The organism is Burkholderia anthina, from assembly GCF_902498995.1.
In the GTDB taxonomy this organism is placed as follows: Bacteria; Pseudomonadota; Gammaproteobacteria; order Burkholderiales; family Burkholderiaceae; genus Burkholderia; species Burkholderia anthina.
The window spans coordinates 283,671-341,341 of record NZ_CABVLY010000002.1 but is presented as its reverse complement, the minus strand read 5'-3'; the positions used below and the strand labels follow the sequence as shown (position 1 = coordinate 341,341).

Genomic DNA, 57,671 nt, shown 5'->3' with positions numbered 1-57,671 from the left:
CGCACCCCTCGTCCGCCTGCAGCACGTGATCGATGTACAGCCGCGCATAGCCGCCCTTGCCGAGCTGCCCGGCCACGCCCGGCGCCGCGGTCGGATCGACATCCGACAGGCGGCGCTGCAGTTCGTCATCCGAAATGTCCAGATGCAGCGTGCCGGCCTCGCAGTCGAGCTCGATCCAGTCGCCGTTGCGCACCGCGGCGAGCGGGCCGCCGGCGGCCGCTTCCGGCGCGACGTGCAGCACCACCGTGCCGTATGCGGTGCCGCTCATCCGCGCATCCGAGATGCGCACCATGTCCTTCACGCCCTGGCGCAGCAGCTTCGGCGGCAGCCCCATGTTGCCGACTTCGGCCATCCCCGGATAACCGCGCGGCCCGCAGTTCTTCAGCACCAGCACCGAGCTGGCATCGACGTCGAGCGCTTCGTCGTTGATCGTCGCCTTGTAGTGCTCCAGGTTCTCGAACACCACCGCGCGGCCGCGATGCTTGAGCAATTCGGGGCTCGCCGCCGACGGCTTGAGCACCGCGCCGCGCGGCGCGAGATTGCCGCGCAGGATGCGGATGCCGCCGTCCGCGATCAGCGGCCGGTCGAGCGGGCGGATCACCTCGTCGTCGTAGTTCGGCGCTTCGCGCACGTTGTCCCACACCGACTTGCCGTTGACCGTCAGCGCGTCGGGGTGCGGCAGCAGCCCGCCTTCGCCGAGCCGGCGCAGCACGGCCGGCAGGCCGCCCGCGTAATAGAACTCCTCCATCAGGAAGCGCCCGGACGGCATCAGGTCGACGATCGTCGGCGTGTCGCGGCCGATGCGCATCCAGTCCTCGAGTTCGAGCGGCACGCCGATGCGGCCCGCGATCGCCTTCAGGTGGATCACCGCATTGGTCGACCCGCCGATCGCCGCGTTCGCGCGGATCGCGTTCTCGAACGCGGCGCGCGTCAGGACCTTCGACAGCACGAGCCCTTCGAGCGCCATCTCGACGATGCGGATGCCCGACATGTGCGCGAGCACGTAGCGGCGCGAATCGACGGCCGGGATTGCCGCGTTGTGCGGCAGCGCGACACCGAGCGCCTCGGCCATGCACGCCATCGTCGATGCGGTGCCCATCGTGTTGCAGGTGCCGGCCGAGCGCGACATCCCGGCTTCGGCGGACAGGAAGTGGTGCAGGTCGATCTCGCCGGCCTTCAGCGCTTCGTGCAGTTGCCACACGGCCGTGCCCGAGCCGATGTTCCTGCCTTCGAGCTTGCCGTTCAGCATCGGCCCGCCCGACACGACGATCGCCGGCACGTCGCAGCTCGCCGCGCCCATCAGCAGCGCGGGCGTCGTCTTGTCGCAGCCGGCGAGCAGCACGACCGCATCGATCGGGTTGCCGCGGATCGCTTCCTCGACGTCCATCGACGCCAGGTTGCGCGTGAGCATCGCCGACGGCCGCAGGTTCGATTCGCCGTTCGAGAACACCGGGAATTCGACCGGGAACCCGCCCGCTTCCGAGATCCCGCGCTTCACGTGCTCGGCGAGCTTGCGAAAGTGCGCGTTGCACGGCGTCAGTTCGGACCACGTATTGCAAATGCCGACGATGGGCCGACCGTCGAATTCGTGATCGGGAATGCCCTGGTTCTTCATCCAGCTCCGGTACATGAAGCCGTTCTTGTCGTTCGTGCCGAACCATTGGGCAGAGCGCAGCCTGGGTTTTGTTGCCGACATCGTCAGTCCTGTGGTGACGGGATACCGACGCAGTCTAGGGAGAATTTTGATAACTCGCTAATGACGTTTTAGGCGATTACGATATCGATTCCGATATCGATATAAACCCGTACGATGACCGAAGCCAGCCCGTGGGGAAACCGCAGCCGCCTGAAGACGCGCCAGTTGCTGCTGGTCGTCGCGCTCGCCGACGAAGGCAGCATTCATCGCGCGGCGGCCGCGCTGAACATGACGCAGCCGGCCGCGTCGAAGCTGCTGCGCGAGCTGGAGGAATCGATCGGCGCGGTGCTGTTCGAGCGGCTGCCGCGCGGCATGCGGCCGACGCTGTACGGCGACGCGCTGATCCGCCACGCGCGCGCGGCGCTCGGCAGCCTCGACCAGGCGCGCGAGGAGCTGGCCGCGCTGAAGGCCGGCCATCTCGGCCATGTGGCGGTGGGCGCGATCACGTCGCCGGGGCTGCGGCTCGTGCCGCCGGCCGTCGCGGCCGTGAAGGGGACGCATGCGAACGTGCGCGTGTCCGTCGAGATCGACACCAGCAACGCACTGCTCGAACACCTCGCGCAGGAGAAGCTCGACATCGTGCTCGGCCGGCTGTCCGCCGAACACGACAAGCTGCACCTGCGCTACGAGCCGCTGACCGGCGAGCCGGTCGCCGCGGTGGTGCGGCCCGGCCATCCGCTGCTCGCGCAGGCGCCGCTGTCGCTCGCGGACGTGCAGCGCGCCGCGTGGGTCATGCCGCCGGCCGGCAGCGTGCTGCGCCATCGCTTCGAGCTGGTGTTCCAGCGCGCCAGCCTCGCGCCGCCCGCGAACGTCGTCGAGACGGCCGCGCTGCTGTTCATCACGCAGCTGATCGAGCAGAGCGACATGATCGCGGTGCTCGCGGAGGACGTCGCGCAATACTACGCGCGACACGGAATCGTCACCGTGCTGCCGCTGGAGATGGATTGCCGGATGGACGATTTCGGGATCATCACGCGCACCGACCGGCTGCCTTCGCCGGCCGTCGCGGTGATGGCCGATGCGATCCGCGCGGCCGCGCGAGAGGTGTACGAGATCGGGTTGTGAGACCGCGGCCGGATGCTGCGCACACGATCGCGGCTGCCTGCGTCACGCCGCGGCAAACTCGATCACCGGCTCGCACCGGATCGGGAAATTGACGGAGTTCGCCACGTAGCACTTCGCATGCGCCGCATGATGCAGCCGCTCCGCCAGTTCGCGATCGTCGCCGGCGCGAATCGTCACGCGCGGGTGCAGCACGATTTCGGTGAAGCGCCCTTGCTCGGCGCTGTCGAGCATCGTGCCTTCGGCCTCGTCGACGTACGCGAGCACGCGGATCCCCGCATCCGAGCACAGATGCAGATACCAGAGCTTGTGGCACGCCGATGCCGACGCCAGCAGCAAATCCTCCGGATTCCAGCGCGCCGCATCGCCGCGAAACGCCACGTCCGACGAGCCGGGAATAGCCGGCTTCGAACCCGCGCGGATCACATGATCGCGGCCATATTCGCGATACCCCGACGTGCCGGTTCCCCGGTTGCCGATCCACTCCACTGCCACGCGGTACTTGTGTTCGCCATGCGCCATCTCGCTCTCCTCTGCTATCGGAACGTGAGGCCGCCATTGTGGCACTGGAATGCCATTTGGTATACCATTATTCCAAATTCAGGAGCCCAGGGGCATGGAAGCCAGACTCGATTCCACGGCGGACGCGGTGGCCGCATCGCTGCGGGAAATGATCATCAACGGCGAGTTGCAGGCCGGCGAGCGGCTCGTCGAGCGCGACCTTGCCGAACGTTTCGGAGTCAGCCGGATTCCGATGCGCGAGGCGATCCAGCGCCTGGAGCGCGAAGGGCTGCTGGACATCTTCCGCAATCGCGGCGCGGTCGTCCGGATGCTGAGCGCGTCCGACGTGCAGGAAATCTACGACATGCGCGCGCTGCTCGAAGGCGATGCGATCTTCCGCAGCGTGAATCGGCTCGACGACGAGACGCTGGCGCGCGCCGAGCTCGTGCACCGGCTGCTCGGCGAATCGGGCGTGCCGCGCCGGCAAGGCGAGCTGAACCGTGAATTCCATGCGCTGCTGTATTCGTGCTGCGGCAACGAGCGGCAGTTGAAGGCGATCGCGGAATTGCGCAGCCAGGTCGAGCGGTACGAGCGGCTGCAGGCGACGCTGCTCGCGGATACGCCGTCGTTCCAGGTCGAGCACGAGGACATCCTGCAAGCGTGCCGCGAACGCAATGCACGCGGTGCGCGCGCGATGACGGTCGCGCATCTCGAATCGGCGCGACGGATCGTGATGCGGCTCGTCGAAGGCGGGTGAAGTGGGTGGGTAATCCAGCCTGGACTCGGGGTTCCGACGCGCATCTCGATTCGGCGCGACGCACCGCGATGAGGGTCGTCGAAGCGATGATGGCAGACGGCCCATCCGGCCCGGACTCCGATTTCGTCCAGTGGCCGCTGGCCCGTCCCATTCGCTGCTTCGCGGGTTGCGCCCTACGCCGGCAAACCACGCCACGCCCGGCGTCACGCGGCAAAGCCCCCGCGACGTCTAAGCCCCCGCACTCCGCCCCGGCGCTGCGCCGGTCGTCCCGCGCACAACGAGCCGCGGCAACGACGCCGTCCGCACCCGCGACACCGCGTCGACCTGCCCGCCCGCCTCGCGCAACGCATTGAGCAATTCGACCGCGAGCCCCGCCGCCTCGGCGGTCGGGATCGCGACGGTCGTCAACGTCGGACGCGTGTCGCTGGCCAGATGAATGTCGGTAATGCCGACGATCGACAGGTCGTCGGGCACGCGCCTGCCGCGATCGGCCGCCGCGTGCAGCGCGCCGATCGCCGGCAGGTCGTTGGTCGCGACCAGCGCGGTCAGCCCCGGATGCGCATCGAGCAGGCGGCCCGCCGCACGCACGCCGCCTTCGATCGAATCGGGCTCGGCCGCGACGATCGACGCGTCGAGCCCCGCTTCGCGCATCACGTCGACGAAGCCGTCGTAGCGCGCCGCCTGCACGCCGCTCGCCGAGCCGCCGACGATCACGCCGATCGTCCGGTGCCCGAGTTCGAGCAGATGCCGCGTCGCGATCCGCCCCGCCTCGCGGAAATCCACGGCCACGCAAGGCAGCCCCTCGGGCGGCGCATCGGGCCGCTCCCACAGACACAGCACGACCGGCACGCCGCGCCGGGCAACGTCGGCCAGATCCGGCAAATGCAGGTTCGCGTTGGTCACGAGAATGCCTTCGGAAATCGTCCCGGCGATCTGGTCGAGATACGCTCGCCCCTGCAACGGATCTTCATTCGTATTGCAGACGATCAGGAACTGCCCGTTGCGGCGCACCGCACGCTCGACCGCGAGCGCGAACTCCGGATAGAACGGGTTCGCGATGCTCGACACCATCAGCGCGACCGTCGGCGCGCGCCCTTCCGCAAGCGCCCGCGCGGCCAGATGCGGCCGATACCCGAGCGCCTCCACCGCTTCCAGCACCCGCGCGCGCGTCGCGTCGCCCACCCGCCCGCGGTGGCGCAATACGTTCGAGACCGTCGCGGCCGTCACGCCGGCGCGGCGCGCGACTTCATCCAGTGTTGCCATCGTCTGCTCACTATATGAGATGCCGATCCAGTATTTGCTTCGCTCACCGAAGCGGCGCACTATCGCCGCACCCCCAGCCGCCCGACCAACGGGCGCGACTCGGCCGCGATCGGGACCGGCTCTTTTTTTGATCGCGATGATTAAGCGCTTAAGCATGATGCAAGCGCATTAGAACATGGAGCGGAGACAATGGCGAGCATCTCGATGCGACGCGTGCAGAAAGCCTATGGCGAGCACGCGCCGGTCATTCGCGACGTCGATCTGGAGATCGGCGCGCACGAGTTCTGCGTGTTCCTCGGCCCGTCCGGCTGCGGCAAGTCGACCCTGTTGCGGATGATCGCGGGCCTCGAGGATCTGAGCGACGGCGAGCTGTCGATCGACGGCCGCCGCGTCGACGACGTGCCGGCCGCCGAGCGCGGCGTCGCGATGGTGTTCCAGAGCTACGCGCTGTTTCCGCACATGACGGTCTACGAGAACATGGCGTTCGGGCTGAAGCTCGCGCGCGTGCCGAAGGCCGAGATCGACCGGAAGGTGCGCGACGCCGCGCGGATCCTGCAGCTCGACACGCTGCTCGAGCGCAAGCCGAAGGCGCTGTCCGGCGGCCAGCGGCAGCGCGTCGCGATCGGCCGCGCGATCGTGCGCGAGCCCGGCGTGTTCCTGTTCGACGAGCCGCTGTCGAACCTCGACGCGGCGCTGCGCGGCCAGACCCGCGTCGAGATCGCGAAACTGCACCGCCAGTTCGAACGGGCGAGCGTCGTCTACGTGACGCACGACCAGACCGAAGCGATGACGCTCGCCGACAAGATCGTGCTGCTGCACACCGGCGCCGACACCGCGCAGCACGGCAGCATCGCGCAGGTCGGCGCGCCGCTCGACCTCTACCACCATCCGGCGAGCCGCTTCGTCGCCGGCTTCATCGGCTCGCCGCGGATGAACTTCCTGCCGGCCGTCGTCGCCGCGTGCGATGCGCAACACACGACCGTCGCCGTCGTGCCGTCCGGCGAAACCTTCACGCTGCCGCGCGACGGCGCCGCGCTCGCGCCGGGCGCCACCGTCACGCTCGGCATCCGCCCCGAACACCTGACGCTCGGCGCCGCGCACGACGCGACGGCGCTCGCCCGCGACGTCGTGCTGGTCGAACGCCTCGGCGAGCAGACCTACGTGCACCTCGACCAACCCGGCGGCACGCCGCTGATCGCAAAAGTGCCCGGCGACGCGCCGCTGCGTCGCGGCGAGCGCGTGCACGCGCATGCGCCGGCCGCGGCCTGCCACCTCTTCACCGAAGACGGCCGCGCGGTGCCCGCGCGCGCCGACGTCCACGTCCACCACTACGCATAAGGATCGGGCATGCGCCTCGGAGTCTGCTACTACCCGGAACACTGGCCGGAATCGATGTGGGCGGACGACGCCCGCCGGATGAAGGCGCTCGGCATCGCGCAGGTGCGGATCGCCGAATTCGCATGGAGCCGTATCGAGCCGTCGCCGGGCGAATACGACTGGGGCTGGCTCGATCGCGCGATCGACGTGCTCGGCACGGCCGGCCTCGAGGTCGTCATGTGCACGCCGACCGCGACGCCGCCGAAGTGGCTCGTCGACCGTCACCCCGACATCCTCGCGATCGGCGCGGACGGCCGGCCGCGCCAGTTCGGCTCGCGCCGCCACTACGACTTCTCGTCGCCGACCTATCTCGAAGCATCGCGCCGGATCTGCACGGCGGTGGCCGAACGCTACGGCCGCCACCCGGCCGTGCGCTACTGGCAGACCGACAACGAGCTCGGCTGCCACCAGACGGTCGTCAGCTATTCGCCCGCCGCGCTCGTGCGCTTTCGCGAATGGCTGAAGGCGCGCTACGGCACGATCGACGCGCTGAACCGCGCATGGGGCACCGTGTTCTGGAGCATGGAGTACCGCCATTTCGACGAAGTCGACGCACCGGTCGGCACCGTGACCGAAGCGCATCCGTCGCATCGCCTCGACTACCGGCGCTTCGCCTCCGACGAAGTCGCGCGCTATCACCGGATGCAGGTCGACGTGATCCGCGCCCATTCGCCGGGCCGCCCCGTCGCGCACAACTTCATGCAGCTCTTCACCGAGTTCGATCACTACGAAGTGGCGCGCGACCTCGACGTCGCGACGTGGGACAGCTACCCGCTCGGCGCGCTCGAGGAGCAATGGTTCGCGCCCGACGTGAAGGCGCGCTGGCTGCGCACCGGCCATCCCGATTTCGCGTCGTTCAATCACGATCTCTATCGCGGGATGTCGAAGCTGCCGTTCTGGGTGATGGAGCAGCAGCCGGGGCCCGTGAACTGGGCGCAGTGGAACCCCGCGCCGCTGCCGGGCATGGTGCGGCTGTGGAGCTGGGAAGCGTTCGCGCACGGCGCCGGCTGCGTGTCGTACTTCCGCTGGCGGCAGGCGCCGTTCGCGCAGGAACAGATGCATGCGGGCCTGCACACGCCGGACGATCGGCTCGACGAAGGCGGCCGCGAAGCGCAGCGCGTCGCGCGCGAAATCGCCGCGGTGCTCGACGCCGGCGCGGATGCCGACGCGAACGGCCCGGTGCGCGCCCCCGTCGCGCTGGTGTTCGACTACGACGCGAAATGGCTGTTCGAAGTACAGCCGCAAGGCGCCGATTTCCACTATCCGCGCTTCGCGTTCGAGTACTACTCGGCGCTGCGCTCGCTCGGCCTCGACGTCGACATCGTTTCCCCGCACGCGCCGCTTAACGGCTACCGGCTCGTCGTGGTGCCGCCGCTGCCGGTCGTGCCGGACGACTTCGCGGCACGGCTCGCCGCCTCCGGCGCGCAGGCGGTGTTCGGCCCGCGCACCGGCTCGAAGACCGCCGACCTGCGGATTCCGCCGACGCTGCCGCCCGGCCCGCTCGTGTCGATCCTGCCGATACGCGTGTGGCGTGTCGAATCGCTGCGGCCGAACGTGACCGAGCGGATCGACGGCACGTTGCGCGACGGCTCGCCGCTCGCCGGCGACGCGCGTCACTGGCGCGATCTCGTCGAGCTGCATGGCGACGGCGAAGATGGCGACGCGCGCGGCATCGTGCGCGCGCGCTTCGCCGACGGTCATCCGGCCTGCGTATCGCACGGCGCGTTGCACTACTGGGCCGCGCTGTTCGACGACGCGACCACCGCGCGCCTGTTCGCCGACGTCGCGGCCGAAGCCGGCCTCGCGCCCGCACCGCTCGGCGACGGTCTGCGCATCAGCCGGCGCGGCGGCCTCACCTACGTATTCAACTACCGCGACACGCCGCACACGATCGACGCGGTGCCGCCGTCCGCATTCGTGGTCGGCACCGCGCAGGTCGAGCCGCAAGGCGTCGCCGTGTATCGAAGCCGTTCGTAGCAACCGCCCCCGGCGCCATGACGACATGACGCGCGCCGGTCACGCACAACGACACACAGGACTGGAGACACACATGACACATCGCCCCCTTCGCGTCGCCGCCCGGCTTGCGGCGGCCGCCGCCATCGCCGCTGCATCGTTCGGCGCGGCCGCGCCGGCCAACGCGGGCACGCTGACGATCAACATCGCGTTCAAGGGCGCCAGCCAGCGCGCGGTCTGGCAGTCGACGCTCGAGGCGTTCCACAAGGCCCATCCCGACATCGACGTGAAGCCCACCTTCGTCGACGAGGAAGCGTACAAGGTGCAGCTCCCCGCATGGCTCTCGACCGTCGCGCCCGACGTGGTGAACTGGCACGCGGGCGAGCGGATGGCGTACTACGCGAAGCGCGGGCTGTTCGAGGACCTGAGCGGCGACTGGAAGAAGAACGGCTGGGACGCGATGTACGCGTCGACACGCAGCGCCTCGTCGTACAACGGCAAGCAGTACGCGGCGCCGACCGTCTATTACTCGTGGGGGCTGTTCTATCGCAAGGACCTGTTCCGCAAGGTCGGCATCGCCGACGAGCCGAAAACATGGGACCAGTTTCTCGATGCGTGCAAGAAGCTGAAGGCGGCCGGCATCACGCCGATCGCAGTTGGCGGCCGCGACGCGTGGACGCTCGCCGGCTGGTTCGATTATCTCGACCTGCGGCTGAACGGCAACGCGTTCCACCAGCAGCTGATGGCCGGCGACGTGCCGTACACCGACCCGCGCGTGAAGAAGGTCTACACGACGTGGAAATCCCTGATCGACGCGGGCTACTTCATCGACAACGCGCTGTCCTACGATCTCGACGGCGCGCAGCCGTTCCTGTTCCAGGGCAAGGCCGCGATGATGCTGATGGGCACCTTCATCGCGGCGGGCTTTCCGCCGAACGTGAAGCAGGAAATGGGCTACTACCGCTTCCCGATCATCGACCCGAAGGTGCCGACCGCCGAAGACGGCCCGGTCGAATCGCTGCACATCCCGACCAAGGCGAAGAACAAGGCCGACGCGCATACCTTCCTCGCGTTCGTCGAAACGCCCGAGATGGGCGCGAAGCTCGCCGAAGGGCTCGGCTCGCTGTCGGCCAACAGCAAGTCGCCGGAGCCGGACGATCCGATCTCGCGGATCGGCTTCCGGATCCTCGCCGACACCCAGGGCGGCGTCGCGCAGTTCTACGACCGCGACATGACGAAGGAAATGGCCGACGAAGGGATGAAGGGGATGCAGCAGTTCGTCGCGAATCCCGCGCAGCTCGATTCGGTGCTCGCGCAACTCGAACAGACCCGCAAGCGGATCTACAAGAAGTAATCGCGTGACTCACGCGGCGGCCGTGCGCCGCCGCGTTCGCCCAGGAGGCTTGCCGTGTCCAGTCCGATCGCGTCCCGACCCGCCGAAACGCCTGCCGCCCCGGCCGCCGCACCGCCGGGCCGCCGCACACCCGCCGCGCTGCCCGCGCGCCGCCCGTCGCCGGCCGTGCGGCGGCAACGGCGCGCCGCGTGGCTCTTTCTCGCGCCCGCGTGCGCGATGGTTGCCGCCTATGTGATCTGGCCAATCCTGTCGACGCTGTGGCTGAGCCTCTGCAACTGGGACGGGATGACCGAGCGCACGTTCGTCGGCCTCGCGAACTACGTTGAGCTGCTGCACGCGCCGACGTTCTACACCGCGTTGCGCAACAACGTGATCTGGCTCGTGCTGTTCATGCTCGCGCCGCCGCTCGGCCTCGCGCTCGCGCTGTATCTGAACCAGGCCGTTGCCGGCATCCGGCTCGTGAAGTCGCTGTTCTTCGCGCCGTTCGTGCTGTCCGGCGTGGTCGTCGGGCTGATCTTCTCGTGGTTCTACGATCCGACTTTCGGCTTGCTCGCGCTCATCGCCGGGCACGGCATTCCGGTGCTCGGCGACGCGCGCTACGCGACGCTCGGCATCGTGTTCGCCGCGCTGTGGCCGCAGACGGCCTACTGCATGATCCTGTACCTGACCGGCCTCACGGCGGTGAACCCCGAGCAGATCGAAGCGGCGCGGATGGAAGGCGCGCGCGGCTTCGCGCTGCTGTGGCACGTCGTGCTGCCGCAGTTGCGGCCGACCACGTTCATGGCGATCGTCGTCACCGTGATCGGCGCGCTGCGCAGCTTCGACCTGATCTCGGTGATGACGAGCGGCGGCCCGTTCGAGAGCTCGACCGTGCTCGCGTATTACATGTACGACCAGGCGATCAAGTACTACCGGCTCGGCTATTCCGCGGCGATCGCGGTCGTGCTGTTCGCGATCATGCTCGTCTACATCGTGTTCCAGTTGCGCCGCATGCTGCGCAACGAGCAGTGACCACCCGGGGATTCGCTCATCATGTTTCCGACACCCGTTGCCCACTGGAAGCCGGTCTCGCGCCGGCTGTACAAACTGTCGCTGCCCGTCGCGCTCGTGATCTGGCTGCTGCCGATGATCGCCGTGTTCGTCACGTCGGTGCGCTCGACCGAGGAGCTCGTCGAAGGTCACTACTGGGGCTGGCCGCGGCACTTCTCGATGATCGAGAACTATCGCGACGCGCTGACCACGTCGCCGATGCTGCATTACTTCTGGAACAGCGTGCAGATCACGGTGCCGTCGGTGCTGGGTTCGATCGCGCTGGCGGCGATGGCCGGGTTCGCGCTCGCCACTTACCGGTTTCGCGGGAATACCGCGTTGTTCGGCACGTTCGTCGCGGGGAATTTCGTGCCGGTGCAGGTGCTGATGATTCCGGTGCGGGACTTGTCGCTCAGGCTGGGCGTGTTCAACACCGTCGACGCGCTGATCCTGTTTCATGTCGCGTTTCAGACGGGGTTCTGTACGCTGTTTCTGCGCAACTTCATCAAGCAGCTGCCGTTCGAGCTGATCGAGGCGGCGCGGATCGAAGGCGCGGGCGAATGGACGGTGTTCTGGCGGATCGTGCTGCCGTTGATCCGCCCTGCGTTGGCCGCGCTCGCGATTCTCGTGTTCACGTTCGTGTGGAACGACTACTTCTGGGCGCTGTGCCTGACGCAAGGCGATGAGGCCGCGCCGATCACCGTGGGCGTCGCCGCGTTGAAGGGGCAATGGACGACGTCGTGGAATCTTGTTTCGGCCGGATCGATTCTCGCCGCGCTGCCGTCGGTCGCGATGTTCTTCGCGATGCAGAAGCATTTCGTCGCGGGGCTCACGTTCGGGGCGACGAAGGGTTGAGCCGGCACGGATCGCGGATTCGCATCACCCCTCTTCATCGAGAGGTTGGCCCGCTTCGGCGGGCTTTTTTTATTCCGACGGGTTGACGGTGCGGTGAATAGAGCGGCTATTCACCGCATAATTTGCGGTGAATATTGAATCGCGCGGCCAATCGGTGGGATAATCTCCGCATCATGAGCGGAGATTACACCTTCATCTGGGAGTCGGCCGACTGGCCTGCATGGCGCTTCGACCTCCCGACACTCGCCGCGCCACTCGCCGACGTCAGCCGTGCGCAAGGCATGCTGGTCGGGCGATTGGTGGATATCGGCCTGTCGCTGCGCGGCGAGGCCAGCCTGGCCGCGCTGACGGAGGACGTCGTCAAGACCAGTGCCATCGAGGGCGAAAGCCTGAACGTCGCATCGGTTCGATCGTCGATTGCGCGCCGGCTTGGTGTCGATATCGGTGCGCTGGCGCCAGTCGATCGCCACGTCGAGGGCGTGGTCGACATGGTGCTGGATACGACGACCCATTCGGCAGCGCCGGTCACCGAAAGCCGCTTGTGCGGGTGGCATGCCGCTCTTTTCCCGACCGGCTATTCGGGGATGTCGCGAATCACGGTGGGCGCATGGCGGACGGACGCGAGCGGGCCGATGCAGGTGGTGTCCGGACCGATCGGCCGGCAGCGCGTGCATTTCGAAGCACCGCCCGCCTCGCGCCTGACCAGCGAGATCCACCGCTTTCTCGCATGGTTCAATGCGTCGCCGTCCGAGCCTTTGCTGATCCGGGCCGGCCTGGCCCACCTGTGGTTCGTCACGCTCCACCCGTTCGACGACGGCAACGGCCGTATCGCGCGCGCCCTCGGGGATCTGGTGCTGGCGCGCGCCGATCGGAGTCCACAACGTTTCTACAGCCTGTCGGCGCAAATCCAGCGCGAACGCAACGCGTACTACGACGTGCTGGAGCGTACGCAGCGCGGTTCGCTCGACGTCACCGAATGGCTCGCGTGGTTTCTGAACACCCTGGGGCGGGCCGTCGATCACGCGCACACGACGCTCGATGCGGTCCTGGTCAAGGCGCGCTTCTGGCAACAATATGCGGGCCTTGCGATGAACGAACGCCAGGCCAAGGTCATGAACCGCTTGCTCGACGGCTTCGAAGGAAAGCTGACGACCACCAAATGGGCAGCCCTCGCAAAGTGCTCGCAAGATACGGCGCTGCGCGATATCGGCGAACTCGTCTCGCACGGTGTGCTGCGTCGTTCGTTGTCCGGCGGCCGGAGCACGAGTTACGAGCTGGCGCCGTTCGACGGCTGACGCCATCGCCGGCAAACGTAGCCGGACTGCCGTCGAGGTTTCCCGCCTTTCGGTTCTCCCGCCGGGTCGGACGCCGGATGTCTCGCAGGCCCGACTACGCGTCGCCCGCCCCGTTCCTCAACCGCAGATCCACCGACCCGATATTCTTCTCGTGCGCGACCAGCATCAACGACAGCGCGTGATGCATATCCGGGTCGGCAAGCGTCGGCAGCAGCGCCTGCAGCTTGCGCACGACCCACCTCTGACCGCGGTTCAGAAACGCCATCCGCTCGGCCAGATCGTCGATCGCCATCGCCTTCTCGTAGAACGAGCCGGTTGCCCGCGTCGGCGTCGCACCCAACGTGCGGATCGCATCAACGAGCACGCTGCACCAGTGCGCTTCGTCCTGGCGGATATGCGCGATCAGCCGGTGGAGCTCGGCATCTTCCGTCACCTCGGCCGCCGTCTCCGACGCAACGCGGGCCCCCGCGCGCTCCGCTTCCAGCAGTTCATCGAGCACCGCCAGCAACGCCGCACGATGCGCGTCCGGCTCGCGTGCCGGTGCAGCCGCCGCCCCTTTCTCGACGCTCGCCGCCGCATCGAGCACGATACGGAGCAACACGTCGCCGGCCGCTTCGATCGCGCCGATCCGCCCTGCCCCCGTGCCCGCATACAGCGCCATCGCTTCGAAATCGCCGCTCATCGTCCGCAGCGGCGAATCGGTGCTGAACAGATAGATCGGCCGCCCTTCCTCGTCGCCGATCACGACGCGCTCGTCGCCGAACGGATCGCCGCGCTCGCCGCGCGTGACGCTCGACGGCAACACGCGAACCCGCGCACCGCGCGGCCAGTTGATATGGAAGATGTCGGTCAGCAGTGCGTCGCCCTCGCGCGCGTCGACGATCCGCTGCTGGTGATACGCATGCGCGAACGATTCATGCGTTGCAATGAACGCGGTGCCCATCACCGCGCCCTGCGCGCCGAGCGCCATCGCGGCGGCCACGTCCGCGCCATCGACGATCCCGCCCGCCGCCAGCACCGGCAACCGCGTCGCGTGAACCACGTCGGGCAACAGCTCGGCCAGCGGCCGATCGCCGCGCACATGGCCGCCAGCCTCGTGCCCCTGAACGATCAGCGCCTGTGCACCGGCCGCTTCCGCCGCGCGCGCATCGTCGAGCGACCCGACCTGATGCACCACCCGCACGCCCGCATCGCGCAGACGCCGCACGACGCCCGGCATCACGTCCCAGAACAGCGCAACCACGGGCACACGCAATTCGATGCACGCATCGAGCTGCGCACCGAGCAGCTCAGGCGGCGTCGATGCGGGAATCAGGTTCACGCCGAACGGCCGCTCGGTGGCCGCGCGCACCTGCTCGACCTCGCGCCGGAGCAGCGCGACGGGCTCACGCACCATCCCGAGAAAACCGAACCCGCCGGCGGCACTCACCGCACTCGCAAGCTCGGCCCGCGCGACGCCGCCCATGCCCGCAAGCACGATCGGCCATGCACAGCCGAGCAGGTCGCAGACAGGGCGATGCAGGATCTGGACGGCGCGGGCCTCGGGCCCGTCGCCACGCGTCGGAATCGACATGCAGCGTCCTCCTTCAAGGATCGGCGGCGCGTCACGGTCAACCGCCAAAGCACGTGTCGCGCACAGGCGAAACGGTCGTGTCGGGCCACGCATCGGATAAGTCACATTGTGACATATTCACGCATTAGACCGCCTCGCGATGACGATTTCATTGACGAGCGTCATTGCGGCGGCGGCCGCTCCAGGGTGCGCTCGCCTCAAGTCCATCCTTCGAGCCGCAGCGTCGAGCGCACGAGCCGCTGTTCCTCCTGTTCGATCTCGCGCAGATAGTCGACGCACTGGCGGATATGTTCGCTCGCGGCCTTGCGCGCCTGATCGGGCAACCGCCCGGTCACCGCGTTGTAGAGCCGCGCATGCTGGCGGTCGATCTGCTTCTTCAACGGCTCGCGGTGATAGAGATTGTTCACCGACGCGAACACGGAACTGAGCAGCAGATCGGTCAACGATTGCAGCGTATTGACGAGCACCGGATTGTGCGATGCCTCGCAGATCGCGAGATGGAACGCATGGTCGAGCTTCGCGCGCGCGGCCGGATCGAGATCCTGCGCGTCGGCCGCCGTCATTTCCTCGTAACGGCGCCGGATCAGGATGAAATCGGCCGGCGTGCCGCGCAGCGCCGCGAGCCGCGCGGCTTCGGTCTCGAGCATCCCGCGCACCTCGAACAGGTCGTACAGCGTGCGCGGCTGCGAACCGAGCAGATGCATCATCGGCGAGACTGCGCGCTGCGGGGTCAGGCTCGCGACGAACGAGCCCTTGCCGTGCGTCGTATCGATGATCCCGCGCGCGCGCAGCAGCTTCATCCCTTCGCGCACCGCCGTGCGCGACACGCCGAGCTTCTCGGTGAGCCGCCGCTCGGACGGCAGCGCCTGGCCGGCCTTGAGCACGCCGTCGACGATCAGCTGTTCGATCCGCTCGGCGACGACGTCGGCCACATTGCGCGCGGGCGCCTGTCGATTCTGCATTTCCATACTGGTATGACCACCCTGGACGAATCCCGGTGATTTTCGCACAAACCCTTGTCTTCGTTGGGTTTCTCGACTTTCCCGATACCCATTTCCGGATGCCTCGTCAAAAACTGGTATGACCACTTGCGCGACGTCTGGACACGCCCGCACGTCCCGCCAAGAATGCCGTCCATCCGGCGCGCCGCCTGTGCGGCCGCCTGCATGGTGGAGACGGAGACACACGATGAGTTTCACCTACGACGAACGGATCGACGGCCCGCTGGCCACCGTCGATCGCGACACGCTCGTCGCCGCGCTGAACGCGGCGGCGCCCGGCCTCGACGTGCTGCACGAGCACGAAGCGCTGAAGCCGTTCGAATGCGACGGCCTCGCCGCGTACCGCACGGTGCCGCTCGCGGTCGTGCTGCCCGACACGGTCGAGCAGGTGCGCGCGGTGCTGCGCGTCGCGGCCGCGCATGGCGTGCCGGTCGTCGCGCGCGGCGCGGGCACCGGGCTGTCGGGCGGCGCGATGCCGCTCGAAAAGGGCATCCTGCTCGTGATGGCGAAGTTCAACCGGATTCTCGACATCGACGCCGATGCCGGCATCGCGCGCGTGCAGCCCGGCGTGCGCAACCTCGCGATCTCGCAGGCGGCCGCGCCGTACGGCCTCTACTACGCACCCGATCCGTCGTCGCAGATCGCGTGCTCGATCGGCGGCAACGTCGCCGAAAACGCGGGCGGCGTGCATTGCCTGAAATACGGGCTCACGGTGCACAACATCCTGAAGGTCGAGATCGTGACGATCGACGGCGATACGCTGACGCTCGGCGCCGACGCGCTCGACGCACCGGGCTTCGACCTGCTCGCGCTGTTCACCGGCTCCGAAGGGATGCTCGGCATCGTCACGGAAGTGACCGTGAAGCTGCTGCCGAAGCCGCCGAGCGTGAAGGTGCTGATGGCGAGCTTCGACGACGTCGCCGAAGCGGGCGCGGCGGTCGCGCGCATCATCGGCGCGGGCGTGATTCCCGGCGGGCTCGAGATGATGGACAACCTCGCGATCCGCGCGGCCGAGGATTTCATCCACGCGGGCTACCCGGTCGATGCGCAGGCGATCCTGCTGTGCGAGCTCGACGGCGCGGCGACCGATGTCGAAGAAGACGCCGAACGCGTCGCCGCGCTGCTGCGCGACGCCGGCGCGTCGGAGATCCGCGTCGCGCGCGACGAAGCCGAGCGCCAGCGCTTCTGGGCCGGCCGCAAGAACGCGTTCCCGGCGGTCGGCCGCATGTCGCCCGACTACTACTGCATGGACGGCACGATTCCGCGCCGCGAGCTGCCGCGCGTGCTCGAAGGCATCGCGGCGCTGTCGGCCGAATACGCGCTGCCGGTCGCGAACGTGTTCCATGCGGGCGACGGCAACATGCATCCGCTGATCCTGTTCGACGCGAACCGTCCCGGCGAGCTCGACCGCGCGGAAGCGCTCGGCGGCAAGATCCTCGAGCTGTGCGTCGCGGTGGGCGGCAGCATCACCGGCGAACACGGCGTCGGGCGCGAGAAGATCAACCAGATGTGCGTGCAGTTCAACGCCGACGAAATCACGTTCTTCCACGCGGTGAAGGCCGCGTTCGATCCGCAGCGCCTGCTCAATCCCGGCAAGAACATCCCGACGCTGCATCGCTGCGCCGAATTCGGCGCGATGCACGTCCATCACGGCAAGCTGCCGTTTCCCGAACTGGAGCGCTTCTGATGCGACGCGAACGCGAAATCGAATCGATCGACGACAGCGCGGCGCTCGTCGCACAGGTCGACGCCGCGATCCACGCTCGCCAGCCGCTGCACATCCGCGGCGCGGGCACGAAGGCGTTCGTCGGCCGCGCCGTCGAAGGCCGCGCGCTCGACGTGCGCACGCACCGCGGCATCGTCGCGTACGACCCGACCGAACTCGTGATCACCGCGCGCGCGGGCACGCCGCTCGCCGACCTCGAAGCGATGCTCGACGCGGCCGGCCAGATGCTGCCGTGCGAGCCGCCGTCGTTCGGCGGCGCGGCGACCGTCGGCGGGATGTTCGCGGCCGGGCTGTCCGGGCCGCGCCGCCCGTGGGCGGGCGCGGTGCGCGATTTCGTGCTCGGTTGCCGCGTGATCACCGGCCACGCGAAACACCTGCGCTTCGGCGGCGAAGTGATGAAGAACGTCGCGGGCTACGACGTGTCGCGGCTGCTCGCCGGCAGTTTCGGCTGTCTCGGCGTCGTGACCGAGGTGTCGCTGAAGGTGCTGCCGAAACCGCGCTCGACCGGCGATCTCGCGTTGCCGCTCAGCGCGGCCGAAGCGGTGCAACGCGTCGCCGGATGGCGGCGCGCGGGGCTGCCGCTGGCCGGCGCCTGCCATGCGGACGGCGTGCTGCGCGTGCGGATCGAAGGCGGCGAGGGCTCGGTGAAAGCCGCGCGCGACACGATCGGCGGCGAGCGGATGGACGATCGCGACGACGGGTTCTGGGCGCGGCTGCGCGACCTGTCGCTGCCGTTCTTCGACGATCCGCGCCCGCTGTGGCGCGTGTCGGTGCCGGCCGCCGCGCCGCTCGACGCGTTGCCCGGCGCGCGGCTGGTCGACTGGGGCGGCGCGCAGCGCTGGCTGAAGAGCGATGCCGCGCCGGCCGACGTGCAGCGGTTCGCCGCGCAGTGGGGCGGCCACGCGACCTGCTTCACGCCGGGCGTCACGCCCGAGCCGTTCCAGCCGCTGCCGGCCGCGCTGTTGCGCGTGCATCGGCAGTTGAAGGCCCAGCTCGACCCGCATGCGATTTTCAATCCCGGCCGCCTGTACGCGGACGTCTGACGCCACCCGATTCCGAACCGCCGATGCAAACCAATCTCAGCGAAGCAAGCAAGGCCCTCGACCGGGCCGACGAAGCGGAAGCGATCCTGCGCGCATGCGTGCACTGCGGCTTCTGCAATGCGACCTGCCCGACCTACCAGGTGCTCGGCAACGAGCTCGACGGGCCGCGCGGGCGCATCTACCTGATCAAGCAGATGCTCGAAGGCGAGCCGTGCGGCGCACGCACGCAGCAGCACCTCGACCGCTGCCTGACCTGCCGCAACTGCGAAACGACGTGCCCGTCCGGCGTGCGCTATCACACGCTGCTCGACATCGGCCGCGCGGAAGCGGAGAAGCGCGCACGCCGCCCGGCGCGCGAACGCCTGCTGCGCGCGGGCCTGCGTCACGTCGTGCCGAGGCCGGCCACCTTCGCCGCGCTGCTGAAGGCCGGCCGCGCGCTGCGCCCGCTGCTGCCGGGCACGCTGCAGGACAAGATCCCGGCCGCCGTGCCCGCCGCCACGCCGCGCCCGCCGGTGCGTCATGCGCGGCGCGTGCTGATGCTGGAAGGCTGCGTGCAGCCTTCGCTGTCGCCGAACACCAACGCGGCCGCCGCGCGCGTGCTCGACCGGCTCGGCATCAGCGTCACGCCGGCGCGCGAAGCCGGCTGCTGCGGCGCGACCGAATATCACCTGAACGCCCAGGACGCCGGCCTTGCCCGCGCACGCCGCAACATCGATGCGTGGTGGCCCGCGATCGAGGCGGGCGCGGAAGCGATCGTGCTGACGGCGAGCGGCTGCGGCGCGTTCGTGAAGGAATACGGCGACCTGCTGCGCTCCGACCCCGTCTATGCGGACAAGGCGCGGCGCGTCAGCGCGCTCGCACGCGATCTCGCGGAAGTGATCGCGGCCGAACCGCTCGACGCGCTGGCCGACACCGCGCCGCGCCGCGTCGCGGTGCATTGCCCGTGCACGCTGCAGCACGCGCAGCGGCTCGGCGGCGCGGTGGAACGCATCCTGACGCGGCTCGGCTTCGATCTGACGCCTGTCGCCGACGGCCATCTGTGCTGCGGCTCGGCCGGCACCTATTCGCTCACGCAACCCGAACTCGCGACGAAACTGCGCGACAACAAGCTCGACGCGCTCGAAGCCGCACGGCCGGACCTGATTGTCACGGCCAATATCGGCTGCCAGACTCACCTGAACGGCGCGGGCCGCACGTCCGTGCGCCACTGGATCGAGCTCGTCGACAACCGACTCGTCAACTGACCGCTGATTCCGGAGGACTTCCATGAAAACGAAACCCGAACTCGAACTCGCCGACGTCGAACGCATGCTCGCCGCGGCCCGCGCGGAGGCCGAGCGCAACGGCTGGGCCGTGTCGATCGCCATCGTCGACGACGGCGGCCACCTGCTCGCGTTCGCGCGCCTGGACGGCGCGTCGGCCGCCAGCACGGTCATCGCGCAGGACAAGGCGCGCGCGGCGGCGCTCGGCCGTCGCGAGACGAAGGCGTATGAGGATATGATCAACGGTGGCCGCACGGCGTTTCTGAGCGTGCCGCTGACGGGGTTGCTCGAAGGCGGCGTGCCGGTCACGGTGGACGGCCGCATGGCGGGCGCGATCGGTGTGTCCGGCGTAAAGTCCGAGCAGGACGCGCAGATCGCCCGTGCCGGCACACAAAGCGTCGCGGGATAACCAGCCAGGCCACGCGCGCGCATTTTTTCCCGGGAGGAATCACGATGATCGACCAAGCAGGACTGCAAGTCGCGCCAGCGCTCAGCCAGTTCATTGAAAACGAAGTACTGCCGGGCACCGGCATCGACAAGGCCGCGTTCTGGAGCGGTTTTTCGGCCCTGGTGCACGACCTGGCGCCGCGCAACCGCGAACTGCTCGCGGAACGCGACCGCCTGCAACAGGAACTCGACGCGTGGCATCGCGCGCACCCGGGCCCGGTGCGCGACCATGCCGCGTATCGCGCGTTCCTCGAACAGATCGGCTACCTCGTGCCGGCCCCGTCGACCGTCGCGGCAGCCACCGCGAACGTCGACAGCGAGATCGCCACGCAAGCCGGCCCGCAGCTCGTCGTGCCGCTGTCGAACGCGCGCTATGCGCTGAACGCCGCGAACGCCCGCTGGGGCAGCCTGTACGACGCGCTGTACGGCACCGATGCGCTGCCCGAAGACGGCGGCGCCGAACGCACGTCGGCCTACAACCCGACGCGCGGCCAGCGCGTGATCGACTACGCGCGCAACGTGCTCGACAACGCGGCGCCGCTCGCGAGCGGCTCGCACCGCGACGCGCTGCGCTACCGCGTGCAGGACGGTCAGCTCGCCGTCGAAACGGGCAAGGGCGTCACGCACCTCGCGCAGCCGGCGCAGTTCGTCGGCTACCAGGGCGCGGCCGATGCACCGTCCGCGATCCTGCTGAAACACAACGGCCTGCACCTCGAGATCCAGGTCGACGCATCGACCCCCATCGGCCGCGCCGATCTCGCGAACGTGAAGGACGTCGTGCTCGAAGCCGCGGTCAGCACGATCATCGACTGCGAGGATTCCGTCGCGGCCGTCGACGCCGACGACAAGGTCCAGCTCTACCGCAACTGGCTCGGCCTGATGCAGGGCACGCTCGTCGAGGAAGTCGCGAAGGGCGGCAAGACCTTCACGCGCCGCCTGAACGCCGATCGCGAATACACGGCGCCGGCCGGCGGCACGCTGTCGCTGCACGGCCGCTCGCTGCTGTTCGTGCGCAACGTCGGCCACCTGATGACGATCGGCGCGGTGCTCGACCGCGACGGCAACGAGATTCCGGAAGGGATCCTCGACGGCGTCGTCACCACGCTGTGCGCGCTGCACGACCTGAAGGCCAAGCGCAACTCGCGCACGGGCTCGATCTACATCGTGAAGCCGAAGATGCACGGCCCGGTCGAAGTCGCGTTCGCCGATACGCTGTTCGCGCGCATCGAGGATCTGTACAACCTGCCGCGCAACACGCTGAAGATGGGCATCATGGACGAGGAGCGCCGCACCAGCGTGAACCTCGCCGCGTGTATCGCCGCGGCCGCCGCGCGGGTCGCGTTCATCAACACCGGCTTCCTCGACCGCACCGGCGACGAGATGCACACCGCGATGGAAGCCGGCCCGATGATCCGCAAGGGCGACATGAAGTCGTCGGCGTGGATCCAGTCGTACGAGCGCAACAACGTGCTGGCAGGCCTGTCGGCCGGCCTGCGCGGCCGCGCGCAGATCGGCAAGGGCATGTGGGCGATGCCGGACCTGATGCACGCGATGCTCGAACAGAAGATCGCGCACCCGCGCGCCGGCGCGAACACCGCATGGGTGCCGTCGCCGACCGCCGCGACGCTGCACGCGCTGCACTACCACCTGGTCGACGTGCAGGCCGTCCAGCAGGCACTCGAAAAGACGCCGTACGCGAGCGAGCGCGACACGCTGCTCGAAGGGCTGCTGACCGTGCCGGTCGTCGAGCGCGCCGCATGGAGCGAGAGCGAGATCCTGAGCGAAGTCGAGAACAACGCGCAGGGCATCCTCGGCTACGTCGTGCGCTGGGTCGAACAGGGCGTCGGCTGCTCGAAGGTGCCCGACATCCATGACGTCGGCCTGATGGAAGATCGCGCGACGCTGCGCATCTCCAGCCAGCACATCGCGAACTGGCTGCGTCACGGCGTGATCACCGAGGCATTCGTGCTCGACGTGTTCAAGCGGATGGCGCGCGTCGTCGACCAGCAGAACGCGGGCGATCCGAACTACCGCCCGATGGCGCCCGGCTACGACCAGTCGACCGCGTTCAAGGCCGCGTGCGCGCTGGCGCTGCAGGGCACGTCGCAGCCGAGCGGCTACACCGAGCCGCTCCTGCATCAGTTCCGGCTCGCGTTCAAGGCGCAACAGCACGGCGGTTAAGCCCGCGCACGCGGGGTTTCCCGCATGCGCGCTTCGCGAAACGGGCGGCCATCACGGCCGCCCGTTTTTCATATCCGGTTCATGCAATCGCTGAAACGGATAATCGGTACGTATCGCACGACTTCGCCGTCCGGGTTCATCTGAGTTTAAGCGTGAAAATCGGCGGCCAAGCCGCGCGCGCCATGCCCGCAATGGCGCCGCCCCTTGCACTGCAACGCTTTGCGGGTTATCCGCAAGTATCGGTCGGCGCGATAATTTGATCCGGATCAACGAGTCGCGACATTTTCCGCGCGCGCGAATACGCGCGCTATACTCGGACCCATTCGCGCCGCCCGGTTCGTCGGATTGTCGAATCGCGGCAGATCGTGCCAGTGAATAAATGATTTAGCGGTTTATCCGGCCCGCAATTACCGATAATCGACGCCCGCTTTCCCGGCCGGTCGGGAGAAATCCGCACGGGGCGCCGCGTACCGGATCGCCGCCAGCGAATCATACGAACAATCGCATCGGCCCGCCGCCCGGCGGCGATGCCACTCGATCCTCGGACCATGGCAGAAACCGACTACGCAATGCCTGGCGAATCCGGCCTGTCAGGCCGTACCGCCGCCCGGCTGCGCCGGCTCCTGCTGCCGCACCTGATCTTCTATACCGGGTTGCTGATCGCGCTGCTGCTCCTGCTGCTGTGCTGCATCGTGCTGTACGAGGGCCGCATCGACGCCCTCGACCGCGCGCGCACCACGCAGCAGAACATCGCGCTGATGGCGTCGTGGGACATCGAGCGCAACATCGAGCTCTATTCGCTGTCGCTGGACGCGGTCGTCGAAGGCGAGAACGACCCCGAAATCGTCCGCCTGCCGATGGCGATGCGCCGCCAGGTGCTGTTCGACCGTGCGACGACGGCCAAATATCTCGGCGGCATCTACGTGCTGAACGCGAAGGGCGACATCTCGGTCGACGGCAAGAGCGACGTGCCGCGCAAGGCCAACTTCGCCAACGAGCCGTACTTCGCCATGCACCGCGACCACCCGGACGTCGGCCTGTACGTCAGCGATCCGTATCATTCGCGGCTGCGCGACGGCTCGCCGAGCATCGCGCTCAGCCGCCGGATCACGCGGCCCGACGGGTCGTTCGGCGGCGTCGCCGTCATATCGATCCGGCTCGAGTATTTCCAGAACCTGTTCTCGCGCCTGGCCCTCGGCGATCGCGGCTCGGTCGCGCTGATCAATACGGATGGCCTGATGCTCGCGCGCCAGCCGTACGACCCGACGATCGTCGGCCGCGACATCAAGCGCGCCAGCACGTTCCGGCAGTTCATGACCGCCAACGAGGGCAGTTTCCTCGATACCGCGTCGATCGACGGCGTGCAGCGCCTGTACGTGTTCCGGCACCTCGATCACCTGCCGCTGATCATCATGGTCGCGCGCTCGGAAGCCGACATCTTCGCCGCCTGGTACGACCGTGCCATTCCGATCGGCTCCGCGATGGCCGTGCTCGCGCTCGGCTTCGTCGGCCTGTCGCTGCTGCTCGACGTGCAGTTGCGCAAGCGTCACCGCGCGGAAACCGAGCTGCAGGCGCTCGCGCGCACCGACGGCCTGACCGGGCTCGACAACCGCCGGATGCTCGACGTCACGCTCGCGCGCGAATGGCGCCGCGCCGCGCGCTCGCAGCACGCGCTGTCGCTGCTGTTCGTCGACGTCGATCACTTCAAGCGCTACAACGACACGCAGGGCCACCAGGCCGGCGACGACGCGCTGTCGGCGGTCGGCCGCTGCATCGCCGGGTGCCTGCGCCGGCCGGCCGACTACGCGGCCCGCTACGGCGGCGAGGAATTCGTCGTGGTGCTGCCCGACGTCGACACGAACGGTGCCGTGTCGATCGCCGAGACGATCCGCACGGGCATTCTCGATCTCGGCATCCGGCACGATGCGGACACGTCCGGCTGCCTGACCGCGAGCATCGGCGTGACGACCTGCTATCCCGAACGCGACGACAGCATCCAGGCCGCGCTGAAGCTCGCCGACGACGCGCTGTACCGCGCGAAGGCGCGCGGACGCAACCAGATCGTCGTGCAGAACGCCGCGGGCACCGAACCCGAGCCGCGCCGGGCCTGACGCCGGTCGACCTCCCGCGCGGGCCGCCGCCGTCCGCACGCGAAATCGCCGACAATGTCGGCTCGCCGCGCCCCTCGCGCGGCGCGCGCCCGCCGGGCCGCGCCCGCCACACCACCATGAGACTCAAGGCAAAGATCTTCCTTCTGGCCATCGTGCCGTTCCTGCTCGCGATCGCCGGCATCGGCTTCGGCGTGCGCCAGCAGGCGACGTCGCTCGCGCGCACGCAGCACGCGACGATTCAGGCCGCGTACCTGTCGAGCAAGGAAGTCGAGCTCAAGCATTACGTCGAGCTCGCGACCAGCGCGATCATGCCGCTCTACGACGCGAGCGGCCGCAACGCGCGCGACGACGGAATGCTGCGCACCCAGGCGCTCGCGATGCTGCAAAAGATGGATTTCGGCCCCGACGGCTATTTCTTCGTGTACGACCTGCACGGCAATTCGCTGATGCATCCGCGCGAGCCCGAGCGCGTCGGTCACAACTTCTGGTCGATGCGCGACCCGCGGGGCGCGCTGACGATCCAGCAGCTGATCGGCGCCGCATCGCACGGCGGCGGCTTCGTGCGCTACACGTGGCAGCGGCCGTCCACGGGCAAGGCCGCGCCGAAGCTCGGCTACGTCGTCGCGCTCGAACGCTGGGGCTGGATGGTCGGCACCGGCATCTATCTCGACGACGTCGACACCGCGCTGCAGCGCATCGACGCGCGCGCGTCCGCGAACATCGAGCGCACGATGAGCTGGCTCACCGCGATCGCGCTGACCGGCGCCGCGGCGATCGCGGTGTGTGCGCTGGTGCTGAACGTCAGCGAGTCGCGCAGCGCCGATGCGAAGCTCAAGCAGCTCGCACAGCGCGTCGTCGAATCGCAGGAGCAGGAGCGCGAGCGGCTGTCGCGCGAGCTGCATGACGGGATCAGCCAGATGATGGTGTCCGCGAAGCTGATGCTCGAATCCGCGCTCGCGCGCTTCGAGCGCGGCGCGACGCGCATGCCCGAAGCCGAGCAGGCGCTCGCATCTGGTGTCGGGCGGCTCGGCGACACGCTGCGCGAAGTGCGGCGCATCTCGCATGCGCTGCGTCCGGCGATGCTCGACGATCTCGGTCTCGCCGCCGCGCTCGAACAGCTCGTGCGCGAGCTCGGCGCCGAAAGCGGGATCGACATCGGCTATACGCAGGTTGCACACAGCGGCGCGCGGCCGTTGCCCGCCGCCGTCAATACGGCGCTGTTCCGGATCGCGCAGGAAGCGCTCAGCAATATCGTGCATCATGCGCAGGCGTCGCGCGCGGCCGTCACGCTCGACGTCGGCGCGCATTCCGTCACGCTGACCATCGCCGACAACGGCTGCGGCTTCGACGCCGAACGGTCGCAGGCCGATGCGCGCCGCGGCATCGGCCTGCGCAACATGCGCGAGCGCCTCGATGCGCTCGGCGGCATGCTGACGATCACGTCGCAGGTCGGCCACACCGTCGTGGCCGCGCGCGTGCCGCTGCGTGCCGCCTGACGACGCGCCCATCACCGGAGACTTTTGCCCATGAGCGCCCCCGACACCGCCCGGCCCGCCGCCCGCCTGCTGCTCGTCGACGACCACCCGCTGGTGCGCGACGGCTTGCGGATGCGGCTCGAAGCGGCCGATCTGTCCGTGGTCGGCGAGGCCGGCAACGCCGACGAAGCGCTCGCGCTCGCCGCGTCGCTCGAACCCGATCTCGCGCTGATGGACGTCGGGATGAACGGCATGAACGGCATCACGCTCGCCGGCGTGTTTCACGAGCGCTTTCCCGGAATTCGCGTGCTGATGCTGTCGATGCACGACAACATCGAATACGTGACGCAGGCCGTGCGCGCCGGCGCGAGCGGCTACCTGCTGAAGGATTCGCCCGCGAGCGAGATCGTGCGCGCGATCGGCGCGGTGCTGGCCGGACAGACGTTCTTCAGCGAAGGGCTCGCCGTGCGGATGATCCAGGCGAGCGCGGCCGCGTCGCCGCTCGACCGGCTGACGCCGCGCGAACGCGACATCCTCGACGCGCTGGCCGAGGGATTGTCGAGCAAGCAGATCGCGCAGCAGACGGGGCTGTCGGTGCGCACGGTCGAGACGCACCGGCTCAACCTGAAGCGCAAGCTCGAGATCGAAGGGCAGGCGGAGCTGATCAAGTTCGCGGTCGAGCATCGGCGGCGGTAGGGCGGCACGGCAGCATCATTCCGGCCGCGAAGCCGCCACGCGCGATGCCTGCCCGTACGGCCGTTTCCGTTTTTCACGCCGCAGCACCAGCATCGCCGCAATCGCAATACTGAGGATCCCGGAACATCCCGTCGCGATCGAGAACCCGTGCGACATCGCGTCCCGATATGCGCCGAGCATTTCCGTGCGCCCCGCCGCAAACACATGCTCCATCACCGCCTGCCGCGCCAGCGTACCGGCTTCGGCATGACCGGCCGCCTGCATCGCCGCCGTCATCCGGTGCACCGCGCCGACGCTCATCAGGCTGCCGAGCACCGCAATCCCCATGCTCATCCCGGTCTGCCGCAGCGCATTCATCGTCGCCGAAGCCATGCCCGCGCGTTCGGCCGGTGCAAGATCCATCACGGCCATCCCCGTTGCCGGCACCGCGAGCCCCATGCCGATGCCAAGCAGCGCCAGCGCGAAGCCGACCGGCACGTAAGGCGTGCCCGCACCCAACCCGGCCATCGCCGCAAGCACGATTCCGGTCAACCCATATCCGGCCACCATCAGCCGATGCAGCGGCACGCGCGCCGCGATCTGCCCGAACAGCATCGACGTGATCGCCGTCATCACGAACTGCGGCATGAGTTGCCAGCCGGCTTCGGCCGGCCCGCGCCCCTGCGCCTGCTGCAGGAACAGCGACAGAAAAAACAGGCTGCTGTACCCGGAAAAGCCGAGCACGAACGAGGCGAGATTGGCCCGCACCAGCCGCCGATCGTGAAACAGCCACACGGGCAGCAGCGGCCGCGCGACACGCATTTCGACGCGAACGAACGCGACGAACGCCAGCGCCGCGCCCGCGAGCGGCGCGAGCACCTTCGTGTGCGACACGCCGGCCTCGCCGATGCCGATCAGCCCGTAGGTCAGCAGGCCGAGCCAGATCACGCTCAGCGCCTGTCCGAGCGGATCGAACGCCGCATGCTCGGGGTGCCTGCGCTCCGGGATGCCCCACGCGCCGAGCAGCACCGCGCCGATGCCGATCGGCACGTTGACGACGAAGATGTTCTGCCAGCCGCCGTGCTCCACCAGCAGGCCGCCCAGCAGCGGCCCGAGGATCAGCGCGAGCGCGCTGAACGCGGACCAGCCGCCGATCACGCGAGCCCGCTCGCGTGCGTCCGGAAACGCATGCGTGAGGATCGGCATCGCGCCGGGAATCAGCAACGCACCCGCGAGCCCCTGGATCGCGCGCCCGACGAGCAACGGTTCGAGCCGGCTCGCGCACGCACAGACCACCGACCCCGCGGTGAACAGGACCACGCTGCCGAGCCACACGCGCTTGTGCCCGTAGCGGTCGCCGAGCGGCCCCGCCGACAGCATGAACGCCGATAGCGCCAGCGCATACGCGTTCACGACCCACTGCAGGCCGCCGATGTCGGTGTCGAGCGCGGTCTGCAGCGTCGGCAGCGCGACGTTGACGATGCTGATGTCGAGCGTGGCAAGAAACGTCCCCAGGCAAGCAGCCAGGACGAGGGCGGCGCGGCGAGAGCGAGGCATGGCGGTCGGCCCGCAACGGGCATATTGATGAGAATTATTCTCATCTTATATTTCGACTGACCGTCGGTCAATGGATTGAATTGGCTGCGCCCGAGCCGCTGCCCTAAACTGCGGGCTTTGCATGAACGGGCGTTGAGCCACGCGATGACGGACAGGACCAGTACCAGGACCACGACGACAAAAGACGATGCCCCGGCGGGCAAGACGCCGCGCACGAAGCCGGCGGAAGTCCGCCTCGACGAGTTGATGGCCGCGGCCGAAACGCTGTACCTCGCGCAAGGCGTCGACGCGACGACCATCAGCGAGATCGTCGAGCACGCACAGGTCGCGAAAGGGACGTTCTATCACTACTTCGAATCGAAGTCCGACATGCTGGCCGCGCTCGCGCAGCGCTATACGGCATCGTTCCTCGAGCGGCTGCAGCAAGCGGTGGACGCGTGCGCGGAAGGCGACTGGCTCGGCCGTCTGCGCGCGTGGATCCGCACCAACATCGAGACGTACGCGGCGACCTACCGCACGCACGACATCGTCTACGCGAACCATCACCACCACGATCGCACGAATGCCGACCGGAACGCGATCGTCGAACAGCTGCGCGCGATTCTCGAAGGCGGCGCACAGGCCGGCGCATGGCGGCTCGCGCATCCGACGGTCACCGCGCTGCTGATCTACGCGGGCGTGCACGGCGCGACCGATCACATCATCGCGGCGCCGGACACCGATCGCGCGACGTTCGTCGAAGCCGTCGTCGCGGACTGCCTGCGGATGCTCGGCATCGACGCATAGCGCGCGGCGCGGCCGACAGGCCGCGAACCCGCAACGAAAAAGGGCGCCGCGGGGCGCCCTTCGTGCATGAACCGCGGACCGCCCGACGGCGATCAGTTCGTCCGCGAGTTGTGCTTCTGCAGATACGTGATCAGCCCGTCGATGCCGCCCGACGCGAGCTGGCTCTTGAACTGCCCCTGGTAGACCTGGATCAGCCACGCACCCGACATGTCGATGTCGTAGATCTTCCAGTCGTTGCCGACCTTGCCGAGCCGGTAGCCGACCGACTGGCTGTCGCCCGGCGTCGCCACCGTCGACTGCACCAGCGCATCGGCGCCCGACGCGCCGCCCGCCTTGAACGAGAACTTCGCGTCCTGGCTGCCGAGCTGCGCGAGCGACGCGGCATAGGTACGCGTCATCAGCAGCTTGAACTGCTTGTACAGCTCCTGCTGCTGTTGCGGCGTCGCCTGTTTCCATGCATCGCCCACGGCGATGCGGGTCGTGCGCTCGAAATTGGTCGCCGGCAGGAAGCGCTGCTCGACGACTTGCGTGACCTTCGTCATGTCGCCGCCGCGCGCGGACGGATCGGCCTTCATCGCGTTGACGGTGCCTTCGACCGCATTGCGGACGACGTCGACCGGCGCGCTCTGCGCGAAAGCGGAAACCGACACGGCGGCCGCCGCGACAAAAGCAAACAGATGACGTTTCATACGGATATCGCACTTGATGAGAAAAAACGGCCGGCCGATTGCATCGATTGCATCGATTGCATCGGCCGGTGGGTCGAAGTATAGCGGCCCCGGCGCCGGCCTGTCGTGCAGTGACCGACTGTTACCTTTGAGCCCCTTTTGTCACACGGGCCGCCGCGGCGCGATCCCGGCCGATTTATGTAAATATCCCCATACCCATCGCCGGCCCGTCCGCACCGATTCCCGCGCCGCGGAGCAAATATCCTTCCCGCCCCATCACGCGCCAACGTCGCGACCGACGCCACGTTGCGCCGGTATACTCGTTCCTTTGCCCTTTCCAGCCCCACCGCACCGCCACATGGTGACCTCTCTCATCGTCCGACTCGTTGCATGGTCGGTACGTCGGCCCGTCTGGGTCGTCGTGCTGTCGTTCATCATCGCCGCCTTCAGCGGTGTCTATGTCGCGCAGCACTTCAAGATCAATACCGACATCAGCAAGCTCGTCGATGCCGAGCCGCAATGGGCCGCGCTCGGCCAGGCCGTCGACAAGGCGTTCCCGCAACGCAACGGCACGATCCTCGCGGTAGTCGAGGCGCCCGCGCCCGAGTTCGCCGCGGCCGCCGCGCACGCACTCACCGACGCACTGCAGAAGCAGGCCGACGCCGGCCGCATCGGTCAGGTCGCCGAACCGGGCGGCGGTCCGTTCTTCGAGCACAACGGGCTGCTGTTCCTGTCGCAGCAGGAAGTCTCGGACACGACGTCGCAGCTCGCGAGCGCGCGTCCGCTCGTCAACGAACTCGCGAAGAACCCGAGCCTGACCGGCCTCGCAACCACGCTGTCCACCACGCTCGGCCAGCCGCTGCTGACCGGCCAGGTGAAGCTGCCGGCGATGGCCAAGCTGCTCGCGCGCAGCGCGGCCACGGTCGACGACGTGCTGGCCGGCAAGCCGGCCGCGTTCTCGTGGCGCGCGCTGGTCGACAGCGATGCCGCGCGGCAACCGGCGCGCGCATTCGTCACCGTGCAGCCGGTGGTCAACTACGGCGCGCTGAAGGCCGGCGCCGAAACGACCCAGGTGATCCGCGACACCGCGAAATCGCTCGGCCTCGCGCAACGCTACGGCGCGGTCGTGCGCCTGACCGGCGAACAGCCGCTCGCCGACGACGAATTCGCGTCGGTGGAAGACGGCGCGGCACTCAACGGCGCGCTCACGCTGCTCGTCGTGCTCGGCATCCTGTGGCTCGCGCTGCGCTCGAAGCGGATGATCGGCTCGGTGCTGGTCACGCTGTTCGTCGGCCTCGTCGTGACCGCCGCGCTCGGCCTCGCGATGGTCGGCTCGCTGAACATGATCTCGGTCGCGTTCATGGTGCTGTTCGTCGGCCTCGGCGTCGACTTCTCGATCCAGTACGGCGTGAAATACCGCGAGGAGCGCTTCCGCGACCCGCGCATCGATCACGCGCTGATCGGCGCCGCGCACTCGATGGGCATGCCGCTCGCACTCGCCACCGCGGCGGTCGCGGCGAGCTTCTTCTCGTTCATCCCCACGGCCTATCGCGGCGTGTCGGAGCTCGGGCTGATCGCGGGCGTCGGGATGTTCGTCGCCCTGCTGACCACGCTCACGCTGCTGCCCGCGCTGCTGCGCCTGTTCGCGCCGCCGGGCGAATCGAAGACGCCGGGCTTTCCGTGGCTCGCGCCCGTCGACGATTTCCTCGATCGCCATCGCAAGCCGATCCTGATCGGCACGCTCGCGGTCGTGATCGGCGCGCTGCCGCTGCTCGCCTTCCTGCACTTCGACTTCAACCCATTGCACCTGAAAGATCCGCACAGCGAATCGATGGCGACGCTGCTCGCGCTGAAGGATTCGCCCGAAGCGGCCGTCAACGACGTCACGCTGCTCGCGCCGTCGCTCACCGATGCCGACGCAGCCGCGCAGCGCCTCGATGCGCTGCCGGAAGTGGGGCGCACGACGACGCTGTCGACCTTCATCCCGCCGGACCAGCCGGCCAAGCGCGCCGCGATCGCCGCGACCGCGAGCGACCTGCTGCCCGCGCTGACGCAGCCGGCCGCGCCGCCGGCAACGGACGCGCAGCGCGTCGCCGCGCTCAAGCGCGTGTCGGACCTGCTGAGCTACGCAGCGGAAGATCACCCGGGCCCGGGCGCCGCCGCCGCGCAGCACCTGTCGGGCTCGCTCGCGAAGCTCGCGGCCGCCGACAGCGCGACGCGCGACCGCGCCGAGCGCGCGTTCTCCGACACGCTGCGCATCGCGCTGAACCAGCTCGCGACGCTGCTGCAGCCGCAGGACATCACGCGCGAATCGCTGCCGACGCAGCTCGTGCGCGACTGGATCGCGCCGGACGGCCACGCGCTCGTGCAGATTTCGCCGAAGGTGCCCACGGGCGTCGACCCGAACGACGACACGATGCTGCGCCGCTTCGCGAAGGCGGTGAAGGCGGCGGAGCCGGGCGCGATCGGCGGCCCGATCTCGATCCTGCACTCGGCCGACACGATCATCAACGCGTTCCTGCACGCGGCGCTGTGGTCGATCATTTCGATCACGATCCTGCTGTGGATCACGCTGCGCCGTTTCGGCGACGTGCTGCGCACGCTGATACCGCTGCTCGTGTCGGGCCTCGTGACGCTCGAGATGTGCGTCGTGCTCGGCATGTCGCTCAACTTCGCGAACATCATCGCGCTGCCGCTGATGCTCGGCGTCGGCGTCGCGTTCAAGGTGTACTTCGTGATGGCGTGGCGCGCGGGCCAGACGGGCCTGCTGCATTCGAGCCTCACGCACGCGGTGCTGTTCAGCGCCGCGACGACGGCGACCGCCTTCGGCAGCCTGTGGCTGTCGCATCATCCGGGTACGTCGAGCATGGGCAAGCTGCTCGCGCTCGCGCTGACCTGCACCCTGATCGGCGCCGTGGTGTTTCAGCCCGTCCTGATGGGCAAACCGCGCGTCAAACGCGCCAAGAACCAATCGCAAGGAATCAATGAATAAGGTGCGAATCATTGCGGCGACCGTCGCTGCCAGCGCGGTGCTGAGCGGCTGCGCGACGGGCCCGAACCGCAACCCCAACGACCCGCTCGAGCCGATGAACCGGGCGATGTACAAGTTCAACGACACGGTCGACACGAACATCGCCGTGCCGATCGCGAAGGGCTACCAGAAGATCACGCCGACGCCGATGCGCACGGCGATCAGCAACTTCTTCTCGAACCTCGGCGATCTCGGCAACATGGCGAACAACCTGTTGCAGCTGCGCATTACCGATGCGACGCAGGATCTGATGCGCGTGGCGATGAACTCGCTGTTCGGCGTCGCCGGCCTGATCGACATCGCGACGCCGGCCGGGCTGCCGAAGCACCACCAGGATTTCGGGCTGACGATGGCGCGCTGGGGCGTGCCGTCCGGCCCGTATCTCGTGCTGCCCGTGTTCGGGCCGAGCACGTTCCGCGACGGCGTCGGCCGTGCGGTGGACGTCCGCTTCAACCTGCTGAACTACATCGAGCCGGCTGCGCGCAACCCGATGTACATCGCGCAGTTCATCAGCGCGCGTTCGGACCTGCTCGGCGCGACCGACCTGCTGAAACAGGCGGCGCTCGATCCGTATTCGTTCGTCCGCGATGCCTACCTGCAGCAGCGCAAGTCGCTGACGTATCACGGCCAGTCGTCGTCGGCCGCGCTGCCGAACTACACCGAGCCGGGCGAATCGGGCGCGGTGCCGGCGGCCACGCCGGCCGTGCCGGGGCTGCCGAACTACGAGGATCCGGGCGAGTCGGGCGGCGCATCGGGCGCCGCGCCGAACAATGCGCCGGCCGCGCCGGGCTTGCCGCAGTACGACGATCCGGGTGCGGACAGCGTGGCGCCCGCGAGCGCACCAGCCGCGGCGTCCGTGGCCGCACCGGCATCCGCACCGGCCGGTGCGACGACGGCGCCGGCCGCCAACGGCGAGCCGATCGCACCGGCAATGCCGACGCTGCCCGCGAGCAGTCCTGCCGCGCCGTAACGCGGCGCTGCACCCGCGAGCAGGACCCGGAGCGCTGCATCATGCAGCGCTCTTTTTTTGCGCAGTCGAAAAAGAAAGGGAAAGGGGAGAAGCGGCGAACGCCGCTCAGACGATCCGCAATGCGCCCGCACGCTCGAACGCGTGCCGCGCCTGGATCAGCGTCGTGCGTGCCGCACGCGCGTCGCTGGCGACCTGCAGCAGCGGGCCGAGCTGCGACGGCTGCTTCAGCAGTTCGCGCAGGATCGGCAGGATGGCCGTGCTGCCGTCGTCGCGCAGGCCGGCCGTCGCCGCGCGCGGCAGCGTGCGCCACGCCGGGTCGACGATCGCGCGGCACACCGCGAACGGCACGCCGCGCGCCGCCGCGAACGCGGCCGCGATGTGCGACTCCATGTCGACCGCGAGCGCGCGCTTCGCATGATGCAGCGACGTCTTGTCCTGCTCGCTGATCACCGGCGCGCCGACAGCCGCCATCGTGCCGAGCGTGACGCGCGCCCACACCGGCGTGTCGTGCAGCGCCGCGACGAGCCGCGCGCTCCAGCCCGTGTCCGTCCGCACGCGGCCGAACGGCCCGTCGACCGCGTCCGCGATCACGAGCGCGCCGGGCACCAGATCGGGCGCGAGCCCGCCCGCCGTGCCGAAGCTGACGATGCCCGCACAACCGCGTGCGGTCGCTTCGGCCAGCGCCCGTTCGAGCCGGTCGGCCCGCGCGGCGAACACCGCCTCGACCCCGTGGCCGCGCGCGATGCGCGCCTCGAACGCCATCCCCGTGACGGCGATGACGGGCAACGTGCCGTTGCGCTGCGTCGCGGCCACGCGTCAGATCCCGACCGTCACGCGCGTGGCGTTCGCGCGCTTCAGGTTGCGATAGCGCGCGAGCGCCCACAGCGGGAAGAACTTGCGATAGCCGTGATAGCGCAGGTAGAACACGCGCGGGAAGCCGGTCGCCGTGAAACGCGTCTCGTCCCACAAGCCTTCGTCGTTCTGCCGGGCGATCAGGTAGTCGACGCCGCGTGCCACGGCCGGGTTGTTCACCTCGCCGGCCGCCATCAGGCCGAGCAGCGCCCAGGCCGTCTGCGACGCGGTGCTCGGCGCCTGCTCGAAGCCGCGGTAGTTCAGCTTGTAGCTGTCGCCGTCCTCGCCCCAGCCGCCGTCCTTGTTCTGGATCGACAGCAGCCACTGCGCGCCGCGCTTCATGCGCGGATCGTCCGGCGTCAGGCCGGCCGCGTTCAGCGAGCACAGGGCCGTCCACGTGCCGTACACGTAGTTCATCCCCCAGCGGCCGTACCAGCTGCCGTCCGGCTCCTGTTCCTTCAGCATGTAGTCGAGCGCGCGGCGGGCCGGTTCGCTGTTCAGCGGCGTCTCGCCGAGCTGCGACAGCATCGACAGGCAGCGGCCCGACACGTCGGCCGTCGGCGGATCGAGCAGCGCGCCGTGATCCGAGAACGGGATGTTGTTCAGGTAGTACTGCGTGTTTTCCGGTTCGAACGCGCCCCAGCCGCCGTCGCTGCTCTGCATGCCGACGACCCATTCGCGCGCACGCGCCATCGATTCGCGATACGTGTCCGTGTGCCGGAGCTTCTGCGCCCGGTCCATCGCCATCACGACCACGGCCGTGTCGTCGACGTCCGGGTAATGCGCGTTCGCGTACTGGAATGCCCAGCCGCCCGGCCGCACGTTCGGGCGGCGCGAGATCCAGTCGCCGCGCACGTCGAGGATCTGCAGCGGGCGCAGCCAGTCGAGGCCGCGCATCACGGCCGCCTCGGCGCGTGCGTCGCCGGTTTCGAGCAGCGCATGCGCGGCGAGCGACGTGTCCCACACCGGCGACAGGCACGGCTGGCAATACGCTTCGTCCTCGTGCACGACGAGCAGCTTCTCGACCGACTGGCGCGCGATCGCGCGATTCGGATGATCTTCCGCATAGCCGAGCACGTCGTACATCATCACCGCGTTGGCCATCGCCGGATAAATCGCGCCGAGGCCATCCTCGCCGTTCAGGCGCTCGTCGACGAACGACACGGCCTGACGGATCGCGCGCTCGCGCGTGTAGCTCGGGAACAGCCCGTCGGCCGCGCGCAGCGCATGGTCGACCACGCGGAAGAACGCGAACCAGCCGGGGCTCTGGTGGCCCTGGCGCGGCAGCAGCCCGGCGTTGACGGGCGGGTCGATGAACAGCTCGTCGATGCGCACGCCGCGCGGATTCTTCGCGAGCGGGCGCTTCGCGTTCAACACCAGCAGCGGCACGATCACCGTCCGCGCCCAGTACGACACCTTCGACAGATGGAACGGGAACCACTGCGGCAGCAGCATGATCTCGACCGGCATCATCGGCACCGCGCGCCACGGAATCGCACCGTACAGCGCGAGCTGGATGCGCGTGAACACGTTCGACATCTCCGCGCCGCCCATCGCGTGGATCGCACGGCGCGCGCGCTGCATGTGCTCGGCGTTTTCGTCGTCGCCGATCACCTTCAGTGCGAAGTACGCCTTCACGCTCGCGCTGATGTTCGGCGCGCCATCGGTAAACAGCGGCCAGCCGCCGTCCGCCTGCTGGATGCGGCGCAGATAGCGGCCGATCTTCTGTTCGAGCTCGAGGTTCGGCGTCTCGCCGAGATAGTGGACGAGCAGCACGTATTCGGCGGGAATCGTCGAATCGGCCTCGAGTTCGTAGACCCAGTGTCCGTCCGCTTTCTGTGCGGCCAGCAGCGCGTCGGTTGCGCCGGCAACGGCCGCGTCGAGCCCGGCCGGCGTGGTGCCGGCGGACAGGGTAGCTATATCGGTGAGATCGTTCATCGGTCCCTCTGTTGCTCTGTTGCTTACTGTGTCTGGAGCACGTCCGCGGCCAGCTGGCCGGAGCGGATCGCGCCCTCAATCGTGGCGGGCAGGCCGGTGGCAATCCAGTCGCCCGCCAGCACGAGATTGGTCCAGCGCGTTCGCACGGCCGGACGCTTCATTTCCTGCGACGGCACCGCCGCAAAACCCGCGCGCGGCTCGACGACGAGCTGCCACGCGGGAAGGGTGTCCGGGTTCGCGCCGCTCACGCGCGCGACGTCTTCCCAGATGCGCCGCGCGAGCACGTCGCGCGGCATGTCGAGCCAGCGGCCCGCGTCCCGGATCGTCGCCGCGAGCGGGCCGCCACCGGTACGCACCGCGTCGACCACGCCGTTGACGACGCTCGTCTGCAGCGGGCTGCCGGCCGGCGCCTCGACCGCGAAATAGGCGGTCACGACCGCGCCGAACGTGTCGGGCGCGGTCAGATCCGGTACGAGCGGCTGCGCGACCTCCGGCGGCACGGCCAGCACGACTGCGTCGCCCGGCGCGAGATCGATGCGCTCGCCGCCGATCGCCACCGCGTCGACCGCGTTGCCGTGCGCGCCGAATTCGAGCGCGTCGAGCCGCGAGTTCAGCCGGATCTGCGCGCCGCCATGCTGCAGCATCCGCAGCGCCGGTTCGACGAAGGCGCTGCCGAGCCCGTGGCGCGCGACGCGCGGACGGCAGCCGGGGCCGCCCGCGGCGAACATGCCGCACAGCGCCGCGCGCGCGAGTTCGGCGCTCGCGTGACGCGGCTCGACATTCAGCACACCGAGGAAAAACGGCCTCAGCCAACGTTCCCACAGCACGCCGTCGCATCGCATCGTCTGTGCGAGTGAGCGGCCCGTGCGCGCGAACGCGAGCGACGCGAGCACGAGGTAATCGAACGGTGTCGTCCCCGGCGCGCGCGCTGCCGCGTCGAACAGCCACGACGGCCAGCGTCCGTCGCCGAAGCGCAGCGTCCAGCGCTGCTGCGACGCGACGTCGACCATCGCGAATTCAGGCAGCGCGGGCCCCGCGAGCTGATCGGCCGCGCCGATCGCGCGCAGATAGCGCTGCATGGCGGGTTGCCCCGCGAAAACCTGATGCAGCCCGCTGTCGAGCGTCGTGTTCAGCGTCCCGTCGAACCACGAGCGGCAGCGGCCGCCCGCGTGCGCATGCGCGTCGTGCAGCACGATGCGCCGCCCGCGGCGTTGCAGCTCGACGGCAGCCGACAGGCCCGCGAGTCCTGCACCGATCACGTGGACGGTTCTGGGCATCGGCTCAGAACAGCGCGTAGCGCGCGGCGATCATCAGCATGCGCGCCTTCGGCTTGCGAAGCGGCGCGCGCGGCGCGGCGAAGCCGCGCGCGATCGCGGCGTCGAGAATGCAGCGGTACGCGCCCGACATGATGCGCGGCGCCTTCACCTGCGCGCGCGTGCAGGTGTCCATCACCGCGTCGGCCTGGCGGAAGTGCTCGATTGCACGCTCGACGAGCGTCGCGCACACGCGCGGCAGCGCCGGATCGCGCACGATCGTCGCCGGATCGGTGATCGCGATGCCTTCGCGCGCGAGCAGCTCGCGCGGCAGGTAGCAGCGGTTGATCGCCGCGTCGTCGTCGATGTCGCGCAGGATGTTGGTCAGTTGCAGCGCGCGGCCGAGGTGGTGCGACAGCGTGATCCCTTCCGCTTCCGGGATCCCGAAAATCCTCACCGACAGACGGCCGGCCGCGCTCGCCACGCGATCGCAGAACAGGTCGAGGGTCGGCTCGTCGGGTGCGCAGATGTCTTCGACGGCGTCCATCGCCATCCCGTCGATCATCGCGTGGAAGTCGTCGCGCTGCAGGTTGAATGCGCGGATCTCGCGCTCGAGCGCCACCAGATGGCGCGGCGGCCGGCCGGCGAAGCATGCGTCGATGTCCGCGCGCCAGCGATCGAGGCCCGCGTTGCGCTCGGCGCGCGGCAGGTCGCTGTCGGCGATGTCGTCGACCGCGCGGCAGAACGCGTAGACCTGGAACATCGCGTCGCGCTGCACGGCCGGCAGGATGCGCATGGCCAAATAGAAAGAACTGCCCGATGTGACGGCAGCGGCGTCGGTTTCTTGTTCGTCCACGACGAGATTGGAAACGGCCAAGACGAGCTCCACGGAGACACCCACGCGGGGCGATTGAAGAAGCCATGCCCGGCTGGGTTGGTCAGGGCGTCAAATGCGTGCGAGATATGCGAACGATCGACGCAGACAGGCACAAATTACCGGCCGGAAGCCGGAATTGGGCGAAAGTATAGCAATCTTTGAAGTTCGATGGCGGACACGCGCCATGCCTGGCGGGCCGCCCGGGGCAGCGCCGGGCCGGCGGGGCCGGCCGCGGCGACGGCGGCGAACGGCATCGCGCCGCCCGTCAGCCGTAAACGATGTCGCGCTGCAGATCGAGCGCGATGAGCCCCATTTCCCGGGTCAGTTGAAGCATCGAGCGGCGTTCGAGACGCGAACCCATGAAGCTCGTCACGTGCCCGTCGGATTCCGCCGTGAACTGGAACGACGGGCCGCCGGTGCCGAACCATGCGCCCGGCACGTCGGGCGACTCCTGCCAGTCGATCTGCTCGAATACGCGCGCGATTCCCGCGCGCACCGCGTCGCTCGGGCCGATCGGCGGCGCAATGTCGCCCAGGTCGTCGAGGGAATAGGGGCCGGGCTTGTCCGGCTTCCGATAGAAGAGGTAGTCGACGTTCATGAGGCGTAATCGGGAACAAAGCGTCAAATTAACGCGCTTCCGCGCAAAATCAAATCAGATATGGACGAAATGTGGCCGGCACGAGACAAAAGGGCCCGATCGTGACAACCGATACGAATGCGTGCTTCATCGGGTCGGCGCATTGATGCTTGAACGCGCGCGGCATCGTCTAAGATGAACGTCCTTCTCAAAAAAACACGGACACCATGGAGACGAACGTAACCGCCACCCCGCAGTCCGGCCATCCCGTTTTCGTGCTCGTGCACGGCGCGTGGCACGGTGCGTGGTGCTACGCGCACGTCGGGGCCGCACTGGCCGCGCGCGGCTATCTGTCGATCGCGCGCGACCTGCCGGCGCACGGCATCAATGCCCGCTTTCCCGCGTCCTATCTCGAACGGCCGCTCGACAAGGAGGCGTTCGGCACCGAGCCGTCGCCGGTCGCGAACACGACGCTCGACGACTACGCGTCGCAGGTGATGCAGGCCGTCGACGACGCTTACGCGCTCGGCCACGGCAAGGTCGTCCTGGTCGGCCACAGCATGGGCGGCCTTGCGATCACGGCCGCCGCGGAGCGCGCGCCGGAGAAGATCGCGAAGGTCGTCTATCTCGCGGCGTTCATGCCCGCGTCCGGCGTGCCGGGCCTCGACTACGTGCGCGCGCCCGAAAACAAGGGCGAGCTGCTCGGCCCGCTGATGCTCGCGAGCCCGCGCGTCGCGGGTGCGCTGCGGATCGATCCGCGCAGCGGCGACGCCGCGTATCGCGAGCTGGCCAAGCGCGCGCTGTACGACGACGTGCCGCAGGCCGACTTCGACGCGGTGGCGAACCTGATGACCTGCGACGTGCCGGCCGCGCCGTTCGCGACCGCGATCCCGACGACCGCCGCACGCTGGGGCGCGATCGACCGTCACTACATCAAGTGCCTGCAGGATCGCGTGATCCTGCCCGCGCTGCAGCAGCGCTTCATCGACGAGGCCGACGCGTTCGCGCCCGGCAACCCGACGCACGTGCACCAGCTCGACAGCAGCCACTCGCCGTTCATGTCGCAGCCCGCCGTGCTGGCCGGCGTGCTGGCGGACATCGCGAAAAGCTGAGCGCCGCAGCCACCGCCGCCCGCGCGAAGCGGCGGCGCGACGCTCACGCGTAGGCGATCGAGCGGTCGCGCCCGAGCCGCTTCGCGCGATAGAGCGCGGTGTCGGCGTCGTTGACGAGCGCGTCGCTCGCGGGCGCGCCCGCCGTCGCGGCTGCGGCGCCGACGCTCGCCGTCACCGGCACGCTGACGCCTTCCGCGTCGACCGGCGTGCTGCCGATCGCATCGCGCACCTTGTCGGCCACCTGCATCGCCTCGTCGAGATTGGTACACGGCAGCAGCAGCGCGAATTCCTCGCCGCCGAAACGGCCGAACGTGTCCTGCACGCGCACGATCGACGCGACCCGGCGCGCCGTCTCGCGCAACACCGCATCGCCGACCGCATGCCCGAACCGGTCGTTGATCGTCTTGAAGTGGTCGAGATCGAACAGCAGCACCGACAGGTCGCCGCCGTAGCGCTGCCAGCGCGCGAACTCGTCGCCGAGCCGCGCCTCGAAGAAACGCCGGTTCGCGATGCCGGTGAGGCCGTCGCGGTTCGCGTGCTCGCGCAGCATCGCGACCGCCTCCTCGCGCTCGCGCTGCATCACGCTCACGTGCGTGACGTCCGAGATCGTCACGCACACGGCTTCGACTTCGCGGCCGCGCGTGAGCGGCATGAACGTGCAGTCCTGCTGCATGTAGTCGACGCCGCCCGTGATCGGCCGGTCGTGCTCGAAGCGAAACAGGTAGGGCCGCTGCTCCCACGAGCTGAACGCGAAACTGCCGAGCTGGAACACGCTCTCGAGCTTGCGTTCGAGCCATGCGCGCGGCAGGTCGGGAAAACAGTCGAACAGGTTGCGGCCGATCACGTCGTCAGCCGCGATGCCGCTGTGGTCCTGCATGAAGCGGTTCCACATCAGCACGGTCATCGAGCGATCGAGCACGAACAGGCCGAAGCCCACCCGTTCGATCACGAGGTCGCTCAACGACGCGGCGGCGGTCATAGCGCGGACAGCAACGCGTCGAGCGCGTCGCCTATCAGCCGGATCGAATCCTCGGCCATCAGCATCACGAAATGTGCGCGAAACGCGCGATCCTCGAGCCCGAAGTTCACTTCGAGCAGCAGCGCCACGCGCCACGCGAGCGCGTTCGGCTGGAACACGTCGTCGAACGACACGTTCGTGCCGAGCAGCCCCGGCGGGAAGAACACGGGCTTGCGGCCGAGCTCGTCGAGAATCGACGCGACGCATGCGCTCATCAGCACGTTGGCGACGTCGAACACGAGTTCGTCCTGGGTCGCCATGCCGCCGTACGCGCCGTCGCCGAACGTGCGATCCATCAGCGATATCAGCCGCGCGACGCCCGCGCTTCGGCACAGCACGATCGCCTCGCCCTTGATGTCGGAACGAAATCCCTGGCGCACGGCCGTCACGTTCTCGTGAATGCCGGTCATCTCGCGCAGCGCGGCGCCCGCGTCGGCGGCCTTCACGACGCGCACACGCGGCACCGACAGCTCGATGAAATGCCCGAGCAGCAGCGCGAGCCGCGCGGCGGCGCGGCCCATCGCGAGGTTGGCGATTTCCTGCAACGCGTCGCGTTGCTCCGCCGTGAACACCGAGTCAGGCATACAACCCATACTCCTTGAGAATGGGCAGCAATGCCTCCGACGTCACGGGCTTGGCAACGAATGCGATCGCGCCCAGCTCGCGCACGCGGACTTGCGCCTGCGGCTGGATATCGGCGGATACCACGATCACGAACGTGTTCAGATCTTCGTGGCGCAGTGTCTCCAGGACCTGATAGCCGGTCATGTCGGGCATCGTCAGGTCCAGAAACATCACGGAAGCTTTGCCGTCACGATAGAGCGCCAGCGCCTCGCGACCATTTGCCGCATACGCGACGTCGACGTCCCAGTCTCCCGGCAGCGCCTTTGTCAGAAGTTTGCGAGCGAGCAGGGAATCGTCGGCAATCACAATCGGCAAAGGCATGGCGTGAAGCGGTATACGGAATGGTCTCTCTCGCGTTAACGACCGCACGGCGCGCTTCTTGAGCCGCGATGCAATCAAGCGCGGGCAGCCACCGTGCGGCCGCGCGGGCGCCGCGCACGAACACGCGACGCACCGCGCGGCAAACGCCGGCGGGCGCATATATCTGTCATAAGGAAAGCAACGCGCGATTCTCTGAGTAAACCGGAGGCGATGCAACTCGTCATTTTCACCATTTCGAACAAAATCGATCCGATCGTCCGGCATTCCGAAAACAGCCACGCCTGTTTTAAAGATAAGCACGCAAAATTTTTCTTTGTGTACGTTTGCGCTTCCGGATTTGTCGCGTTTTCAATCTTTCATTTGGCCCCGGCCGGAATCGTCAGGCCATGCCCGCGCGCGGCGTCGCGGCGGGCGTGCGCAACTCGTTTATGATTGCATGCAACCTTCGCTTCACCCGCTTCCTTCGATGACGTCCGAACGGCCCGCCGACTCCCGCATACCCGCCTCCCCGCCCGCCGACGACTGGCAGGACGACGGCAGCTACGCGTCCGGCGCGCCCGAGCACGATTTCGCGGTTCGGCGCGTCACGCTGATCGTGCTGCTCGTCGCGGCGATCGTGCTGCCGTGCATCTACGTGTCGGTCATGGCGTACAACGACCTGAAGGCGCGCGAAGCCGCGGCGAGCGACGTGACGATGCGCACCGTGCGCGTCGCCGAGGAACACGCGCTCAAGGTGTTCGACCTGACCGAAAGCCTCGACGCGCGCATCGTCGACCTCGTGCAGGACATGGACGACGCCACCGTGCGTCACGACGAGTCCGACATTCACGAAGCGCTGAACACGATCGGCGGCGGCTATCCGCAGGTGGCGGCCGTATCGATCTTCGGCGCGAGCGGGATGCTGCTCGCGAACAGCCTCTACTATCCGGCGCCGTATGCGTCGATCGCGAACCGCGACGATTTCGCCGGCATCCGCGACGGCAAGGTGATCGAACATATCTCGCGGCTGATGATGGGGCCGCTCAAGCTCGAGAACATTCCCGTGTTCAACACCGGCGTCGCGCGACGCCACAGCGACGGTTCGTTCGCCGGCATGGTGTCGATCGCGCTGAAATCGTCGTATTTCAACGCGTTCTACCGCGACCTGCTCGGCGGCGCGAGCACGCCGATGACGATGGCGCTCGCGCGCTCCGACGGCGCGGTGATCGCGTCGTACCCGCCGCCGCCGGCGCTCGCGCATACCGATCGCGTCGCCACCTTCGGCAACCCGCACAACGACCCGCGCTCGGGCGTGGTGCGCGTGCGCCATGAAGGCGCCGGCAGCGAGATCGTCGCGTACCGCCAGGTCGGCAGCTATCCCGTCTACGTCACCTGTGCATACCGGACCTCGGCAATCTGGCGCGAATGGTACGAACACCTGAGCGTGCTGTTCATCTCGATGTTCGCGCCGTCGATCGCGCTGTGGTCGGTGATCTGGCTGTCGCTGAAGCGGCTGAAGGCGGAAGAGCAGGCGTGGGACCGCTGGCAGGCGGAAGCGTCGATGCGGCGCTCGATCGAATCGGCGTACCGGCAGTCGCGCAAGATGCAGGCGCTCGGCAACCTGGTCGGCAGCGTCGCGCACGACTTCAACAACCTGCTGATGATCATCTCGAGCAACGTGCAGATCGTACGGCGGCGCGGGGTTCCGCATCTCGACAAGGAGCTCGGCGCGATCGAACGCGCGCTGAAGAACGGCCAGTCGCTCACGCGCCAGCTCCTCGGCGTCGCACGCAAGCAGCCGCTGCACAACGAGACGATCGACGTCGGCCAATGGGTCGGCACGTGCCGCGAACTGCTGAAGACGTCGCTCGGTTCGAAGTCGTCGCTGGTCGTCGCAATCGAGCCCGGCGTATGGCCGATCCGTATCGATGTCGCGGAGCTCGAGCTCGCGGTGATCAATCTCGCGGTCAATGCGCGCGACGCGATGTCGGCCGGCGGCCGCTTCACGGTCGGCGCGCGCAACGTGACGCTGCGTCGCGAGGACGGCTTTCCGCTGACCGGCGATTTCGTGCAGATCTCGCTCGACGATACGGGCTCGGGCATGGCGCCCGACGTGCTCGCGCGCGCGTTCGAGCCGCTGTTCACGACGAAGGCGCACGGAATGGGAACGGGGCTCGGGTTGCCGCAGGTGTTCGCGTTCTGCGAGCGCTCGGGCGGCCTTGCGACGATCGACAGCGCGGTCGGTGCCGGGACGTCGGTACGCCTGTATCTGCCGCGCGCGCGCGTCGAGGACATCGTCGCGCGGCCGCAGCCTGCCGCGCACGATGCGGGCGCGCTCGCCGGGTTGCACGTGCTGCTCGTGGAAGACAACAGCGAAGTCGCGGCCGGCACCGAGGCGCTGCTCACGCTGCTCGGGCACCGCGTGACCTATGCGCCCACCGCCGACGATGCGTTGCGCCTGATCGAAGGCGCGGCCGCGAACGATACGTTCGATCTGGTGATCTCGGATATCCACATGCCGGGCAGCCTGAACGGCATCGACCTCGCCGAAGCCATCGACAAGCGGCCGGGGAAACTGCCCGTGATTCTGGTCACGGGTTATGCGGAAGAACTCGACCGCACGCGTACCGTCAACGTGCGCGTGCTGTCGAAGCCGTTCGACATCGCGCTGCTCGACGAGATCCTGCTCGGGATTCGCGAAGCACGCGATGCGCGGCATGCCGGCGCCTGAACCGCGGCATGCGCGTCAGGCGCCGGCGGCGTGAAGGAGGCGGCGCTCAGGCCGCCTTCAGCACGCGGACCCAGTCGACGTAGCGATCGACGAAGCCCTGCAGGAACTTGCGGGTGTCCTCGCTGACGATCTGGCCTTGATCGTCGATGCGGGCCGGGTCGTGCTTGATGAACATCTCGGGCTGGCCGAGCGTCTTCACGTCGAGATACGCGAGCACGTTGCGCAGGTGCTGCTGCGCGAGCGCCGTGCCGACCGCGCCCGGCGACGTGCCGAGCACCGCACCCGGCTTGCCCGACCACGAGTTGTGGCCCCACGGACGCGAGCCCCAGTCCAGCGCATTCTTCAGCACGCCCGGAATCGACCGGTTGTACTCGGGCGTGACGAACAGCAGCGCATCCGACGCCTCGATCGACTGCTTGAAGCGCTTCGCGACTTCCGGATAATCGGTGTCGTAGTCCTGGCTGTACAACGGCAGCTCGCCGATCTCGACGAATTCGAACGAGAAGTCGGCAGGGGCGAGCGACACCACGGCATGCGCGAGCGCGCGATTCCAGGAACCGCGACGCAGGCTGCCGACGACGACCGCAACACGATAGGACATGGCTTTCTCCTTCCGGTGAGTGAGGAATCGAATCGATTGATTCTGGACAGGCAACAAAGGTCTGTTTATAGGCAAGCCAGCCCGCGAGCCGTCCCACGGGGCCATCCGGCCGACTTTCCACAAGGTTTTCCACAGAAATTGTGGATAACTTCGCCGTTATGATCTGACGTTACAAACCGCCCGTGTCGCGATGTCGCGGCACGCGACGCGGGGTTCCGGCAAGCATAGCGCAGCGCACCGGCCACGTTCGTGAATTCGCGACGGAACATACGTTGCGGGCCGACGCGGCGCCCAGTAAGCTGCTCGCACGGCGACGCGCCCGCCCTGTGGCGCACTCGCGATCGCTTCATGAGGCTTCCGATCCACCATGCCGTCCGCGTACGACGATCCCGCCTATCTGGCACAACTGCGGCACGACCTGCTGCGATTCGCACGACTTCAACTCCGCGACGCCGACACCGCAGAGGATGCCGTGCAGGAAGCACTGACCGCCGCGTGGTCGCACGCCGGGGAATTTGCCGGACGGTCCGCGCACAAGACCTGGGTGTTCGGCATCCTGCGCAACAAGCTGATCGACGTCCTGCGCGCACGGCAGCGGATGGTGAGCCTGTCCGCGCTCGATGCGGAACTCGATGGCGAAGCCGTGCTCGATCGCGAGTTGTTCAAGGAAAACGGACACTGGGCCGCGCATACGAAGCCGCGACCGTGGCCGCGCCCCGAGACGCTGTTGCAGCAACAGCAGTTCTGGACGCTGTTCCAGGCCTGCCTCGACCATCTTCCCGAGCAAATCGGACGCGTGTTCATGATGCGCGAATTCCTCGATGTCGCGATCGCGGACATCTGCAGCGAATTGACGTTGACGACCAATCATTGCAGCGTGCTGCTGTATCGGGCGCGCACGCGCCTGCGCACCTGCCTCAGCGAAAAAGGACTGACGACCGAAGATGCTGCCGGGGAAATGTAGCAACGTGACGCGACTGCTGTCGGATGCGCTCGATCGGCGTTTGACGCTGCACGAGCGGATGCAGGTGCACGTGCATTTGCCGACTTGTAGCGGATGCCGGGCTTATCGCGGACAAATCGGGATGCTGAGGGTTGCCGCGCAGGTGGCGGCGGGGCGGGATGGGGTGGACGCGATGGGGGATGGTTAGCGGCGCGGCGCGGATATCGTTCCGGCCGGGCGGTGTGGGGGCTCGGTGACGAGCTGGTTTTCGCGGCGTGCGGTGATGTTCGCTGCGTGATCCGAGCGACGGGTGGTCGGTGGTCTGCGGATGGACTTGGGGAATCCGGTGCGCTTGGCCGTTGTCGCTGTGTGTTGCTGGCGGCTGCGGTTTCCGGGCTGCGGAAAGGGCGGTATGGCGAGGCGTCGGCGAGGCGTGGTTTTGGCCGGCTGATCCGGTGCGTTTTTTAGGTGTCGCTGGTGTCGCTGGTGAGCGATGCCCGGGCAGTGCGTCGCGGAAAGCGATCTCAATCATCAACCCGGTGCGCATGCGCCGGGCTGATGCAATCGGAAAAATACGCCGAACAATAATTATTCGAACAGCGCGCGCACCGATTCAGGCGGCCGCCCGATGGCAGCCTTGCCTCGATACACGACGATCGGACGCTGCAGCAGAATCGGATGAGCGGCAATCGCTTCGTATGCCTGGACATCAGTGAGATCCGCGCGAGCCAGATCCAGCGTCTTGTACGGCTCCTCGCCATCGCGAAGCATGTCGCGCACCGGACGGCCCAGCTGACGATGCAGTACTTCAAGCTCATCGACGGTCGGCGGCGTCTTCAGATACTCGACTACGTTCACCTGGGTGCCGGTCGTGTTCAGCGTATCGACGAGCGCGAGCGTCTCGCGGGACTTCGAGCATCGGGGGTTGTGATAGATCGTGATCATCTTTCAGGCCTGGATGGTAGAGGCCCGTATTGTAGCCAGTCTGATTACGGGCGTTTCGGTGGAGCAGGGGTGAGGTTGAGGAGGGGCCCGGATTCGCTGCGATTGAGGAGCGCATCGCCGGAACTGTGCGAGCGAAGCGTGCTTGAAACGTTTATGCGCATAAAGTGTGTTGTGCGGCCGAGCATCAAAACGCTCGCGGCAGACGAAGGGGCGCGGCTAACAATGGCTCCGCGCGATGACGTAGCGAGAGCGGTAAAAGCGGATGGCCTCGCCACGCGCAAACGCCATCACGCGGGCTGACAACTACACCACGCCGATACGGCCATCGGTCAGGATCGTGTCGAACATGAGGATGGCCAAGCACGCCGTGCCTCGCGGAGTTTATGCGCATAAAGCTGCATGCATCCGGGCAGGTCTAGCGGCTATCTCTTCGCGTGATCTGTGCTTGAGTCCCGCAGCAAGCTGCGGGCAGGGCTCGATAGCATCCCGAACAGCAGCGCACGCGACTCTATGCGTCATCGTCAACGTGCAACCGTTGCGGTCGCCATCTTCAACAGGTTTATGCGCATAAACGCTGAGATGACTGGCACGCAGCCACCGCGCCATCCCGAGCATCCCGAGCATCCCGAGCATCCCGAGCATCCCGAGCATCCCGAGCATCCCGAGCATCCCGAGCATCCCGAGCATTTCAGCAGCCTGCGCAGCGCAGACGCACCCGTCGAAGCTCAAGGTCGAACGGCGGATCCCGCCGGCGAATATCCGCCGCCCCCTCCAAAGTTTATGCGCACAAACTCGCCTTCCAGGGCAGCAGATCTCCTGAGCACGCGAAAGGGCAGATGCCTCCACATCGCAGCGAGCAACTGGCTTCTCCGACATGAAACCACCCCTTCTGTCGGTCCGCTATCCAGCCACTCATCGACCGTTCATAGCCGCACAACCGCGACACCTCGGCCACCCGATATTCGCCGCCTCGTTTATGCGCATAAACCGATAGCCCGAATGGCTAATGCGTAGTTGGTGAACGACAATTTCATTGAAATATAAATATCGTCCTGTAGAATTCCAACGACCAAAAACAGGAGTGAAAATTGGCCGCAGAAATCATTGCAGTCACTCAACAAAAAGGTGGCGTCGGCAAAAGCACGATTGCCATGCACCTCGGCGCGGCATTCCACGAGAAAGGGAAGCGCGTCCTCGTCATCGACGCTGACGGTCAAAACACACTGGTTCACTGGTCAAGCGCGTCCGGCGATAGCGACACCGGCATTCCTTTCCCGGTCGTCAACCTCGCAGAAGCCGGCGGCCAGATCCATCGCGAGATCAAGAAGTTCATCAACGACTACGACATCATCGTCGTCGATTGCCCACCGTCGATCACGGAGAAGGTGTCCGGCGTCGTACTGCTGGCCGCTTCGATCGCCGTGATCCCGACTTCGTCGTCGCCGGCCGATTACTGGTCGAGCGTCGGGCTGGTCAAGCTGATCCAGCAGGCGCAAGTGATGAACGAAGACCTCCGTGCCGTCTTCCTGCTGAACAAAACCGAAGAGAAGCGGATGCTGACGCGCGAGCTCAAGCGCGCGCTCGAGGAACTCGGCTTCCCGTTGTTGAAGACGCAAATCCCGACCCGGGAAGCGTACAAGCAGGCGATGGCGCTCGGTCAGACCGTGCTGCAGATGAACGATCGCGGCGCCAAGCTGGCCGCTGCGGAAATCCGCGCATGTGCCGACGAAATCGTCGCCATGCTGCCCTGACTTTATGCGCATAAAGGAGTCACATGAAGCCCTCCCAATTTGCAAAAGGATTCCAGGCGCGCCCGGATATCACGACGAGCGAGAAGCGTACGGCGCTTGATCGGCTGAATGCCATCGACGGCATCGTCAAGTCCGAGACTGCTACACCCGCGCCGACGAAGTCGGCGAAGAAGGACATCGCACCGCCGCCCGTTCCGGAAGTCGTGCCCGATTCGCTGTCCGACGAGTCGGCGCAATATCGCGCGTGGCGTCTCGAGAACCGCTATGCCCCCGGCCAGGTGATCGAGCTGCCGCTGAAGACGATCAAGCATAGCCCGTTCAATCCGCGCCACTTCTATCTGAAATCGTCGATCGCCGAGCTCGCGGTCAACCTCGCGAAGCAGGGGCAACAGCAGGCGATTCACGTGATTCCGGACTACGACAATCCGGGCACGTATTTCGTCAGCGACGGCGGCCGCCGCGTGCGCGCACTGAAGGAAGCGAACAAGGAATCGGTGAAGGCGATCGTGATCGACGTGCCGATCGGTATCCAGAGCTACAAGCTCGGTTACGACCTGAACGTGCAACGCGATTCGCAGACGGTGTTCGACAACGCCGTCGTGTGGCGCCGCTTCCTCGACGACAAGCATTTCCAGAGTCAGAAGGAGCTGTCCGAACATCTTGGCCTCGACGAGTCGACGGTCGCCGTTGCGCTGTCGATCGGCAAGCTGCCGGAAGCCGTCATGCAGGAGATGGTTGCGCGTCCCGATCGCTTCGGTTCGAACATGGCGTATCAGGTCGGCCGCTATCACAATGCGCGCGGCACCGAAGCCACGCTGCGACTGATCAACAAGATCGTGTCGGACGACCTCAGCACGCGTCAGGTGTCGGACATCGTCAAGGGCCGTGTCGCGGCACAAGAGACACCGAAGCCGGCGGGGCGGCAGCGCTATGCGCAACGTCTGGAGATCAAGCTCGGCGGCAAGTCGGTCGGCGACCTGAAGTCGTATGGCGAAGACCGCATCGAACTGCGCCTACGCGGGCTTCCGAAGGAAAAGCGCGACGCGATTCTCGAGCAGCTCGAGCGGATGCTGTTGTCGGAGTGATGGAAGCGGCCGGCAGGGCCTGGCGACGCGCCGGGCCCGCGCGGTAGGCGGGGGTGGCCGGCGGCGGCCCGTCAGCGGGCCTGAGCGGGCCTCAGGCGGCCCGCGATTGATTCAGGGTGAACGACAGCAGGTCGCCGTCGGTCGGCTCGCCCCAGGTCTTCTGGGCCAGCCAGTCGAAAAATGCCGTCTCGGCCAGCTTGGACTCGAGGCCGCGCTTGCGCCAGTCGTCACGCAGGTGCGAGCCCATCGTCGGCAACACCTCCGACTCGAACGACTCGCGCGCCACTTCGCGCTCGGCGTCGCCCTGCTCCTCGTACAGCACCTTCGCTTCCTTGCGGCGAAACGCCGAGAATTCGCTCAGCAGACGCGCCTTCAAATCGTCCGGCTGCGCCGCGACGACCTTCGCCGACGGCGTGCCGGCCGGCAGCGCGTCGACGGACTCGACCGGCGGCGCATAGCCCTTCTTCAGCGCATCCTTGAACAATGCGGGCGCACTGCGCACCGGCGGCAGCGTCGTGCTGCGCATCCGCTGCTCGGTCATCTGCAGCGCCGCGCGAATCCGGTTTTCCTCGCTGTCCGCGTAGAGCGTCTGCGCTTCCTTGAGCGGAATCCCGAGCTTCACCATCCGGTCGACCAGCGTGCTGTCGAACACGTTCGGATGCTCGTCGAGCGCAAGCATCGGCTGCTTGCGCTCGGTCACGCGGAACTGGATCTCCGCGACCCGCCGCCCTTCACGATGCTCGATCAGCTCGACGAAGATGTTGGTGACCGCGTTGACCTCGGCGATCGCCGGACGCAGATAGTCGCGCTTGAAGTACTTGTACTCGCGCTTCGCCTCGTCACCGGCTTCCGTGTCCGGCGTGCCCGACAGAATCGGACGCCACCATTCCCACGGCTCGCGCATCGTCAGATGGCTCGGGTTCGTCAGATAGCGCACGCAGATTTCGTACAGCGCAAGACCGGCGCTGCTGCGCAACTGGCTCTGGAACTGCAGGCTCAGGCGTGCGTACTGGACCGGGTCGAGCAGCTTCTTCTTGATCTTCGGCGCGAACGAGAATTCGACCCACACGCGTCGGGTGGCCGGATCCTCGAGAATTTCGGCATCGGCGATCAGCGTCGAGATGCCCCACTTGCGGCCCGGCTTCTGGCTCGACGTGCCCGTGCTCCATTCGACCTGGACCGACACCATGCGGCGCAGGTGTTCCTTCACCAGCGCGGTGTCGTTCGAATCGAAGGCGGAATTTGCGACGATGTCCGACAGCAGCGCGCGATAGGTATCGCCCGAGTCGTCGGCCTGCTGCGCGACGGCGAGCAGGACGTTGAACAGCTTGCGGGTCAGGAGCGTGATCTTGCCGCTCTTCGGCTGAATTGCGATCGCCTCGACGGCCTTACGCAATTCGGCTGAACTGGCACTCACCACATCCACATCGGTTTTCTTGGCGCGCTTCGTGGCCATGCGTCGGGTCGGAAGAGAAGTTTCCCGGAAGGATAGCGCCTGTGGTGATGTGCGTCCAGAACGACATACTCACCATAGCCGGTGAAGCGCGCGTGCAAAGCAGCACTCACCCCAGCGGCCTCCCGAAAACGCTCACCGGTCCGAAATCAGGGCGTTCCGGACTCTTCCAGACGTGTCGCGGGATGCGCCGGTTCACAGATTTTTGCCTGTGCACGACACGTGCGAAACCGGCTCCCGTATCACCTCACCTTTCGATTTGTCGTAATTTTACGACTGCTTCGACATGCGCCGGTCACAGCGTCGCCACTGCATGTCACGACATCGCTTCGGCGGCCCTGTGCAAGCCTGTATGCATGTACAGGCGCGGCTGGCCGGCCGATCGCGATCATCTCCGGCATCCGGAAACGCGGCCCGAAAAGCGGCTCCGAAGCGTGGAGCCAACCTGCTTCACAGGCCCAGGCGCGCATTGTACAGCGCACAGAATGCGTTCGGTCCCGAAAATCCTCACCCAATCAACCCGTCATTCTGTGATCCGCACGCCAACGAATCCCCGACACACGCGGGATTGGCCGCCAAGACCTCCCGAAAAGCCTCACCTTATTGAAAAAAGCGGCGCTGCAACGGACGCAAAAGCGACTCCCGAAAAATCTCACCGTAACCGTCTTGGTATCAAAAATCTCAATGGCGTCCGATACTTAGGCGCAACTGGCGTTCCGCGGGGTCCGGTGATCTTCCCCCGAAAAATCTCACCTTTCCGGCATCGAAGCGAGTACGACAGCTGTGTGTCGACTCCCGAAAAACCTCACCTGTGCCAAAAAGTGGCACAGAAAAAATCGGATTTCGGCCAGTCCTGGCGGGCATTTCACCGAATTCCTCGGGTCACAGGTCCTGAAAAGCCTCACCTTTGACCAATTTTCGGGCAAACAGCACTCCCGAAAATTCTCACCTGTGAGCGTGCCCGCCGGCTGTGATTTATCTCCTGAAAAACCTCACCTCAACGGGATCCGGGCAGGAAAACCCGGATTTCCCTCCCGAAAAGCCTCACCTTTCGGGCTTCACAGGCCTCACTGGGTGCTTTTGCTGTGCAAAATGGCGGCCGGTTCCCGGAAACCCTCACAGCAAATCCGCTGCGAGTCCCGTGAAACCTCACCTTTCTGGAAAAACGCCTAAAAGATGGGCAGAATCGGGGCAGGAAGAAGGTCCCGCAAAATCTCACCTATGTCTGCACAGGCAGAAATCTGTGCATGCCGACACAGTGCGGGTTCTGCGGCTGTGCGACCCCGAAAAGCCTCACCTTTGGGAAAACGCGTGTTTCACTGTGATCCCGAATCCGCTCACGATCTTTCCTGCATCGGCTCACGCAGCTCCCCGAACCCCATCACTTCTGCTCCCGCAAAAGATCACCTTGATTCCCGTAAAACTTCACCTCGTCGCCCGGAAAGCCTTGCTACATAAGGCTGTGCCGTGGCGTTAACGTTTTTAACTAAGGGTTCAAGGGTGTTTACTTCTAATACTCTCAAGACATTCGTTCCCGAGTTTTCCACAGACACACCAACCCCTGAACACCCACAGGCTGCGATATCAGTCGTCATGTGAAACAAATGCCCTTTTTGGGGGCATGCAGGAAAATGCTTGCAATACAATGACTTGACGGACTTTCTTCGCTTTGTTTCACGGAATTTGAAGCATGGCTCGCCTGGATCGGCTCACAGACCCGATTTCTGTGCAAAGCGACGTAAATTCGCGACGGTCGACGAAAACAAGTATCAAAAGACACGTATTTCGTTATGATCGCAACATATCAATGTCTGTGAGCCATGCCATGACGCTGGATGAAATCCGCCACGCCATCCGGGAAGAACTCGAATCGCTACGCGCGAGCGGCGCTCGACGCCAGGAATTGTCGCTGCATGCGTGCAAGCGTTTGTTTTTCGATCTCGGCATTCGGCCGTCAGCTGCCAACGTCCGGGATCTGACCCAGACCGGCAGCGCCAGCGACATTCCGAAGGACATCGATCATTTCTGGGAACGCATTCGCTCCGCGTCCAAGGTCAGGCTCGACGGCGCGGCAATTCCAAAAGCTGTGGAGGAAAAGGCGGGGGCGTTGCTCGGTGCGCTCTATGAAGAAGCGTTGAAAGCCGCCCGGGAGAGCCTCGACGTCGACCGCGAACAGATTCGCGCAGGCGTGACCGATGCGGAGCAGCGTCTGCGCGACGCCACGGTTCGCCAGGAAACGCTCGAAGAGGCACTGGCTCGTAGCGAAACCCGCAACGACCAGTTGCAGACGCGCGTGACCGAGCTCGAAGTCCAGCTCGCGTCGCAATCGACTCACGGTTCGGCAAACGAAGCGACGCTGCTCACCACAGTCGCCCGACTGGAAAAGGAACTGGCCGCAATGGCCGGCCGCGTCGACGCCGAACAGACGCAGAACGCGGCGCTACGCGATCGCATCGATACGCTGCAGGCCGAGTTGCAGCAGCGCACCGAACACTATGCGCAGCAGATCAAGGACGCGGTGGCCGAAGCCGAACGCCGCGTCAAACCAATGCTGGTCGAACTCGATTCGCTGCGCAGCATGGCATCGACCTACCAGAGCGGCCTGCGCGACGTGCAGCGCAAGGAATTCGATTTCCTTCAGCAACTGAGTTCGGCCAAGGCCCGCGCGGACCGGCTCGAAGAGCAGTTGCGGACCCAAAGCGACGAACTGGAGCGCGCGACGCGCGATGTGAGCACGCTGCGCGCGAGCCGCGGGATGAGTCCGGAGATTTCGGCGCTGATTCAGCGGCTGGCCGATGCCGGTCAACTGGACGCGGACGCGTTTTCCGCGATCGGGACGTCGCTGGATCATGAGATTCCGGTTCCGAACCAGTGCCCGCATTGCGATGGAGAGCCGGAGCTGTCACATGGTGACGACGGCTTCGAAGTGTCGTGCCCCGAATGCGAACATGCGTCGGGGGCATGGCCTTCCCGATTCGAGGCTGTCGTGCGCTTTGCCCGCAGCTGAGCCGGCGATTGCCGGCGCGGCTTCACAGGTGAGATTGTCCGGGAAGCTTGAGGTGAGGTTTTTCGGGAGCTGAGAAACGGTGAGGCTGCGCCACACAAGGCTGCTCACGGATCATGTCGCGTGAGCAGCCTGCTCCGAATCAGTGAGTTTCATCCTGGTCGGACGCATCACCGTTGGCGAGATCGTCGCGCCAGTTTTTCCATGCGCGATGCAGGCGGTTCGACGAGATCGGCCGCATGAAACCCAGCCATTTGCCGACCCGCTCGGGCGGTACGTCGTGTTCGAACAATTCGGCCGCGTAAGTGTTGCGCAGCGTTTGCGGACTCGCGCGCGCGGTGCGCGACGACGTGAGCCCGGCGGATTCGACGATCGCATCGATCGCGCGGAGCATCGTCGCCTTGTGCATCGGCCGCCCGGCATGCGATGCGGGGAATACGAGTTCGCCCGGAATTTCCTGACGCTTGCGTTCCACGAGCCACGCTTCGAGCAGCGCGATCGCGAACGACGCGAGATGGGTTTCGCGCGCGAAATCGGGATGCGTCGACTGGATCTGCAGCGAGGTGCCGCTCGTATTGATGCAACTAATCGTAAGTGCGCGTGCTTCGCCGGTTTTCACGCCGGCGCCCAGAAACGCGGCGACGAGCGCGCGATCGCGCCGCTCCTTCCAGTACGCGGAGCCGGACACGCCGATCGGCGAAAACAGGTAAGCCAGCAACTTTGCGCGCTCGGCCGGTGTCAGGAAACCGGTCGGTTCGTTGTCGCGAGCTTTTCGCCAGGTCGCTTCGCCATCCTGAGCAATGAAGCGGGCGGGGTTGGTCGACGCGAACTCGGTACGCCGGATATGGTCGAGCACGCGCTCGATCAACCGTAAATAGCGCATGCGTTGCGTTTTCCGGATCGGGAGCTCGCCAACGAAGTGAGCGATCGACGCGGTATCGACCGTAGCGAGGTTTTTCTGATGAGCACTCAGCCAGGTGAGAAACGCGCCCCATTGCGCGCGATAGACATCGGCCGACGAGCGACGGTAGTCCTGCATGGCAAGCCATGCGTCGAACGCGGTTTCGGGCGAAAGGATCCAGTCGGACGCGCCGCGGTCGAACAGGTCCTTTTCTTCAGGCCGTACGGGGATGTCGGGGGGCGTGGGAAGAGACATGTCATTTATTCCGTTAGTTGCGTGTATGGTAGCCCTTTCCGCAACGTCGCGGGCAGTAAGCAGGATGCTGGAGCAGGCCGCCGCGCTGGACGGCCCCGAGCCTGGCGTCAGTCGCCCCAAGCCTTCGACGGGCGGTGAGCGCGCTCGCGAGACGACGCGTTCTGCGACGCCGCCGCTGCTTCATAGGCGAGCACCGCGAACGAGAAGACGGCGGGGAGTGCGTTCGATCGGCCGAAGTCGATCGGATCGTCCGTTTCGGGAAAGGTCATGTCCGACGGGCGTTCGAACAGCTGGCGCATGCCGGCGTCATGCCGGCTGGCAAAGCCGAGATCGGCGAGCGCCTCGGCTTCGATGGCGTGCAGCAGACGCCACGACAACGGGACGCGCTGGCGGATGTAGCGCCCGGCAATATGGTGGACGATCAGTTCGAGGTCGTGCGCGGCGGCCTTGAAGCTGAGCGCGGCCAAATCTTGTTCTTCTGTCATCGCAGGCTCCTGTCGACCGAAGCAGGCGCCTCGGTGCGCCGACTCCGGCCATGCATGGCGGAATGTTTGTATACTGTACAAACATACAGTATTTTCCGCAACTGGCCTTTCGGCCAGCTATCCGCATCGTCAGCGATGAATCACGATCAGGAGTGCGCGTGCTTCGGCCTTGCCGGGGTTGCGGATGGCGTGCGGCGTGTCGGCCGGATAGCGTGCGGTGTCGCCCGTTTTCAGGCGCCGGCTCGCGTCCGCGGCTTCGATTTCCATCGCGCCCTGCAGCACGGTCAGGTGTTCGCGCGTGCCGGGTTCGTGCGCGTTCGATACGAGCGCGCCGCCGCCCGGCAGCGTCAGCTCGTACCACTCGAACCTGCCGGCCAGATCGATCGGGCCCCACACGCGCAACTGGTAGCGGCCGTCGTGGCCGGCGAGCGTCGGAATGTCGTGCGGGCCGTCCACACGGATCGTCTCGGGCGCTTTCGGTTGCGAGAACAGTTCGTCGAGCGTGATGCCCAGCGCGTTCGTGAGCCGCCACGCGACCGCGATCGTCGGGTTGGCCTTGTCGCGCTCGATCTCGGAGAGCATCGATTTCGATACGCCGGCCGCGCGCGACAGGTCGTCGAGCGTGAGCTTGCGCTCGTTGCGCAGACGCTGGATCTGCTCGCCGACGCGCGGCGGCGTCACGGCCGGCTGCGGCGGTGCGGCGTCGGCACGCGTGCGACGCGACGCGGGGGAACTTGCCATTTGATTTCCGTTCGCTTAGAGTTGTTCGATATTTCGAATTCTAGTTCGGAATATCGGATAAATGCGGTCAACCGAACGACCGACTATAACAGTAGCAGGCCGTTGCGCTGCCGCCACGAGTGGCGCGCGACGGATTGCGAAACCCTGTCAGGAGCTTTGCGATGCGTGATGCCTTTCTCGCCCAGGTGCGCGGGACGCTCGACCAGATCCGCGCGGACGGCTTTTACAAGACCGAGCGCGAGATCGCGAGTCCCCAGGCCGCGGCCGTGCGGCTCGCCGGCGGTGCCGGCGTGCTGAATTTCTGCGCGAACAACTATCTGGGTCTGGCGAACGATCCGCGCCTGATCGCCGCGGCGCAGGCCGGGCTCGATCAGGACGGCTTCGGCATGGCGTCGGTGCGCTTCATCTGCGGCACGCAAACCGTGCACAAGCAGCTCGAGCGCGCGCTGGCCGCGTTTCTCGGCACCGAGGACAGCATCCTCTATTCGAGCTGTTTCGATGCGAACGGCGGCCTGTTCGAGACGTTGCTCGACGAGAACGACGCGGTGATCAGCGACGAGCTGAATCACGCGAG

The 57,671-nt window shown here is 67.1% G+C and carries 48 protein-coding genes (2 of these 48 cut by a window edge); 27 read left to right on the top strand and 21 right to left on the bottom strand.

The features are described 5' to 3' along the window. Positions 1–1,696 carry the 5' portion of an IlvD/Edd family dehydratase gene (locus tag BME24068_RS04375; RefSeq protein WP_174925259.1) on the bottom strand. The gene continues 56 nt to the left of window position 1, outside the view, so only the first 1,696 of its 1,752 coding nucleotides appear in the window; it begins with the start codon at positions 1,694–1,696; its stop codon lies beyond the left edge, outside the window. Between the two features lie 114 nt (positions 1,697–1,810). On the opposite strand from BME24068_RS04375, the gene BME24068_RS04370 reads away from it, so the two are divergent. Continuing rightward, positions 1,811–2,761 (top strand): LysR family transcriptional regulator, encoded by a 951-nt coding sequence (locus BME24068_RS04370; protein WP_174925258.1) that lies wholly within the window; start codon positions 1,811–1,813, stop codon positions 2,759–2,761. A 42-nt stretch (positions 2,762–2,803) separates the two neighbouring features. On the opposite strand, the gene BME24068_RS04365 is transcribed toward BME24068_RS04370, so the two are convergent. After that, entirely contained in the window at positions 2,804–3,280 is a 477-nt protein-coding gene (locus BME24068_RS04365; RefSeq protein WP_174925257.1) for an OsmC family protein, read from the bottom strand. A 94-nt stretch (positions 3,281–3,374) separates the two neighbouring features. Between BME24068_RS04365 and BME24068_RS04360 the strand changes: the two genes are divergently transcribed. Next, complete coding sequence (locus BME24068_RS04360) at positions 3,375–4,016, top strand: GntR family transcriptional regulator (RefSeq protein ID WP_174925256.1); 642 nt, start codon at positions 3,375–3,377, stop codon at positions 4,014–4,016. Positions 4,017–4,244: 228 nt separating this feature from the next. On the opposite strand, the gene BME24068_RS04355 is transcribed toward BME24068_RS04360, so the two are convergent. Then, positions 4,245–5,279, bottom strand: coding sequence for a LacI family DNA-binding transcriptional regulator (locus tag BME24068_RS04355; protein WP_174925255.1), 1,035 nt, complete (start codon positions 5,277–5,279; stop codon positions 4,245–4,247). Between the two features lie 189 nt (positions 5,280–5,468). Here BME24068_RS04355 and BME24068_RS04350 point away from each other — a divergent pair, with 189 nt between their 5' ends. The 6 genes from BME24068_RS04350 (at position 5,469) to BME24068_RS04325 (ending at position 13,145) form a co-directional block, all read left to right on the top strand. Then, positions 5,469–6,617 (top strand): ABC transporter ATP-binding protein, encoded by a 1,149-nt coding sequence (locus BME24068_RS04350; protein ID WP_096508712.1) that lies wholly within the window; start codon positions 5,469–5,471, stop codon positions 6,615–6,617. A 9-nt stretch (positions 6,618–6,626) separates the two neighbouring features. Further along, positions 6,627–8,633, top strand: a complete 2,007-nt coding sequence (locus BME24068_RS04345) for a beta-galactosidase (protein ID WP_174925254.1) — start codon at positions 6,627–6,629, stop codon at positions 8,631–8,633. A 73-nt stretch (positions 8,634–8,706) separates the two neighbouring features. Continuing rightward, on the top strand, positions 8,707–9,966 hold the full coding sequence (locus BME24068_RS04340; protein ID WP_174925253.1) for an ABC transporter substrate-binding protein: 1,260 nt from the start codon (positions 8,707–8,709) through the stop codon (positions 9,964–9,966). 54 nt (positions 9,967–10,020) lie between these two features. Continuing rightward, a complete protein-coding gene (locus BME24068_RS04335) occupies positions 10,021–10,977 on the top strand; it encodes a carbohydrate ABC transporter permease (protein WP_174925252.1) in 957 nt (318 codons plus the stop codon). A gap of 21 nt (positions 10,978–10,998) precedes the next feature. Continuing rightward, positions 10,999–11,850: a carbohydrate ABC transporter permease gene (locus tag BME24068_RS04330; RefSeq protein ID WP_096508778.1), complete on the top strand. Its 852-nt coding sequence runs from the start codon at positions 10,999–11,001 to the stop codon at positions 11,848–11,850. 173 nt (positions 11,851–12,023) lie between these two features. Beyond that, positions 12,024–13,145, top strand: a complete 1,122-nt coding sequence (locus BME24068_RS04325; RefSeq protein ID WP_203368119.1) for a Fic family protein — start codon at positions 12,024–12,026, stop codon at positions 13,143–13,145. Positions 13,146–13,239: 94 nt separating this feature from the next. On the opposite strand, the gene BME24068_RS04320 is transcribed toward BME24068_RS04325, so the two are convergent. Both BME24068_RS04320 and glcC read right to left on the bottom strand, forming a co-directional pair. Next, positions 13,240–14,718, bottom strand: coding sequence for a nitronate monooxygenase (locus tag BME24068_RS04320; protein WP_174925251.1), 1,479 nt, complete (start codon positions 14,716–14,718; stop codon positions 13,240–13,242). Between the two features lie 197 nt (positions 14,719–14,915). Continuing rightward, positions 14,916–15,686: a transcriptional regulator GlcC gene (gene glcC / locus BME24068_RS04315; protein ID WP_096508780.1), complete on the bottom strand. Its 771-nt coding sequence runs from the start codon at positions 15,684–15,686 to the stop codon at positions 14,916–14,918. A gap of 220 nt (positions 15,687–15,906) precedes the next feature. Here glcC and glcD point away from each other — a divergent pair, with 220 nt between their 5' ends. From glcD to BME24068_RS04275, 8 genes are all read left to right on the top strand, one after another. Further along, positions 15,907–17,406, top strand: coding sequence for a glycolate oxidase subunit GlcD (glcD, locus tag BME24068_RS04310; protein WP_174925250.1), 1,500 nt, complete (start codon positions 15,907–15,909; stop codon positions 17,404–17,406). Next, positions 17,406–18,488 (top strand): glycolate oxidase subunit GlcE, encoded by a 1,083-nt coding sequence (gene glcE / locus BME24068_RS04305; protein WP_174925249.1) that lies wholly within the window; start codon positions 17,406–17,408, stop codon positions 18,486–18,488. The genes glcD and glcE overlap by 1 nt, the downstream gene beginning before the upstream one ends. Before the next feature lie 23 nt (positions 18,489–18,511). Next, positions 18,512–19,732 (top strand): glycolate oxidase subunit GlcF, encoded by a 1,221-nt coding sequence (gene glcF / locus BME24068_RS04300; protein WP_174925248.1) that lies wholly within the window; start codon positions 18,512–18,514, stop codon positions 19,730–19,732. A gap of 22 nt (positions 19,733–19,754) precedes the next feature. Continuing rightward, positions 19,755–20,159 (top strand): GlcG/HbpS family heme-binding protein, encoded by a 405-nt coding sequence (locus BME24068_RS04295; RefSeq protein ID WP_096508784.1) that lies wholly within the window; start codon positions 19,755–19,757, stop codon positions 20,157–20,159. 44 nt (positions 20,160–20,203) lie between these two features. Next, the gene (locus BME24068_RS04290) at positions 20,204–22,378 is read left to right on the top strand and encodes a malate synthase G (RefSeq protein ID WP_174925247.1); all 2,175 of its coding nucleotides are present in this window, start codon (positions 20,204–20,206) and stop codon (positions 22,376–22,378) included. A 548-nt stretch (positions 22,379–22,926) separates the two neighbouring features. Beyond that, the gene (locus tag BME24068_RS04285) at positions 22,927–24,489 is read left to right on the top strand and encodes a sensor domain-containing diguanylate cyclase (protein ID WP_096508786.1); all 1,563 of its coding nucleotides are present in this window, start codon (positions 22,927–22,929) and stop codon (positions 24,487–24,489) included. Between the two features lie 116 nt (positions 24,490–24,605). Beyond that, positions 24,606–25,985, top strand: a complete 1,380-nt coding sequence (locus BME24068_RS04280) for a cache domain-containing protein (protein ID WP_174925246.1) — start codon at positions 24,606–24,608, stop codon at positions 25,983–25,985. Between the two features lie 30 nt (positions 25,986–26,015). After that, positions 26,016–26,660, top strand: coding sequence for a response regulator (locus tag BME24068_RS04275; protein ID WP_096508788.1), 645 nt, complete (start codon positions 26,016–26,018; stop codon positions 26,658–26,660). 15 nt (positions 26,661–26,675) lie between these two features. Here BME24068_RS04275 and BME24068_RS04270 read toward each other — a convergent pair whose 3' ends face one another. Beyond that, a complete protein-coding gene (locus tag BME24068_RS04270; protein ID WP_174925245.1) occupies positions 26,676–28,196 on the bottom strand; it encodes an MFS transporter in 1,521 nt (506 codons plus the stop codon). Positions 28,197–28,340: 144 nt separating this feature from the next. Here BME24068_RS04270 and BME24068_RS04265 point away from each other — a divergent pair, with 144 nt between their 5' ends. After that, on the top strand, positions 28,341–28,982 hold the full coding sequence (locus BME24068_RS04265; protein WP_174925244.1) for a TetR/AcrR family transcriptional regulator: 642 nt from the start codon (positions 28,341–28,343) through the stop codon (positions 28,980–28,982). 92 nt (positions 28,983–29,074) lie between these two features. On the opposite strand, the gene BME24068_RS04260 is transcribed toward BME24068_RS04265, so the two are convergent. Further along, complete coding sequence (locus tag BME24068_RS04260; RefSeq protein ID WP_096508793.1) at positions 29,075–29,671, bottom strand: MlaC/ttg2D family ABC transporter substrate-binding protein; 597 nt, start codon at positions 29,669–29,671, stop codon at positions 29,075–29,077. A 337-nt stretch (positions 29,672–30,008) separates the two neighbouring features. On the opposite strand from BME24068_RS04260, the gene hpnN reads away from it, so the two are divergent. Then, on the top strand, positions 30,009–32,642 hold the full coding sequence (gene hpnN, locus BME24068_RS04255) for a hopanoid transporter HpnN (RefSeq protein ID WP_174925243.1): 2,634 nt from the start codon (positions 30,009–30,011) through the stop codon (positions 32,640–32,642). Then, positions 32,635–33,651, top strand: coding sequence for an MlaA family lipoprotein (locus BME24068_RS04250; RefSeq protein ID WP_174925242.1), 1,017 nt, complete (start codon positions 32,635–32,637; stop codon positions 33,649–33,651). The genes hpnN and BME24068_RS04250 overlap by 8 nt, the downstream gene beginning before the upstream one ends. Before the next feature lie 105 nt (positions 33,652–33,756). Here BME24068_RS04250 and BME24068_RS04245 read toward each other — a convergent pair whose 3' ends face one another. The 5 genes from BME24068_RS04245 to BME24068_RS04225 all read right to left on the bottom strand — a co-directional run bounded on the left by BME24068_RS04245 (position 33,757) and on the right by BME24068_RS04225 (position 39,169). Next, positions 33,757–34,464: a phosphorylase gene (locus BME24068_RS04245; protein WP_174925241.1), complete on the bottom strand. Its 708-nt coding sequence runs from the start codon at positions 34,462–34,464 to the stop codon at positions 33,757–33,759. A gap of 3 nt (positions 34,465–34,467) precedes the next feature. Next, entirely contained in the window at positions 34,468–36,441 is a 1,974-nt protein-coding gene (gene shc / locus BME24068_RS04240) for a squalene--hopene cyclase (RefSeq protein WP_096508797.1), read from the bottom strand. A gap of 23 nt (positions 36,442–36,464) precedes the next feature. Next, positions 36,465–37,718 (bottom strand): hydroxysqualene dehydroxylase HpnE, encoded by a 1,254-nt coding sequence (gene hpnE, locus BME24068_RS04235; protein WP_174925240.1) that lies wholly within the window; start codon positions 37,716–37,718, stop codon positions 36,465–36,467. Positions 37,719–37,722: 4 nt separating this feature from the next. Further along, entirely contained in the window at positions 37,723–38,571 is an 849-nt protein-coding gene (hpnD, locus tag BME24068_RS04230; protein ID WP_174925239.1) for a presqualene diphosphate synthase HpnD, read from the bottom strand. Positions 38,572–38,836: 265 nt separating this feature from the next. Continuing rightward, positions 38,837–39,169 (bottom strand): hypothetical protein, encoded by a 333-nt coding sequence (locus tag BME24068_RS04225; RefSeq protein WP_096508800.1) that lies wholly within the window; start codon positions 39,167–39,169, stop codon positions 38,837–38,839. Between the two features lie 206 nt (positions 39,170–39,375). On the opposite strand from BME24068_RS04225, the gene BME24068_RS04220 reads away from it, so the two are divergent. Beyond that, positions 39,376–40,260, top strand: coding sequence for an alpha/beta fold hydrolase (locus tag BME24068_RS04220; RefSeq protein ID WP_174925238.1), 885 nt, complete (start codon positions 39,376–39,378; stop codon positions 40,258–40,260). Positions 40,261–40,303: 43 nt separating this feature from the next. Here BME24068_RS04220 and BME24068_RS04215 read toward each other — a convergent pair whose 3' ends face one another. Genes BME24068_RS04215 through BME24068_RS04205 form a run of 3 tightly spaced genes read right to left on the bottom strand, consistent with a single transcriptional unit; the run spans position 40,304 to position 42,223 of the window. Continuing rightward, complete coding sequence (locus tag BME24068_RS04215; protein ID WP_096508802.1) at positions 40,304–41,239, bottom strand: sensor domain-containing diguanylate cyclase; 936 nt, start codon at positions 41,237–41,239, stop codon at positions 40,304–40,306. Beyond that, a complete protein-coding gene (locus tag BME24068_RS04210) occupies positions 41,236–41,862 on the bottom strand; it encodes a chemotaxis protein CheC (protein ID WP_096508803.1) in 627 nt (208 codons plus the stop codon). Before BME24068_RS04210 ends, BME24068_RS04215 begins: the two co-directional genes overlap by 4 nt. Then, complete coding sequence (locus tag BME24068_RS04205) at positions 41,855–42,223, bottom strand: response regulator (RefSeq protein WP_096508804.1); 369 nt, start codon at positions 42,221–42,223, stop codon at positions 41,855–41,857. Before BME24068_RS04205 ends, BME24068_RS04210 begins: the two co-directional genes overlap by 8 nt. A 466-nt stretch (positions 42,224–42,689) precedes the next feature. Between BME24068_RS04205 and BME24068_RS04200 the strand changes: the two genes are divergently transcribed. Continuing rightward, complete coding sequence (locus BME24068_RS04200; RefSeq protein WP_096508805.1) at positions 42,690–44,933, top strand: hybrid sensor histidine kinase/response regulator; 2,244 nt, start codon at positions 42,690–42,692, stop codon at positions 44,931–44,933. A gap of 46 nt (positions 44,934–44,979) precedes the next feature. Here the strand turns inward: BME24068_RS04200 and BME24068_RS04195 are convergent, their stop codons facing one another. Then, the gene (locus BME24068_RS04195; protein ID WP_096508806.1) at positions 44,980–45,534 is read right to left on the bottom strand and encodes an NADPH-dependent FMN reductase; all 555 of its coding nucleotides are present in this window, start codon (positions 45,532–45,534) and stop codon (positions 44,980–44,982) included. Between the two features lie 367 nt (positions 45,535–45,901). Here BME24068_RS04195 and BME24068_RS04190 point away from each other — a divergent pair, with 367 nt between their 5' ends. Next, positions 45,902–46,498 carry an RNA polymerase factor sigma-70 gene (locus tag BME24068_RS04190; protein WP_096508807.1) on the top strand — a complete coding sequence of 199 codons (597 nt, stop codon included), beginning with the start codon at positions 45,902–45,904 and terminating at the stop codon, positions 46,496–46,498. Then, entirely contained in the window at positions 46,479–46,685 is a 207-nt protein-coding gene (locus BME24068_RS04185; RefSeq protein WP_174925237.1) for a zf-HC2 domain-containing protein, read from the top strand. Before BME24068_RS04190 ends, BME24068_RS04185 begins: the two co-directional genes overlap by 20 nt. Positions 46,686–47,065: 380 nt before the next feature. On the opposite strand, the gene arsC is transcribed toward BME24068_RS04185, so the two are convergent. Next, positions 47,066–47,422 (bottom strand): arsenate reductase (glutaredoxin), encoded by a 357-nt coding sequence (gene arsC, locus BME24068_RS04180; RefSeq protein ID WP_096508809.1) that lies wholly within the window; start codon positions 47,420–47,422, stop codon positions 47,066–47,068. A gap of 1,088 nt (positions 47,423–48,510) precedes the next feature. Here arsC and parA point away from each other — a divergent pair. Together parA and BME24068_RS04170 are read left to right on the top strand one after the other, a co-directional pair. Further along, positions 48,511–49,173, top strand: a complete 663-nt coding sequence (gene parA / locus BME24068_RS04175) for a ParA family partition ATPase (protein WP_059448842.1) — start codon at positions 48,511–48,513, stop codon at positions 49,171–49,173. A gap of 23 nt (positions 49,174–49,196) precedes the next feature. Then, positions 49,197–50,258 carry a ParB/RepB/Spo0J family partition protein gene (locus tag BME24068_RS04170; protein ID WP_174925236.1) on the top strand — a complete coding sequence of 354 codons (1,062 nt, stop codon included), beginning with the start codon at positions 49,197–49,199 and terminating at the stop codon, positions 50,256–50,258. 91 nt (positions 50,259–50,349) lie between these two features. On the opposite strand, the gene BME24068_RS04165 is transcribed toward BME24068_RS04170, so the two are convergent. Further along, positions 50,350–51,714 carry a replication initiation protein gene (locus tag BME24068_RS04165; protein WP_096508875.1) on the bottom strand — a complete coding sequence of 455 codons (1,365 nt, stop codon included), beginning with the start codon at positions 51,712–51,714 and terminating at the stop codon, positions 50,350–50,352. 1,822 nt (positions 51,715–53,536) lie between these two features. On the opposite strand from BME24068_RS04165, the gene BME24068_RS04160 reads away from it, so the two are divergent. Beyond that, positions 53,537–54,718: a DNA-binding protein gene (locus BME24068_RS04160; protein ID WP_096508876.1), complete on the top strand. Its 1,182-nt coding sequence runs from the start codon at positions 53,537–53,539 to the stop codon at positions 54,716–54,718. A 139-nt stretch (positions 54,719–54,857) separates the two neighbouring features. On the opposite strand, the gene BME24068_RS04155 is transcribed toward BME24068_RS04160, so the two are convergent. From BME24068_RS04155 to BME24068_RS04145, 3 genes are all read right to left on the bottom strand, one after another. Further along, on the bottom strand, positions 54,858–55,871 hold the full coding sequence (locus tag BME24068_RS04155; RefSeq protein WP_096508877.1) for a tyrosine-type recombinase/integrase: 1,014 nt from the start codon (positions 55,869–55,871) through the stop codon (positions 54,858–54,860). A gap of 107 nt (positions 55,872–55,978) precedes the next feature. Beyond that, positions 55,979–56,356, bottom strand: a complete 378-nt coding sequence (locus BME24068_RS04150) for a DUF2471 family protein (protein WP_174925367.1) — start codon at positions 56,354–56,356, stop codon at positions 55,979–55,981. Between the two features lie 129 nt (positions 56,357–56,485). Continuing rightward, complete coding sequence (locus BME24068_RS04145; RefSeq protein WP_174925235.1) at positions 56,486–57,097, bottom strand: helix-turn-helix domain-containing protein; 612 nt, start codon at positions 57,095–57,097, stop codon at positions 56,486–56,488. Between the two features lie 161 nt (positions 57,098–57,258). Here BME24068_RS04145 and BME24068_RS04140 point away from each other — a divergent pair, with 161 nt between their 5' ends. After that, positions 57,259–57,671: the 5' portion of a glycine C-acetyltransferase gene (locus BME24068_RS04140; RefSeq protein WP_174925234.1), read on the top strand. It continues 787 nt past the right edge of the window; the window shows 413 of its 1,200 coding nt (coding positions 1–413); its start codon is at positions 57,259–57,261; the stop codon falls past the right edge of the window.

What these genes read in the sequence shown, in the direction of transcription:
- BME24068_RS04370 (WP_174925258.1), top strand. Translation starts at nt 1,811, where the DNA reads ATGACCGAAGCCAGCCCGTGGGGAAACCGCAGCCGCCTGAAGACGCGC.
- BME24068_RS04365 (WP_174925257.1), bottom strand. Translation starts at nt 3,280, where the DNA reads ATGGCGCATGGCGAACACAAGTACCGCGTGGCAGTGGAGTGGATCGGC.
- BME24068_RS04360 (WP_174925256.1), top strand. Translation starts at nt 3,375, where the DNA reads ATGGAAGCCAGACTCGATTCCACGGCGGACGCGGTGGCCGCATCGCTG.
- BME24068_RS04355 (WP_174925255.1), bottom strand. Translation starts at nt 5,279, where the DNA reads ATGGCAACACTGGATGAAGTCGCGCGCCGCGCCGGCGTGACGGCCGCG.
- BME24068_RS04350 (WP_096508712.1), top strand. Translation starts at nt 5,469, where the DNA reads ATGGCGAGCATCTCGATGCGACGCGTGCAGAAAGCCTATGGCGAGCAC.
- BME24068_RS04345 (WP_174925254.1), top strand. Translation starts at nt 6,627, where the DNA reads ATGCGCCTCGGAGTCTGCTACTACCCGGAACACTGGCCGGAATCGATG.
- BME24068_RS04340 (WP_174925253.1), top strand. Translation starts at nt 8,707, where the DNA reads ATGACACATCGCCCCCTTCGCGTCGCCGCCCGGCTTGCGGCGGCCGCC.
- BME24068_RS04330 (WP_096508778.1), top strand. Translation starts at nt 10,999, where the DNA reads ATGTTTCCGACACCCGTTGCCCACTGGAAGCCGGTCTCGCGCCGGCTG.
- BME24068_RS04325 (WP_203368119.1), top strand. Translation starts at nt 12,024, where the DNA reads ATGAGCGGAGATTACACCTTCATCTGGGAGTCGGCCGACTGGCCTGCA.
- BME24068_RS04320 (WP_174925251.1), bottom strand. Translation starts at nt 14,718, where the DNA reads ATGTCGATTCCGACGCGTGGCGACGGGCCCGAGGCCCGCGCCGTCCAG.
- glcC (WP_096508780.1), bottom strand. Translation starts at nt 15,686, where the DNA reads ATGGAAATGCAGAATCGACAGGCGCCCGCGCGCAATGTGGCCGACGTC.
- glcD (WP_174925250.1), top strand. Translation starts at nt 15,907, where the DNA reads ATGAGTTTCACCTACGACGAACGGATCGACGGCCCGCTGGCCACCGTC.
- glcE (WP_174925249.1), top strand. Translation starts at nt 17,406, where the DNA reads ATGCGACGCGAACGCGAAATCGAATCGATCGACGACAGCGCGGCGCTC.
- glcF (WP_174925248.1), top strand. Translation starts at nt 18,512, where the DNA reads ATGCAAACCAATCTCAGCGAAGCAAGCAAGGCCCTCGACCGGGCCGAC.
- BME24068_RS04295 (WP_096508784.1), top strand. Translation starts at nt 19,755, where the DNA reads ATGAAAACGAAACCCGAACTCGAACTCGCCGACGTCGAACGCATGCTC.
- BME24068_RS04290 (WP_174925247.1), top strand. Translation starts at nt 20,204, where the DNA reads ATGATCGACCAAGCAGGACTGCAAGTCGCGCCAGCGCTCAGCCAGTTC.
- BME24068_RS04285 (WP_096508786.1), top strand. Translation starts at nt 22,927, where the DNA reads ATGGCAGAAACCGACTACGCAATGCCTGGCGAATCCGGCCTGTCAGGC.
- BME24068_RS04280 (WP_174925246.1), top strand. Translation starts at nt 24,606, where the DNA reads ATGAGACTCAAGGCAAAGATCTTCCTTCTGGCCATCGTGCCGTTCCTG.
- BME24068_RS04275 (WP_096508788.1), top strand. Translation starts at nt 26,016, where the DNA reads ATGAGCGCCCCCGACACCGCCCGGCCCGCCGCCCGCCTGCTGCTCGTC.
- BME24068_RS04270 (WP_174925245.1), bottom strand. Translation starts at nt 28,196, where the DNA reads ATGCCTCGCTCTCGCCGCGCCGCCCTCGTCCTGGCTGCTTGCCTGGGG.
- BME24068_RS04265 (WP_174925244.1), top strand. Translation starts at nt 28,341, where the DNA reads ATGACGGACAGGACCAGTACCAGGACCACGACGACAAAAGACGATGCC.
- BME24068_RS04260 (WP_096508793.1), bottom strand. Translation starts at nt 29,671, where the DNA reads ATGAAACGTCATCTGTTTGCTTTTGTCGCGGCGGCCGCCGTGTCGGTT.
- hpnN (WP_174925243.1), top strand. Translation starts at nt 30,009, where the DNA reads ATGGTGACCTCTCTCATCGTCCGACTCGTTGCATGGTCGGTACGTCGG.
- BME24068_RS04250 (WP_174925242.1), top strand. Translation starts at nt 32,635, where the DNA reads ATGAATAAGGTGCGAATCATTGCGGCGACCGTCGCTGCCAGCGCGGTG.
- shc (WP_096508797.1), bottom strand. Translation starts at nt 36,441, where the DNA reads ATGAACGATCTCACCGATATAGCTACCCTGTCCGCCGGCACCACGCCG.
- hpnE (WP_174925240.1), bottom strand. Translation starts at nt 37,718, where the DNA reads ATGCCCAGAACCGTCCACGTGATCGGTGCAGGACTCGCGGGCCTGTCG.
- BME24068_RS04225 (WP_096508800.1), bottom strand. Translation starts at nt 39,169, where the DNA reads ATGAACGTCGACTACCTCTTCTATCGGAAGCCGGACAAGCCCGGCCCC.
- BME24068_RS04220 (WP_174925238.1), top strand. Translation starts at nt 39,376, where the DNA reads ATGGAGACGAACGTAACCGCCACCCCGCAGTCCGGCCATCCCGTTTTC.
- BME24068_RS04215 (WP_096508802.1), bottom strand. Translation starts at nt 41,239, where the DNA reads ATGACCGCCGCCGCGTCGTTGAGCGACCTCGTGATCGAACGGGTGGGC.
- BME24068_RS04210 (WP_096508803.1), bottom strand. Translation starts at nt 41,862, where the DNA reads ATGCCTGACTCGGTGTTCACGGCGGAGCAACGCGACGCGTTGCAGGAA.
- BME24068_RS04205 (WP_096508804.1), bottom strand. Translation starts at nt 42,223, where the DNA reads ATGCCTTTGCCGATTGTGATTGCCGACGATTCCCTGCTCGCTCGCAAA.
- BME24068_RS04200 (WP_096508805.1), top strand. Translation starts at nt 42,690, where the DNA reads ATGACGTCCGAACGGCCCGCCGACTCCCGCATACCCGCCTCCCCGCCC.
- BME24068_RS04195 (WP_096508806.1), bottom strand. Translation starts at nt 45,534, where the DNA reads ATGTCCTATCGTGTTGCGGTCGTCGTCGGCAGCCTGCGTCGCGGTTCC.
- BME24068_RS04190 (WP_096508807.1), top strand. Translation starts at nt 45,902, where the DNA reads ATGCCGTCCGCGTACGACGATCCCGCCTATCTGGCACAACTGCGGCAC.
- BME24068_RS04185 (WP_174925237.1), top strand. Translation starts at nt 46,479, where the DNA reads ATGCTGCCGGGGAAATGTAGCAACGTGACGCGACTGCTGTCGGATGCG.
- arsC (WP_096508809.1), bottom strand. Translation starts at nt 47,422, where the DNA reads ATGATCACGATCTATCACAACCCCCGATGCTCGAAGTCCCGCGAGACG.
- BME24068_RS04170 (WP_174925236.1), top strand. Translation starts at nt 49,197, where the DNA reads ATGAAGCCCTCCCAATTTGCAAAAGGATTCCAGGCGCGCCCGGATATC.
- BME24068_RS04165 (WP_096508875.1), bottom strand. Translation starts at nt 51,714, where the DNA reads ATGGCCACGAAGCGCGCCAAGAAAACCGATGTGGATGTGGTGAGTGCC.
- BME24068_RS04160 (WP_096508876.1), top strand. Translation starts at nt 53,537, where the DNA reads ATGACGCTGGATGAAATCCGCCACGCCATCCGGGAAGAACTCGAATCG.
- BME24068_RS04155 (WP_096508877.1), bottom strand. Translation starts at nt 55,871, where the DNA reads ATGTCTCTTCCCACGCCCCCCGACATCCCCGTACGGCCTGAAGAAAAG.
- BME24068_RS04150 (WP_174925367.1), bottom strand. Translation starts at nt 56,356, where the DNA reads ATGACAGAAGAACAAGATTTGGCCGCGCTCAGCTTCAAGGCCGCCGCG.
- BME24068_RS04145 (WP_174925235.1), bottom strand. Translation starts at nt 57,097, where the DNA reads ATGGCAAGTTCCCCCGCGTCGCGTCGCACGCGTGCCGACGCCGCACCG.